The 54121-nt window shown below is 73.0% G+C and carries 52 protein-coding genes and 1 tRNA gene (1 of these 53 only partly in view); 31 read left to right on the forward strand and 22 right to left on the reverse strand.

Annotation, left to right across the window (positions count from 1 at the left end; all coding sequences use genetic code 11):
* Positions 1-528 carry the 5' portion of a winged helix-turn-helix transcriptional regulator gene (locus D4B81_RS15785; protein ID WP_122263695.1) on the reverse strand. The gene continues 204 nt to the left of window position 1, outside the view, so only the first 528 of its 732 coding nucleotides appear in the window; it begins with the start codon at positions 526-528; its stop codon lies off the left edge, out of view.
* A 39-nt stretch (positions 529-567) separates the two neighbouring features.
* Here D4B81_RS15785 and D4B81_RS15790 point away from each other — a divergent pair, with 39 nt between their 5' ends.
* The gene (locus D4B81_RS15790) at positions 568-1356 is read left to right on the forward strand and encodes a hypothetical protein (protein WP_122263649.1); all 789 of its coding nucleotides are present in this window, start codon (positions 568-570) and stop codon (positions 1354-1356) included.
* Here the strand turns inward: D4B81_RS15790 and D4B81_RS15795 are convergent.
* Positions 1314-1865, reverse strand: coding sequence for a heme-binding beta-barrel domain-containing protein (locus D4B81_RS15795; protein ID WP_122263650.1), 552 nt, complete (start codon positions 1863-1865; stop codon positions 1314-1316). The genes D4B81_RS15790 and D4B81_RS15795 overlap by 43 nt on opposite strands.
* 16 nt (positions 1866-1881) lie before the next feature.
* Positions 1882-3123, reverse strand: coding sequence for an LCP family protein (locus D4B81_RS15800; RefSeq protein WP_122263651.1), 1242 nt, complete (start codon positions 3121-3123; stop codon positions 1882-1884).
* Between the two features lie 67 nt (positions 3124-3190).
* Here D4B81_RS15800 and ygfZ point away from each other — a divergent pair, with 67 nt between their 5' ends.
* The 7 genes from ygfZ (at position 3191) to D4B81_RS15835 (ending at position 8335) form a co-directional block, all read left to right on the forward strand.
* Complete coding sequence (gene ygfZ, locus D4B81_RS15805) at positions 3191-4207, forward strand: CAF17-like 4Fe-4S cluster assembly/insertion protein YgfZ (RefSeq protein ID WP_122263696.1); 1017 nt, start codon at positions 3191-3193, stop codon at positions 4205-4207.
* A gap of 110 nt (positions 4208-4317) precedes the next feature.
* A complete protein-coding gene (locus D4B81_RS15810) occupies positions 4318-5160 on the forward strand; it encodes a beta-keto acid cleavage family enzyme (protein WP_122263652.1) in 843 nt (280 codons plus the stop codon).
* Positions 5157-6233, forward strand: a complete 1077-nt coding sequence (locus D4B81_RS15815; protein ID WP_122263653.1) for an asparaginase — start codon at positions 5157-5159, stop codon at positions 6231-6233. The genes D4B81_RS15810 and D4B81_RS15815 overlap by 4 nt, the downstream gene beginning before the upstream one ends.
* The gene (gene dtd / locus D4B81_RS15820; protein WP_122263654.1) at positions 6230-6655 is read left to right on the forward strand and encodes a D-aminoacyl-tRNA deacylase; all 426 of its coding nucleotides are present in this window, start codon (positions 6230-6232) and stop codon (positions 6653-6655) included. The genes D4B81_RS15815 and dtd overlap by 4 nt, the downstream gene beginning before the upstream one ends.
* Positions 6656-6709: 54 nt before the next feature.
* Positions 6710-7036 carry a DUF2516 family protein gene (locus D4B81_RS15825; protein ID WP_097188873.1) on the forward strand — a complete coding sequence of 109 codons (327 nt, stop codon included), beginning with the start codon at positions 6710-6712 and terminating at the stop codon, positions 7034-7036.
* The gene (locus D4B81_RS15830; protein WP_122263697.1) at positions 7033-7845 is read left to right on the forward strand and encodes an alpha/beta fold hydrolase; all 813 of its coding nucleotides are present in this window, start codon (positions 7033-7035) and stop codon (positions 7843-7845) included. The genes D4B81_RS15825 and D4B81_RS15830 overlap by 4 nt, the downstream gene beginning before the upstream one ends.
* Positions 7846-7900: 55 nt before the next feature.
* Entirely contained in the window at positions 7901-8335 is a 435-nt protein-coding gene (locus tag D4B81_RS15835) for a phosphomannose isomerase type II C-terminal cupin domain (RefSeq protein ID WP_237566052.1), read from the forward strand.
* Positions 8336-8367: 32 nt separating this feature from the next.
* Here D4B81_RS15835 and D4B81_RS15840 read toward each other — a convergent pair whose 3' ends face one another.
* Positions 8368-9180, reverse strand: coding sequence for a class I SAM-dependent methyltransferase (locus D4B81_RS15840; RefSeq protein WP_122263656.1), 813 nt, complete (start codon positions 9178-9180; stop codon positions 8368-8370).
* Between the two features lie 70 nt (positions 9181-9250).
* On the opposite strand from D4B81_RS15840, the gene mshA reads away from it, so the two are divergent.
* Genes mshA through D4B81_RS15855 form a run of 3 tightly spaced genes read left to right on the forward strand, consistent with a single transcriptional unit; the run spans position 9251 to position 11826 of the window.
* Positions 9251-10498, forward strand: coding sequence for a D-inositol-3-phosphate glycosyltransferase (mshA, locus tag D4B81_RS15845; protein ID WP_122263657.1), 1248 nt, complete (start codon positions 9251-9253; stop codon positions 10496-10498).
* Positions 10495-11040, forward strand: coding sequence for a YbjN domain-containing protein (locus tag D4B81_RS15850; protein WP_122263658.1), 546 nt, complete (start codon positions 10495-10497; stop codon positions 11038-11040). The genes mshA and D4B81_RS15850 overlap by 4 nt, the downstream gene beginning before the upstream one ends.
* A 33-nt stretch (positions 11041-11073) precedes the next feature.
* Positions 11074-11826: a phosphoglyceromutase gene (locus D4B81_RS15855; protein ID WP_122263659.1), complete on the forward strand. Its 753-nt coding sequence runs from the start codon at positions 11074-11076 to the stop codon at positions 11824-11826.
* A 16-nt stretch (positions 11827-11842) separates the two neighbouring features.
* Here the strand turns inward: D4B81_RS15855 and D4B81_RS15860 are convergent, their stop codons facing one another.
* Complete coding sequence (locus tag D4B81_RS15860) at positions 11843-12526, reverse strand: response regulator transcription factor (RefSeq protein ID WP_097188810.1); 684 nt, start codon at positions 12524-12526, stop codon at positions 11843-11845.
* A 5-nt stretch (positions 12527-12531) separates the two neighbouring features.
* Entirely contained in the window at positions 12532-13797 is a 1266-nt protein-coding gene (locus D4B81_RS15865; protein ID WP_122263660.1) for a sensor histidine kinase, read from the reverse strand.
* A 182-nt stretch (positions 13798-13979) separates the two neighbouring features.
* Between D4B81_RS15865 and phoU the strand changes: the two genes are divergently transcribed.
* Positions 13980-14699, forward strand: a complete 720-nt coding sequence (gene phoU / locus D4B81_RS15870) for a phosphate signaling complex protein PhoU (RefSeq protein WP_122263661.1) — start codon at positions 13980-13982, stop codon at positions 14697-14699.
* Positions 14700-14745: 46 nt separating this feature from the next.
* Here phoU and D4B81_RS15875 read toward each other — a convergent pair whose 3' ends face one another.
* A complete protein-coding gene (locus D4B81_RS15875) occupies positions 14746-15285 on the reverse strand; it encodes a hypothetical protein (protein WP_097188807.1) in 540 nt (179 codons plus the stop codon).
* A 437-nt stretch (positions 15286-15722) separates the two neighbouring features.
* Between D4B81_RS15875 and D4B81_RS15880 the strand changes: the two genes are divergently transcribed.
* From D4B81_RS15880 to ispF, 3 genes are all read left to right on the forward strand, one after another.
* Complete coding sequence (locus D4B81_RS15880) at positions 15723-16205, forward strand: CarD family transcriptional regulator (RefSeq protein WP_022921966.1); 483 nt, start codon at positions 15723-15725, stop codon at positions 16203-16205.
* Positions 16206-16306: 101 nt separating this feature from the next.
* Positions 16307-17014: an IspD/TarI family cytidylyltransferase gene (locus D4B81_RS15885; protein ID WP_237566053.1), complete on the forward strand. Its 708-nt coding sequence runs from the start codon at positions 16307-16309 to the stop codon at positions 17012-17014.
* Positions 17011-17514 carry a 2-C-methyl-D-erythritol 2,4-cyclodiphosphate synthase gene (gene ispF / locus D4B81_RS15890; protein WP_122263663.1) on the forward strand — a complete coding sequence of 168 codons (504 nt, stop codon included), beginning with the start codon at positions 17011-17013 and terminating at the stop codon, positions 17512-17514. The genes D4B81_RS15885 and ispF overlap by 4 nt, the downstream gene beginning before the upstream one ends.
* A 22-nt stretch (positions 17515-17536) precedes the next feature.
* Here ispF and D4B81_RS15895 read toward each other — a convergent pair whose 3' ends face one another.
* On the reverse strand, positions 17537-19264 hold the full coding sequence (locus tag D4B81_RS15895) for an AMP-binding protein (protein WP_122263664.1): 1728 nt from the start codon (positions 19262-19264) through the stop codon (positions 17537-17539).
* 85 nt (positions 19265-19349) lie between these two features.
* Here D4B81_RS15895 and D4B81_RS15900 point away from each other — a divergent pair, with 85 nt between their 5' ends.
* The 4 genes from D4B81_RS15900 to D4B81_RS15915 all read left to right on the forward strand — a co-directional run bounded on the left by D4B81_RS15900 (position 19350) and on the right by D4B81_RS15915 (position 23535).
* A complete protein-coding gene (locus D4B81_RS15900; protein ID WP_122263665.1) occupies positions 19350-20933 on the forward strand; it encodes an aspartate:alanine exchanger family transporter in 1584 nt (527 codons plus the stop codon).
* A gap of 97 nt (positions 20934-21030) precedes the next feature.
* Positions 21031-22152, forward strand: coding sequence for an S-(hydroxymethyl)mycothiol dehydrogenase (locus D4B81_RS15905; RefSeq protein WP_122263666.1), 1122 nt, complete (start codon positions 21031-21033; stop codon positions 22150-22152).
* Positions 22149-22802, forward strand: a complete 654-nt coding sequence (locus tag D4B81_RS15910; protein WP_122263667.1) for an MBL fold metallo-hydrolase — start codon at positions 22149-22151, stop codon at positions 22800-22802. The genes D4B81_RS15905 and D4B81_RS15910 overlap by 4 nt, the downstream gene beginning before the upstream one ends.
* Positions 22803-22950: 148 nt before the next feature.
* A complete protein-coding gene (locus D4B81_RS15915; protein ID WP_122263668.1) occupies positions 22951-23535 on the forward strand; it encodes an AMIN-like domain-containing (lipo)protein in 585 nt (194 codons plus the stop codon).
* Positions 23536-23645: 110 nt separating this feature from the next.
* Here D4B81_RS15915 and D4B81_RS15920 read toward each other — a convergent pair whose 3' ends face one another.
* Complete coding sequence (locus D4B81_RS15920; protein ID WP_122263669.1) at positions 23646-25940, reverse strand: glycoside hydrolase family 31 protein; 2295 nt, start codon at positions 25938-25940, stop codon at positions 23646-23648.
* Between the two features lie 27 nt (positions 25941-25967).
* A complete protein-coding gene (locus D4B81_RS15925; RefSeq protein WP_122263670.1) occupies positions 25968-26633 on the reverse strand; it encodes a GOLPH3/VPS74 family protein in 666 nt (221 codons plus the stop codon).
* 89 nt (positions 26634-26722) lie between these two features.
* Here D4B81_RS15925 and cysS point away from each other — a divergent pair, with 89 nt between their 5' ends.
* Positions 26723-28201 (forward strand): cysteine--tRNA ligase, encoded by a 1479-nt coding sequence (gene cysS / locus D4B81_RS15930; protein ID WP_097188798.1) that lies wholly within the window; start codon positions 26723-26725, stop codon positions 28199-28201.
* On the forward strand, positions 28201-29175 hold the full coding sequence (gene rlmB / locus D4B81_RS15935) for a 23S rRNA (guanosine(2251)-2'-O)-methyltransferase RlmB (RefSeq protein WP_122263671.1): 975 nt from the start codon (positions 28201-28203) through the stop codon (positions 29173-29175). Before cysS ends, rlmB begins: the two co-directional genes overlap by 1 nt.
* Before the next feature lie 24 nt (positions 29176-29199).
* Here rlmB and D4B81_RS15940 read toward each other — a convergent pair whose 3' ends face one another.
* The 5 genes from D4B81_RS15940 to D4B81_RS15960 all read right to left on the reverse strand — a co-directional run bounded on the left by D4B81_RS15940 (position 29200) and on the right by D4B81_RS15960 (position 34477).
* On the reverse strand, positions 29200-30219 hold the full coding sequence (locus tag D4B81_RS15940; RefSeq protein WP_237566054.1) for a cation diffusion facilitator family transporter: 1020 nt from the start codon (positions 30217-30219) through the stop codon (positions 29200-29202).
* Entirely contained in the window at positions 30219-30710 is a 492-nt protein-coding gene (locus tag D4B81_RS15945; RefSeq protein WP_122263672.1) for a transporter substrate-binding domain-containing protein, read from the reverse strand. Before D4B81_RS15945 ends, D4B81_RS15940 begins: the two co-directional genes overlap by 1 nt.
* Positions 30711-30779: 69 nt before the next feature.
* Positions 30780-32024 carry a DUF4032 domain-containing protein gene (locus D4B81_RS15950; RefSeq protein WP_122263673.1) on the reverse strand — a complete coding sequence of 415 codons (1245 nt, stop codon included), beginning with the start codon at positions 32022-32024 and terminating at the stop codon, positions 30780-30782.
* A 104-nt stretch (positions 32025-32128) separates the two neighbouring features.
* Positions 32129-33154, reverse strand: coding sequence for a type IV toxin-antitoxin system AbiEi family antitoxin domain-containing protein (locus D4B81_RS18240; protein WP_161965215.1), 1026 nt, complete (start codon positions 33152-33154; stop codon positions 32129-32131).
* Positions 33155-33394: 240 nt separating this feature from the next.
* Complete coding sequence (locus tag D4B81_RS15960; protein WP_097188793.1) at positions 33395-34477, reverse strand: ABC transporter ATP-binding protein; 1083 nt, start codon at positions 34475-34477, stop codon at positions 33395-33397.
* Between the two features lie 316 nt (positions 34478-34793).
* On the opposite strand from D4B81_RS15960, the gene D4B81_RS15965 reads away from it, so the two are divergent.
* From D4B81_RS15965 to D4B81_RS15985, 5 genes are all read left to right on the forward strand, one after another.
* Positions 34794-36131, forward strand: coding sequence for a sugar ABC transporter substrate-binding protein (locus D4B81_RS15965; protein ID WP_122263674.1), 1338 nt, complete (start codon positions 34794-34796; stop codon positions 36129-36131).
* A gap of 150 nt (positions 36132-36281) precedes the next feature.
* Positions 36282-37925, forward strand: a complete 1644-nt coding sequence (locus tag D4B81_RS15970; protein WP_122263675.1) for an ABC transporter permease subunit — start codon at positions 36282-36284, stop codon at positions 37923-37925.
* Position 37926: 1 nt separating this feature from the next.
* On the forward strand, positions 37927-38898 hold the full coding sequence (locus tag D4B81_RS15975) for a sugar ABC transporter permease (protein ID WP_122263676.1): 972 nt from the start codon (positions 37927-37929) through the stop codon (positions 38896-38898).
* The gene (locus D4B81_RS15980; protein WP_122263677.1) at positions 38895-40856 is read left to right on the forward strand and encodes a glycoside hydrolase family 13 protein; all 1962 of its coding nucleotides are present in this window, start codon (positions 38895-38897) and stop codon (positions 40854-40856) included. Before D4B81_RS15975 ends, D4B81_RS15980 begins: the two co-directional genes overlap by 4 nt.
* Before the next feature lie 2 nt (positions 40857-40858).
* Entirely contained in the window at positions 40859-41905 is a 1047-nt protein-coding gene (locus D4B81_RS15985; RefSeq protein WP_122263678.1) for a LacI family DNA-binding transcriptional regulator, read from the forward strand.
* Between the two features lie 9 nt (positions 41906-41914).
* On the opposite strand, the gene D4B81_RS15990 is transcribed toward D4B81_RS15985, so the two are convergent.
* The 3 genes from D4B81_RS15990 to D4B81_RS16000 all read right to left on the reverse strand — a co-directional run bounded on the left by D4B81_RS15990 (position 41915) and on the right by D4B81_RS16000 (position 44870).
* On the reverse strand, positions 41915-42514 hold the full coding sequence (locus tag D4B81_RS15990) for a class I SAM-dependent methyltransferase (protein ID WP_122263679.1): 600 nt from the start codon (positions 42512-42514) through the stop codon (positions 41915-41917).
* A gap of 101 nt (positions 42515-42615) precedes the next feature.
* Positions 42616-43407, reverse strand: coding sequence for a trehalose-phosphatase (gene otsB / locus D4B81_RS15995; protein WP_122263680.1), 792 nt, complete (start codon positions 43405-43407; stop codon positions 42616-42618).
* Entirely contained in the window at positions 43404-44870 is a 1467-nt protein-coding gene (locus tag D4B81_RS16000) for an alpha,alpha-trehalose-phosphate synthase (UDP-forming) (protein WP_122263681.1), read from the reverse strand. Before D4B81_RS16000 ends, otsB begins: the two co-directional genes overlap by 4 nt.
* Positions 44871-44979: 109 nt before the next feature.
* On the opposite strand from D4B81_RS16000, the gene D4B81_RS19195 reads away from it, so the two are divergent.
* The 4 genes from D4B81_RS19195 to D4B81_RS16020 all read left to right on the forward strand — a co-directional run bounded on the left by D4B81_RS19195 (position 44980) and on the right by D4B81_RS16020 (position 49706).
* The gene (locus D4B81_RS19195; protein WP_122263682.1) at positions 44980-46716 is read left to right on the forward strand and encodes a serine/threonine-protein kinase; all 1737 of its coding nucleotides are present in this window, start codon (positions 44980-44982) and stop codon (positions 46714-46716) included.
* Positions 46717-46931: 215 nt separating this feature from the next.
* The gene (locus D4B81_RS16010) at positions 46932-48314 is read left to right on the forward strand and encodes a transglycosylase family protein (RefSeq protein WP_122263683.1); all 1383 of its coding nucleotides are present in this window, start codon (positions 46932-46934) and stop codon (positions 48312-48314) included.
* 54 nt (positions 48315-48368) lie between these two features.
* Positions 48369-48441 (forward strand) — tRNA-Thr (locus tag D4B81_RS16015).
* A 140-nt stretch (positions 48442-48581) separates the two neighbouring features.
* Positions 48582-49706 carry a tyrosine-type recombinase/integrase gene (locus D4B81_RS16020; RefSeq protein ID WP_122263684.1) on the forward strand — a complete coding sequence of 375 codons (1125 nt, stop codon included), beginning with the start codon at positions 48582-48584 and terminating at the stop codon, positions 49704-49706.
* A 327-nt stretch (positions 49707-50033) separates the two neighbouring features.
* Here D4B81_RS16020 and D4B81_RS16025 read toward each other — a convergent pair whose 3' ends face one another.
* The 3 genes from D4B81_RS16025 to D4B81_RS18250 form a co-directional block, all read right to left on the reverse strand.
* Positions 50034-50696 carry a tetratricopeptide repeat protein gene (locus tag D4B81_RS16025; protein WP_122263685.1) on the reverse strand — a complete coding sequence of 221 codons (663 nt, stop codon included), beginning with the start codon at positions 50694-50696 and terminating at the stop codon, positions 50034-50036.
* Between the two features lie 68 nt (positions 50697-50764).
* Positions 50765-51712, reverse strand: coding sequence for a hypothetical protein (locus D4B81_RS18245; protein ID WP_161965216.1), 948 nt, complete (start codon positions 51710-51712; stop codon positions 50765-50767).
* Positions 51713-51919: 207 nt separating this feature from the next.
* A complete protein-coding gene (locus D4B81_RS18250) occupies positions 51920-52444 on the reverse strand; it encodes an SH3 domain-containing protein (protein WP_161965217.1) in 525 nt (174 codons plus the stop codon).
* 374 nt (positions 52445-52818) lie between these two features.
* Here D4B81_RS18250 and D4B81_RS16040 point away from each other — a divergent pair, with 374 nt between their 5' ends.
* The gene (locus tag D4B81_RS16040; RefSeq protein WP_122263688.1) at positions 52819-53316 is read left to right on the forward strand and encodes a VanZ family protein; all 498 of its coding nucleotides are present in this window, start codon (positions 52819-52821) and stop codon (positions 53314-53316) included.
* Positions 53317-53352: 36 nt separating this feature from the next.
* Here D4B81_RS16040 and D4B81_RS18255 read toward each other — a convergent pair whose 3' ends face one another.
* Positions 53353-53811 (reverse strand): hypothetical protein, encoded by a 459-nt coding sequence (locus tag D4B81_RS18255; RefSeq protein WP_161965218.1) that lies wholly within the window; start codon positions 53809-53811, stop codon positions 53353-53355.
* Positions 53812-54121 lie beyond the last annotated feature (310 nt).

Genomic DNA, 54121 nt, shown 5'->3' on the forward strand with positions numbered 1-54121 from the left:
GTAGCGCAGCAGCTCGAACTCCTTGAAGGTCAGGTCCAGCGGCTGGCCGCCCGCGCGCACCGACCAGCTGGCCTCGTCCACCACGACGTCCGCAACGCGGATGGCCTCCGGCTCGGCGTGGCCCCCGCCCTGCGCCGGCACCGACCCCCGTCCCTGGCGGTCGCGGCCCAGGAGGAGTCGGACGCGTGCACCGACCTCGGTCGGGCCGGCCCCGGTCGCGCACACGTCGTCGGCGGGCCAGCCGGCGTCGACGAGCCCCAGCGCCGTCTCCCCGAGGACGGCGAGCACCGGGCAGCCGAGCTCCAGGGCGGCGAGCGAGCGCAGGGTGCCGTGGCCGACCATGAGGTCGGTGACGAGGTCGACGAGCACGAGGTCGGGCTCGCGGGCATGGTGGCCGTCGGTCAGCAGCACGCCGACGTCCATCCCGTGCACCGTCACCACGTGCGGGAGCAGCGCCAGGCCGGGCAGCACGGAGGGCACCGCGTCCGCCGCGGGGAGGTGGGTGCTCAGCAGCACCAGGTCGGCCACCCCCACAGGATAGGGACCGCGTACACGGATAATGGTCAGATGACGACGACGCCAGCCGACACGACCCCGCGCGCCGGGGTCCCTGTCCCGGTGACCGTGGCGGTCGTCGTGGTGTGCCTGGTCCTCGGTATGGCGTCGCTCGCCTCCGCCGGTGTGCTCGCCTTCGCGCTCGCCGGCGCGGTCGTCCTCGTCGCCTGGGGGTGGGCCGGGGCGCTCGCGCTGCCGACCCCCCGGGGCACCGTGGGGACGATCGTCGTGGGCGGGTTGGCTCTCGTCGCGGCCGTCGGCCTGCCCGACGAGGGCCCCTGGCTGTCCTGGGTGCCCGCGGCGCTGGCCCTGGCGATGCTCGCGGCCTTCGTCCACCAGCTGCTGCGCCGCGACGGCCGGCCGCGCGTGGTTCAGTCGGTGAGCGCCGTGGTGCTGGCGCTGGGGCTGCTCGCCTGCGGCGTGCTGCTCGTGCCGCTCACCCGGACCGAGGCGGGCACGGAGCTGGTGATCGGTGCCCTCGCCGCCGCCCTGGCGTCCTCGGTCTCCGACCTCGCCGGCCGGTGGCCGGGGCTCGCGGGGTGGCTGACCCCCCTCGCGCTGACCGTCGGTGGTGCCGCGGCGGTCCTGGTCGCGCTGGTGATGGAGGCGGAGTGGACGACCTGGCTGCTGCTCGGCGTGGCGAGCGCGGCGCTGAGCCACGCCCTGCGCGCCGTCCTGGGCCCGCTGCCCGCGATGAGCCAGCCCCGCCCGCGACTCGTGGCCGCGCTCACCTCGGTGCTCGTGGTCGGCGTGGTGCCCTACCTCGTGGCCGGGGCGCTCGTCCCCGACGCGCTCCTCTGACGAGGAGCGGGACAGACGCGGCGGAGCTCGGCCGACACGTGCGACTGGATCGGGTGCCCGGTGGCCGCCATGTCCATCACCCACATCATGTTGCCCTTGACGTAGCCGTAGAGCCGGTGGGCGGCGGCATACTCCTTGGCGTGCGGGCTGCGCATGACGCCGTCGGTGCGCAGCTCGACCTTCGCGGGCGACATCTCCCCGGCGTACAGCTCCACGATCCCGGTCGGGTGGGCGAGGAGGAGCTCGACCTCCGTGCCGTCGGGCTGCGGCCGCCAGAACCCGGTCTCGACCGCCGCGGCCCGCTCCTGGTTGCCCTGCTCGTCGAGCAGCCAGGCCCGGGAGGTCCACATGAGGAACGGCCGGCCGTCGTGGGTGACGTCGATCTCCTGGCCGAAGTTGCGCGACTCGATCGAGGGGTAGCCGACCACCCCTGCCCCCGCCCAGGAGCCGATCATCCAGGCGAGCGGGGCGCACTGGGGGTGCATGGTGGGGTCGATCTCGATGGGCACCGCCCCATGGTAGGCGTCAGCCGCAGACGCCGCTGAACCCGCTCGTCGGCGACACGTTGTCGACGTAGGACCCCATGGAGTCCGTCCGCAGCGCCTCCGAGAGCCGCCCCATCTGGCTCTGCGACATCAGGACGATGGACCCGGCGACCGGGTGGTCGGAGATGCCGCACCACGGTCCCTGCCAGAAGCTGATGTCGCCGCCGCGGACGTTGCGCATCGAGAAGCCGAGGTCGCGCATGTCACCGACCCGCAGGTCCTCGTCGACCGTGAGGTTGGTCGTGGCGGCGTCCACGAAGGAGGCCAGGCGGGCCGGGTTGGTCAGCGTCTCGCGGGAGAGCGCCTTGAGCATGACCGCCTTGACGAACTGCATCTGGCGCTCGCCCCGGGAGATGTCACCCTGGGAGAGCGAGTAGCGCTCGCGGACGAAGCGCAGTCCCTCGTCGCCGTTCATGTGCTGCACGCCGGTGCTGAACCCGCCGCCGCCCTCGGTCACCGTGACGTCGACGCCGCCGATCGCGTCGGTCATGGCCCGGAAGCTCTCGAAGTTGACGATGACGACGTGGTCGATCGGCACGTCGACGAGCGGCTGCAGCGTCTGCACCAGGAGCGGTGCGCCACCGTAGGAGTAGGCCGCGTTGATCTTGGAGGAACCACCGGTCCCCGCGATCGGCACGAACAGGTCGCGGGGGAAGTGGACCAGGTCGACCCGGTCGCGGTCGTCGCTGATGTGCATGAGGACGATGACGTCGGACCGGCCCCGCTCGACCCCGAGGTCCCGGCTGTCGGTCCCGATGATGAGGAAGTTGAGGGCGTCCCCGGCGGTGGGGGTGCGCTCGGGGCTCGTCGCGACCACCTCGAGCCCCTCGACGTCGATGACCGTGCCGTCCTCGGCCACGATCGGGGCGACCGGTCCGTCCTCCTCCTCACCGTCGCCGGCGCCGTCGTCACCCTCGGCGCCCGTGTCCCCCGGGGCCTCGCCCGTCTCCCCGGCGTCGTCCTGCCCCGGTCGGTTGCCGCCGGTCAGGTCGGGGGAGATCGTGATGACGTCGTCGTCGTCGGCGCGCAGCTCCTCGTGGGTGATGTTGTCCGCGACCGTGCGCTGCAGGAAGAACGCATACCCCGCCACCACGAGGATCCCGACGAGCGCCAGCACCCCCACCACCTGGGCCATCGCGCGCAGGGGACGCCGCCGTCGCCGCTCGCGACGCGTGCCCCCCGGGACGTCGGCTGAGCCGCTCGGACGGTCCTCGTACCCCATGGGGTGGGAGTGTACGGTCCCCGGCTGGGGTCCGGGACCCGTCCGCAGGTGCCGTAGCGTGCAGGGCATGAGTGTGCTGCTGACCCGCCCCGGCGCCGTCGTCGGCGCCGGTCCCGACGCCGGTGTCGCGTCGCACTACGGGGGACCGCACAAGGAGCAGGTGCTCCTCGCCGAGGGCCTGGCCGTCGTCGACCTCTCCCACCGCGGCGTCGTCACCGTCTCCGGCCCGGACCGTCTCTCCTGGCTGCACTCGCTCACCACCCAGCTGCTCATCGACCTGCCGCCGCGCACGTCGAGGGAGACCCTGATCCTGTCCCCGAAGGGTCACGTCGAGCACGCCCTCCACGTCGTGGACGACGGGGACACCACGTGGCTGACCACCGAGCCCGGCGCGTCCGGCGCCGTGGCCGGGTGGCTCGACTCCATGCGCTTCATGCTCCGGGTCGAGGTCGAGGACGTCTCCGACCGGTATGCCGTGCTCGGCGAGCCCGTGGGGGCGGAGTCGGTCGAGGGCGAGCCGATCGCCTGGGTCGACCCCTGGCCCACCCTCGTCGGGGACACCTTCGTCTACGGACCCGAGCCGGCCGACCACCCCGCGCTGGGCCGGTCCTGGCGCGAGCTCGTCGTCCCGGTGGAGGAGCTCGAGGCCGCCGTCGGCGACCGGCCGCTCGCCGGGACGTGGGCCGCCGAGGCGCTGCGGGTGGCGGCCTGGCGCCCGCGCGCCGGCGTCGACACCGACCACCGCACCATCCCGCACGAGCTGGACTGGCTGCGCACCGCCGTGCACCTGCACAAGGGCTGCTACCGCGGGCAGGAGACCGTCGCGCGGGTGCGCAACCTCGGCCGTCCCCCGCGCCGGGTGGTCTTCCTCCACCTCGACGGGTCCGGCCACGTGCTCCCCGAGCCCGGCGCCGAGCTCGTGCCCGTCGACGGCGGCCGCCCCGTCGGCCAGCTGACCAGCGTGGCGCGGCACCACGAGGACGGGCCGATCGCGCTGGCCGTCGTCAAGCGCAACCTCGACCCCGCGACGGTCCTCCTGGCCGGCACCACCAGCGCGGCCCAGACCGTCGTCGTCGCCCCCTGACGCACCACTCCTGACGCACCGACGGGGCCGACGGACCCGTCGGCCGGACCTGGGCGTGCGCGCCCCGAGGCGCGTGCACGGCACACCCCCGCCCCTGAGAGGATCGGCGCATGCCCGGAACGCTCATCACCGTCGCGCCCACGGGGGCCGAGACCGCCAAGGCCGACGTGCCGCAGCTGCCCACGACCCTGGAGGAGCTGGTCGAGACGGCGCAGCGGTGCGAGGCGGCCGGCGCGGGCCTCGTCCACGTGCACGTGCGCGACAGCGACGCGGGGCACGTCCCCACCCTCGACCCCGTCCGCCTGCGCGACACCGTGCAGGCGCTGCGCGAGGCCACCGACCTCGTCGTCCAGCTCTCCACCGGCGGCTCGGTCCACGACCCCCTCGAGGCGCGGCTCACCGTCCTCGACGCCGAGCCCGACTCCTGCAGCCTGACGTGCGGCACGCTCAACTTCGGCGACGACGTCTTCCTCAACCCGTTCCCGTTCATGAGCGACCTCTACGTGCAGGCGCAGGAGCGGGAGGTGGTGCCCGAGTTCGAGCTGTTCGACCTCGGCCACGTCGCCGCGCTGCGGCGGCTGCTCGACCGCCACGGGCTGCCGTACGGCGGCAAGGTCCACGTCGACCTCGTCACCGGGGTGCCCGGCGGGATGCCCGGCACCGTCGAGGCGCTGGTGGCCGCCGTGCAGATGCTGCCCCCCGAGGTCACCAGCTGGTCGGCCACCGGCATCGGCCGCGCCCACCTGCCGGTCGCCGCCGCCGCCCTGGCGATGGGCGGGCACCTGCGCGTCGGGATGGAGGACAACCTCGTGTATGCCCGGGGCAGGCCGGTGCAGCACAACGCCGAGCTGGTGGAGCGGGTGGCGGGCCTGGCCACGACGATGCAGCGCCCGCCCCTGCGCCCCGACGAGGCACGTGAGCTGCTCGGGGTCAAGGAGAGGCGGTCGCGATGACCCAGGACCTCGGCACCGGGCGCCCCGGGCCCCTCACGACCCGGCCCCCCGGCGAGGACGACCCCGTCGCCCCGCGTGAGCGCCACGCCCCGAGCCCGCTCGGGGCGGCACCAGTCGTCGCGGAGGTGGTCCGCAGCGGCTTCGTCGAGTCGGTCCACCACGGGATCGTCGCGGCCACCGGCCCGGACGGCAGCCTCCTGCTGGCGGTCGGCCCCGTCGACGCACCCGTCCTGCCCCGCTCCTCGCTCAAGCCCCTGCAGACGGTGGCGATGCTGCGCGCCGGTGCGGTGCTGGACGGCGAGGAGCTCGTCGCCCTCGCCTCCGCGAGCCACTCCGGCGAGGACTTCCACCAGGAGGGGGCCCGTCGCATCCTGGCCTCCGTCGGCCTGACCGAGGCGGCTCTGCAGAACACCCCCGACCGGCCGCTCTCCGAGGAGCACCGCGCCCGCTGGGTCGCGGAGGGCCGCCCGCCGGCGGCGGTCGCGCAGAACTGCTCCGGCAAGCACGCCGCGATGCTCGCCGCGTGCGTCGCCGCCGGGTGGGACACCGCCGGCTACCGCGACCCCGACCACCCGCTGCAGCGGCTCGTCGTCGAGGTCGTCGAGGAGCTGACCGGCGAGCCCGTCGGCGGCGTGACCGTCGACGGGTGCGGCGCACCGGCGCTCGCGGTCACCCCGGCCGGGCTCGCCCGGGCGTTCGGGCGCCTGGCGTCCGCCGCGCCGGGGACGCACGAGGCCCGGGTCGCGGACGCGCTCCGCGCCCACCCGCGCTGGCTCGGCGGCACCGGCCGCGACGTCACCCGGCTGGTGGAGGGCGTCCCCGGGCTCATCGCCAAGGACGGGGCGGAGTCGGTGTATGCCGTGGGGCTCGCCGACGGGACCGGCCTCGCCGTGAAGATCACCGACGGGGGCGAGCGCGCCCGGGTCGTCGTCACGACCGCGGCGCTGCGCCGGCTGGGGGCGCTCGACCTCGGCCCCGGCGTCGCCGACGTGCTGGCCGCCCTCGACGCCGAGGCGGTGGTGCGCGGTCACGGCCGGGCAGTGGGGGCCGTCCGCGCCGTCCCGCTGCCGTGAGGGCGGTCCTGCAGCGGGTGACGCGGGCCAGCGTCAGCGTCGCCGGCGAGGTCGTCGGCGCGGTGGAGCGGCCCGGGATCCTCGCGCTCGTGGCGGCCACCCACGACGACGGCCCGGCCGAGGTGGAGACGATGGCGCGCAAGATCGCCGAGCTGCGCATCCTGCGCGACGAGCGGTCGGTCGCCGAGGCCGGGGCGCCGGTCCTCGTCGTCAGCCAGTTCACCCTCTACGGCCACACCCGCAAGGGCCGCCGGCCCTCGTGGGGCGACGCCGCCCCCGGCCCGGTGGCCGAGCCCCTGGTCGACGCGCTCGTCGCGGCGCTGCGGGCCCGCGGGGTGGAGGTGGCCACCGGCGTGTTCGGCGCCGCGATGGAGGTGGAGCTCGTCAACGACGGACCCTTCACGGTGATCGTCGACACCTGAGCGCCGCCGACCGGCGCTCCGGGACCTCCCAGCGGGACCGCATACCCTGTGGTCATGATGGCGCTCAACTCCGCCCAGAACCTCCTCGCCGCCGCCGTCGGTCTGGGGGTCTTCGCAATGATGCTGTGGGCGCTCGTCCACTGCGCGCGTACCCGGCAGGACGCCTTCCCGGCGGCCGGCAAGCGGACCAAGACGTTCTGGCTGCTGCTCACCGGGGGCGCGACGCTCGTCGGGTTCATCTTCATGCTCAACCCGTTCAACCTGTTCAACCTGGCCGCGATCGTGGCGGCCGGTGTCTACCACGCCGACGTCAAGCCCGCGGTCAACGGCGTCCAGCGCGGCGGCCAGGGGACCCACATGGGTCCCTACGGGCCGTGGTGACGCGCCCCGGCGCCCCTCGCACCCAGTTCGTCGACGGCCCCGCGGGGCCCCTGGAGATCCTGCGCACCGGCTCCGGCGACCCCAGCACGCTCCTCGTGCACGGGCTGGCGGGGTCGATCAGCACCACCCGCCCGTACGCCACCGGGGTCCCCGGACGGCGCACCTTCGTGCACCTGCGCTGCCACGGCCGCTCGGTCACGCCCCCCGGTGGCTTCGGGTATGCCGATCTCGCGGCCGAGGTCTGGTCCGTCGCCGACCACCAAGACGTACGGGCCGACCGCGCCCTGGGCGTCAGCATGGGCGCGGGGGCGATCGTGAACGGGCTGACGCGCGACCCGGACCGGTTCGAGCGCGTCGTGCTGGTGGTGCCCGCCTCCCTGGACCGGGTGCGGTCGGACGCTGCCACGCAGGCCCTGGGCACCCTCGCCGCCCGCCTGGAGGCCGGTGACCTCGAGGCGGTGACCGACCACCTCGTGGCCGGGCAGCCGGAGTCGACGAGGGCCGACCCGGCCGTGCGGACCTGGGCCCGGGGCCAGGCGGAGCAGCTCCTCGCGAGCGGCGTCGCCCGGGCGCTGCGGGTGGTGCCCGAGCAGGTGCCGGTGCCGGACCGGTCGCTGCTGGCGCGGGTCACCTGCCCGGTGCTGGTCCTCGCCCAGGAGGGCGATCCCACCCACCCGGTGGCGGTGGCCGAGGAGCTGGCCGGCCTGCTGCCCCGCGCGACGCTGCGGGTGTCGGGGCCAGGTGGCATCATGTGGGCAGATCGTTCCGCCACCCGTGACGTCGTGGGGTCCTTCCTCGCGGGGCGATGAGGAACCCCCCATGCAGGAGGCGCGCAGGGCGCCTCCGACGAAGGAGTGCTCTGCCGTGATCAGCACCAGCGACCAGCCGCCCGGGACGACGGGGAAGGACCGCACCCGTGACGTCTTCGTCACCGAGCGTCCGTGGGGGAGGTTCCAGCAGTTCGCGAGCAACGAGGTGGTCACGGTGAAGACGATCACCGTCGAGCCCGGCCACCGCCTCTCGCTGCAGACCCACGGCCACCGCGCCGAGATGTGGCACGTGCTCGACGGGGAGGTCGACGTGCAGGTGGGGGAGCGGACCTGGGTCGCCCGCACCGGGGAGATGGTGTGGGTGCCCGAGGGGTCCGTGCACCGCCTCGGCAACCCGGGCACGGAGCCGGCCCGCGTGCTCGAGCTGGCGTTCGGCGAGTTCGACGAGGCGGACATCACCCGGCTCGAGGACGACTACACCCGGCTCGGGGACGACGACACCCGGCTCGGGGACGACGACACCCCCTGACGCGGTCCTCCCGGCACGGACGGGCCGGCGGGTCAGCGCGCCGGGGCGACCGCGTCCCAGGCGACACCGAGCTCGCCCAGCCGCCACCGGGCGGGGCCGCCGAGCACCGGCCAGCCCCGGTCCCGCACGTCCGCCGCGCTCGCGACGAACCGCTGGCGGGCTCCGTAGGAGGCGAGCGGGGAGTGCCGGGCCCAGGCCGCGTCCAGAGCCTGCAAGAACCCGTGCACCCCCTCGCCCGGGACGTTGCGGTGGATGAGGACCTTGGGCAGGCGCTCGGCGACGACCGAGGGACGGTCCAGCCCCGCCAGCCGCCAGGCCAGGGTGAGCGAGCGTGGTGCCGGGAGACCGTCGGGGCCCCGGCGCACGTCCACCCACGCCGCCAGCCGGCCCAGCTCGTCGCACGTCCCCTCGACGAGCGCACCCCCCGGGGACAGCCGGCCGACCACCGAGGCCCACGCGGCCGCGGTGTCCTCCTCGGCATACTGCCGGAGCACGTTGAACGCCCGGACCACGTGCGGGGACCCGCCGGCGGGCACCGGCACCTCGAACCCGCCCAGCACGAACTCCACCCTGGGCGGGTCCGCGACCGCGACGCCGCGGGCCACCCGCTCGGGGTCGATCTCGACGCCCACGAGCCGGACGTCCGGCCGCACCCGCGCCAGCCGGTCCGCCAGCTCGAGCACGGTGACGGGCGAGGCGCCGTAGCCCAGGTCCACCACCACCGCCGGACCCGTGGGCGCACGCAGGACGTCGCGCAGCGCCCACGCCATCCACCGGTCGACGCGGCGCAGCCGGTTGGGGTTCGTCGTGCCCCGGGTGATCGTGCCGACGGGGCGGGCGCGCACGCTCCTGGGGGTCACCGGCCCAGGGTAGACGGGCACCGGCCGCCCGTCCTCGCCGTGCCAGACTGGCCGGATGACCAGCGACGTGCCCGGTGGCAGCCTGCCCCGGGTCGCGATGGTCGCGCTCCACACCTCCCCGCTCGAGCGGCCCGGCACGGGAGACGCCGGGGGGCTCAACGTCTACGTCGCCGAGACCGCCGCCCGTCTCGCGCGGCGCGGCGTGGACGTGGACGTCCTCACCCGCGCGGCCGGCCAGGGCCCCGGGACGGTCGTCCTCGCCGACGGCGTCACCGTGCACCACGTCCCCGCCGGGCCGCCCGCCCCCCTCGACAAGCAGGAGCTGCAGGCCCACCTCGCCGAGTTCGCCGACGGGCTCGCCGCCCGGACCAGCGACCGGGGGTATGCCGTGATCCACTCCCACTACTGGCTCGCCGGGGAGGTGGCCAGGATCGCCGGGGCGCGGTGCGGGGTGCCGTTCGCCCACACGGCGCACACCCTGGGGCGGGTCAAGAACCTCGCGCTCGCGGCGGGCGAGACCGCCGAGCCGCCGGTGCGGCTCGAGGGGGAGCAGCGGGTCGTGGACGCGGCCGCCGCGCTGGTCGCCAACACCCAGGACGAGGCGCGCGCGCTCCGCGAGCACTACGCCGCCGACCCGGCGCGGGTGCGCGTCGTGACCCCCGGCGTCGCCCTGGAGACCTTCCGGCCCGGCCCGCGCGACGTGGCGCGGCGGGCCCTCGGCCTGCCGCAGGACGCGGTCGTGCTCCTCTTCGTCGGCCGCATCCAGCCCCTCAAGGCCCCCGACGTGCTCGTCCGGGCCGCGGGCGAGCTGGTCCGCCGCGACCCGGCCCTGCGGGGGCGGCTCGTCGTGCTGGTCCTCGGCGGGCTCTCGGGGTCGGGCCGGGCCGACCCGGAGGCCCTGCGGCGCGTCGTGAGGGAGGAGGGGCTGGACGGCGTCGTGCGCTTCGGGCCGTCGGTGTCGCGGGAGGAGCTCGCCCAGCACTACCGGGCGGCGGACCTGCTGGCCGTCCCCTCGCACAACGAGTCCTTCGGCCTGGTGGCGCTGGAGGCGTTGGCCTGCGGCACGACCGTCGTCGCCGCCCGGGTCGGGGGGCTGCCCGTCGCGGTAGGGGAGGCCGGTGTGCTCGTCGACGGCCACCACCCCTCCGCCTGGGCGGACGCCCTCGCCCGGACGCTCGCGGAGGACGCCGACCCCGCAGCCCTGGCTTCCCGGTCGGCCCGGGCGGTCGCCCACGCCTCGCACCACTCCTGGGAGCGGACCGTCGACGCGCTCCTGGCGACCTACACGGAGGTGACGTCATGACCGACGCGACCACGCTGCATACCCTGCTCGACCACCTCGGCGTCGCCTGGGAGGACGGCGGGCGCGAGGGCGAGACGGTGGTCACCCTGCCCGGTGAGCGCAAGCTGCGGACGGTGGCCTCGCTGCACGTCGGCGAGCGGGCCCTGGAGCTGCGCGCGTTCGTCATCCGCAACCCCGACGAGCGGCACGAGGACTTCTACCGCCACCTCCTGCGGCGCGCGCTGCGCCTGCCCGGGCTCGGGTATGCCGTGGACGCGGCGGGGGACGTCTACGTGACCGCCCGCGTCCCGCTCGGCGGGCTCGACGAGCAGGTCCTCGACGAGCTGCTCGGGGGGGTGCTGGCCGCCTGCGACGAGCCGTTCGACGAGCTGCTGCGGATCGGGTTCTGGACCTCGATCCGCAGGGAGTGGGCGTGGCGGGTGTCGCGGGGTGAGCCGACGGCCAACCTCCAGGCGTTCCGCGCCGAGCTCGAGGCGGCGGACGCGGCGGAGGCGGCCGACGCGGCGGACGCGCCCGGGACCTCGGGTGCCGCGGACGCCTGACCCCGGCGCGGGAGCCCCCGATAGTGTGGGCGCATGAGCGCCGAGTACACCCTGGTCCTGCTCCGCCACGGCGAGAGCGAGTGGAACGCGAAGAACCTCTTCACCGGCTGGGTCGACGTCGACCTCACCGAGAAGGGCCGGGAGGAGGCCGTCCGGTCCGGGAGGCTGATGAAGCAGGAGGGGCTGCTGCCGGACGTCGTGCACACCTCGCTGCTGCGCCGGGCGATCACCACCGCCAACCTCGCCCTGGACGTGGCCGACCGGCACTGGATCCCGGTGCACCGCTCCTGGCGGCTCAACGAGCGGCACTACGGCGCGCTGCAGGGCCTGGACAAGGCGGCGACCCGGGACAAGTACGGCGACGAGCAGTTCATGCTGTGGCGTCGCAGCTTCGACACGCCGCCGCCGCCGATCGACCCGGACGACGAGTTCTCCCAGGCGCACGACCCGCGCTACGCCGGGACGGACGGGGAGATGCCGATGACCGAGTGCCTCAAGGACGTCGTCGTGCGGATGCTGCCCTACTGGGACTCCGACATCGTCCCGGACCTGCGGGAGGGTCAGACGGTGCTGGTCGCCGCCCACGGCAACAGCCTGCGCGCCCTGGTCAAGCACCTGGACCGCATCAGCGACGAGGACATCGCCGGCCTCAACATCCCGACCGGCATCCCGCTGCTCTACGAGCTCGACGCGGACCTGCGCCCGGTGACCGCCGGTGGCCGCTACCTCGACCCCGAGGCGGCGGCCGCGTCGATCCAGGCGGTCGCCAACCAGGGCAAGCACTGACCGACGCGAGGTCGGGTCAGACGGCCTCGAACTTGTAGCCGAGCCCCCGCACCGTGACGATGCGCACGGGGTTGGACGGGTCGGGCTCGAGCTTGGCGCGCAGCCGCTTGACGTGCACGTCCAGGGTCTTGGTGTCACCGACGTAGTCGCTGCCCCAGACGCGGTCGATGAGCTGACCCCGGGTGAGCACCCTCCCGGCGTTGCGCAGCAGCATCTCGAGCAGCTCGAACTCCTTGAGGGGCAGCTGCACGGGCCGGCCGTCCACCTGGACGGTGTGCCGCTCGACGTCCATCCGGACGGGGCCGGCCTCCACGGTCGCGGGAACCAGCTCCTCGGGCTCGCTCAGGCGGCGCAGCACCGCCTTGATCCGGGCGAGCAGCTCGCGCCCGGAGTAGGGCTTGGTCACGTAGTCGTCGGCCCCGAGCTCCAGGCCCACCACCTTGTCGACCTCGGAGTCCTTGGCGGTCAGCATGATCACCGGCACCGAGGACCGCTGCCGCAGCGCCCGGCAGACGTCGACCCCCGAGATCCCCGGCAGCATGAGGTCGAGCAGGACGAGGTCGGCCCCCGAGCGGTCGAACTCCGCGAGCGCGGCCGGGCCGGTGGCGGCGACGGCCACGTCATACCCCTCCTTCTCCAGGAGGTAGGAGAGGGGGTCGGAGAACGACTCCTCGTCCTCCACCACGAGAATGCGCGTCATCGTGCTCACCTTTCGACGGGACGGTCGGAACGGGTCGGGGCGCCGGCGGGGAGGGCGTCGCCGTGGGCCGGGTCGGCCACCCGCGCCCGGTCCCCCGAGGCGTGGGGCGCGGGGGAGCCGGTCGGGCGGGGGTCGTCGGCCACGGCCGGCAGGCGCAGGGTGAAGGTCGAGCCCTGTCCCTCCTGGCTCCACAGCGTGATGTCCCCGCCGTGGTTGGCGCAGATGTGCTTGACGATCGACAGGCCCAGGCCGGTGCCGCCGGTGAGGCGGGAGCGGGCGGCGTCGACGCGGTAGAAGCGCTCGAAGATCCGCTCCTGGTCCGGGGCCGAGATGCCCTGGCCCTGGTCGCTGACCGCGACCTCGACGACGTCGTCGACGCGGCGCGTGACGACGCTGACGCGGGTCCCGTCCTCGGAGTAGGTGATGGCGTTGGTGAGCAGGTTGCGGATCGCGGTGACGATCAGGTCGCGGGCCCCGTAGATCCGCAGCCGGGCCGGGTCGTCCCCCACCGCGGTGACGATCTCGTGCGACCCCGCGAGCGAGGCGGTCTGGTCGACCGCCTCGGCCGCGCAGGCGGAGACGTCCACGATGACCATCTCGGCCAGCAGGTCGCTCGTCTGCAGCCGGGAGAGGTCGACGATCTCGGTCACCAGGTGGGCGAGGCGCCCGGCCTCGGTCTTCATCCGCCGCGCGAAGCGGGCCACGGCCTCCGGGTCGTCCGCGGCGTCCTCGACCGCCTCCGCGAGGAGGGCGAGGCCTCCGACGGGGGTCTTCAGCTCGTGGCTGACGTTGACGACGAAGTCACGCCTGACCTGCTCGACGCGGCGCGCCTGGGTGCGGTCCTCGACGAGGATCAGGACGAGCTCGTCGCTGATCCGGGCCACCCGGGTGTTCAGCTGCAGGCGCCCCGTGCGGAAGGGGCCGCGGGTCACCTCGATGTCACGCTCGCGGACGGTGCCGTCGCGCAGCACCGCGGCGACCTGGGCGCGCAGCTCGTCGTTGAGCAGGTTGTGCCCCCGCACCAGCCCGAACGCCAGGGCGGGGGAGGTGGCGGTGCGGACCCGGTTGCTGCGGTCCATGACGATGGCGCCCGAGCGCAGCACCCCGAGCACGTCGGCGACGCCCCGGGGCAGGGTGGCCCGTTCGTGCTCGGCCTCCCGGACCGCCTGCTCGGCCGCGCGGCGGGCGGGGACGCTCGCCACCCACCAGAGGAGGAGGCCGGCCGCCAGCCCGGCGAGGACGCCGAGCACGAAGGCGGTCACCGGGGTCACAACGCCACAGTATGCATCCCCGTCACCTGCTGTCCCCGCACGGGACGGGGGCCGGTGAGGCAGAGTTCATCGTGCCGTCGTACGGTGTTCATGCGACCCTGGGAGTGTCGACCTGCCGTCCTGAGGGTCAGGGCGAGCGGTGTCCGCGTCGCACGTGATCGACGCCTCGAGAAAGGTGCCCCATGCGCAGCGCGTTCCACGACCAGCTCGACCTCATCTCCGAGCAGCTGGTGGAGCTGAGCCGGCTCTCCGCGCGCGCCCTCAACCGGGCCACCCAGGCGCTGCTCGAGGGGGACCTGTCCCTGGCCGAGCAGGTCATCACCGAGGACGACGCCATCGACGCCCTGCGCCGCGAGTGCGACAACCGGGCGATCGACGCGCTCGCGCGCCAGCAGCCGGTGGCCACCGACCTGCGCCAGCTGGTCACGACGTTGCGGATGACCTCCGACCTGGAGCGCTCGGGCGACCTGGCCCGCCACGTCGCCAAGCTCACCCGGATGCGCTACCCGGACCCGGTCCTGCCGGAGGAGCTGCGCGAGACGTTCAAGGAGATGGCCCAGGTGGCCGAGCAGATGGTCCTGCGCGCCGGCGAGATCGTGGCCACCAAGGACGTCCGGGGCGCGGCGGAGCTGACGGAGCGCGACGACATCATCGACCGGCTGCACCGCGAGGTCTTCCGGATCCTCCTCGAGCCGAGGTTCGCCTCGCAGAGCCAGCAGGTCGTCATCGACGCCACGCTGCTCTCGCGCTACTACGAGCGGTTCGCCGATCACGCGGTGGCCGTCGCGGTCCGCATCGTCTACCTCGTCACCGGCACCTGGCAGGACGACGAGCCGGAGGTGCCGGGCCGGGAGTGGCGCGAGCACCACGCCAACGGCGCGGTCCCGCGCGCCGAGCAGTGACGCGCGGCTGACGGCATACCCCCCGAGAGCGGGCGCCCGCAGCGACTCAGTGGTCGGACGAACCCTCGTCCTCGGGGAGCGGCTCCACGGTGCCGCCGGCGTCGTCGGCGTACTGCTCGTAGGTCCCCTGCGGCAGCAGCACCGGTGCGGTGCCGACGAGCGTCTCCCCGTCGGCCTGGAGCCGGACCTCGACGCCCTGGCCCGCGGGAGTCTCGACGACCTCCACGATCGTGCGCTGACCCTCGCCGCCCTCGGGGCCGCCGTCCAGGCGCACGCTCGTCCCCGGGTCGACGGTGACCTCGCCGGCGGGCTGCCCGGCCACCGTCACGGTCACCGTGAGGGGTTCGGAGCCGCTGTTCACGAGGCTGCCGGAGAGGACGCCGGGAGCGCCGTCGCCCTGGCTGACCACGAGCACGTCACGGGCGTCGAGCGACTCGCCGTCCATCTCGACGCCGTCGGCCGGGGCGTAGCGCAGCAGGGTGGTCTGGGGGGAGTTCACGCCGCAGGCGCCGAGCGCCAGGGTTCCGGCGGCGAGCGCGCCCACGAGGCTGGCGCGGCGGGTGCGGGACGAGGCAGCGGTCTTCACGGGGCTCACCCTAGCGAAGGCCCTGCCCGGTCGCGCTCGCTGACCGCCCGGATGCCGTGCACGACCCACACCCGGGTGGGTCCCGCGCCCGCTGAACGCCCGGATGCCGTGCACGCCCCACACCTGTGCGTGCCGCGCGCCCGCCGAGTGCCCGGATGCCGTGCACGCCCCCCTCACTCGGGCGAGGTGTGTTCGCGAGACGGCGCGGTCAGCCCGGGTCGGTCCTGCCCGGGCGGCACCGAGAAGCCGGTCGGCGCCGCGACATTCGCCGCCACGAGGCCGGCGTCGGCCCGCCGCCAGCTGCGCCTCGCCCCAGCCCTGCGCTGCGCGGACGTGCGGCTCGGGGTGGTCCTGACCAGCGTAAATGGCAGCGGTGGGATTTAGTGACCTGTGCCACGCGTGGTATCCTGGGTGTCCGCGAAAGGGGCTTTCTGAAGATGACGTTCAAGGTCGGCGAGACGGTCGTGTACCCGCATCACGGTGCCGCGCTTATCGAGGAGATGAAGACCAGGACCATCAAGGGCGAGGAGAAGCTCTATCTCAAGCTGAAGGTAGCTCAGGGGGACCTCACGATCGAGGTCCCGGCGGAGAACTGCGATCTGGTGGGCGTCCGTGACGTCGTCGGCAAGGAGGGCCTGGACAAGGTCTTCGCCGTGCTGCGCGCCGAGCACACCGAGGAGCCGACCAACTGGTCGCGCCGCTACAAGGCGAACCTCGAGAAGCTCGCCTCCGGTGATGTGATCAAGGTGGCCGAGGTCGTCCGCGACCTCTGGCGCCGCGACAAGGACCGCGGCCTGTCCACGGGCGAGAAGCGCCTGCTGAGCAAGGCCCGGCAGATCCTCGTCTCCGAGCTCGCGCTCGCCGAGAAGACCAACGAGGACACGGCCGAGGCCACGCTCGACGAGGTCCTCGCCTCCTGAGCGATCTCGACGACCAGCCCGGCGACGTCGCCGGGACCGGTCTGATCCTGGTCGCCGCCGGTCGGGGCACCCGCCTCGGCGCCGGCCGACCGAAGGCTCTCGTGCCGCTCGGCCACGGCGCCGACGCGGCGCCCATCGTCGTCCACGCCCTGCGCGCAGCCCTGCGCTGCAGGGCGTTGGCGTGCGTGGTGGTCGTCGCATCCCCGGACCACGACGGTATGCAGCAACTCGTCTCCGCCCTCGACGACGCCTTCCCCGGACTCACCGCGGGCGAGGTCCCCGGCCCCGTGGTCTCGGTCGTCGCCGGTGGTGCCGAGCGGTCCGACTCGGTCGCCGCCGGGCTCGCGGCTCTGACGCCCGGCGCCGGGGTGGTGCTCGTCCACGACGCCGCGCGGGCGCTGACGCCCGTCGACGTCTTCGACCGGGTGGTGCACGCGGTGCGCTCCGGGCACGCCGCCGTCACCCCTGCCGTCCCGGTGACCGACACCGTCAAGGAGGTCGAGGTGGGTCCGGGCGGCGTCGAGACGGTGGTCGCGACCTTCGACCGGTCCGTGCTGCGCGCCGTCCAGACGCCCCAGGGCTTCCTGCGCGAGACGCTGGAGCGGGCGCACGAGGAGCACGCCCGGAGCCGCGGGTCGGCGGCGCCCGCCACCGACGACTGCGGCCTGGTCGAGGCGGTCGGCGGACGGGTCACCGTCGTCGAGGGCTCGCCCCGGGCGATGAAGATCACCACCCGCTCCGACCTCGCGCTGGCCGCCGCCTGGCTGACCGAGCAGCCCGTCCCCGCCCCGGGGGGAGCGGTCACGTGAGCCAGCCTCCGGCATACCCGTTGCCGCGCACCGGGATCGGGGTCGACGTCCACGCCTGGGCGCCCGAGGGGGACGACCGGCCGCTGTGGCTGGGGTGCGTGCCGTGGCCCGGTGAGCAGGGCGTCGTCGGGCACTCCGACGGTGACGTGGCGGCCCACGCCGCCTGCAACGCGCTGCTGTCGGCGGCCGGGCTCGGCGACCTGGGCTCGGTCTTCGGCACCGACCGGCCGGAGATGGCTGGCGCCTCGGGCCGGCAGATGCTCGACTACGTCCGCGGCCTCCTGGAGGCGCAGGGCTGGACGATCGGCAACGTCGTGGTCCAGCTCGTCGCCCGCCGACCCAGGATCGGCCCTCGGCGGGCCGAGATGGAGCAGGCGATGTCGGCCGCGCTCGGCGGCGCGTCCGTCTCCGTCAGCGCCGCGACCACCGACGGCCTCGGGTTCGTCGGGCGCACCGAGGGGCTCGTCGGCCTCGCGACCGCCCTGGTCGCGCGCGCCTGACCCCTACCCCCGCGCCTGACCCCTACCCGCCCGCGCCCGGCTCGCCGTGGTCGGGGTGGCGCCGGTCGAGGATGCGCTCGCGCACATGACGGCGAAGCACCTTGCCGAGCTGGCTGCGGGGCAGGTCCTCGAGGATGTGCACGGCGCGGGGGACGGCATAGCGGGAGACCTTGCCGTGCAGCCACTCCCGGACGGCGGCGAGGTCGACCGCCGCCCCCGGCTCGAGCACCAGCGCGGCGACCGCGTGCTCGCCGAGGGCCGTGTCCGGCATCCCGACGACCGCCACGTCCACAACCCCCGGCATGCCGCGCACGGCCTGCTCGACCTGGGTGGGGTAGATGTTGAAGCCGCCGGAGATGATGAGCTCCTTGCGCCGGTCGGCGAGCGCGACGAACCCGTCCGCCGGGTCGCGCCGGACCAGGTCGCCGGTGCGCAGCCACCCACCCGGCAGCAGCACCTGGGCGGTCTCCTCGGGGGCGTCGAGGTAGCCCCCGAACACCTGCGGCCCGCGGACGAGCAGCTCGCCCACCTCACCGTCCGGCACGTCCGGCGCCTCGGGGTCCTCCTCGACCCGGTCGGGGTCGACGACGCGGATGGAGGTGCCCGGGAACGGGATCCCCAGGGTGCCCGGCCGGCGTCCCGGCCCGAACGGGTTGCCGAGCGCGATGGGGGAGCACTCCGTCATGCCGTAGCCCTCGATGACCAGCCCGCCGGTCGCCTCCTCCCAGCGTCTCGCGACCTCGGGGTCCAGGGACATCGCGCCGGAGATGGCGTAGCGCAGCGGCCGCAGGAGGTCGGGGTCGGCGGTGGTCGCCGCGGCCGCGAGCCGGTCGAGCATCGGGGGGACCCCGGCGAGGAAGGTCCACGGCCGACGCCGGATCGCGGCCACGACGGTGTCCACCTCGAAGCTGGGCAGCACCACCTGGGTCGCGCCCATCGACACCGCGAACGTCAGCGACAGCGTCATCCCGAAGGCGTGGAAGAACGGCAGCACCGCCCCGAAGGTCTCCTCGCCCTCGCGCAACCCGGGCACCCACTGCCGTCCCTGGGCCACGTTGGCCATGAGGTTGGCCTGCGTCAGCGGCACGAGCTTGGGGGTTCCGGTCGTCCCACCCGTGGGGAGCAGCACGGCGACGTCGTCCGGGGAGGGGGTATGGCGTGCCGCTCCCGTCGGTCGGGCCGACGCCACGGCGCGGTCCCAGGAGGCGACGCCCGCGGGCACGGCCGCGCGCAGCCTGGCCCGCTGGGTCCGGGCGGGCTTGAGGGGCAGCCTGAGCAGGAGGCGGGTGCGGCGCGGCATCGCGGCGCTGAGGTCGACGGCGAGCACGGTGCGCTCCTGCACCCGGTCCGCCTCGTCCTGGCCCGGGAGCGCGGTGGCGACCGCGTGCTCCCAGGCGAGCACCACCCGGGCGCCGTGCATCCGCAGCTGGGCGCGGACCTCCTCGGGGGCAGCCAGCGGGTTGTGCTCGGCGACGGTGGCGCCGAGGGAGGTGATCGCGTAGAAGGCGACCACGTGCTGCGGGCAGTTGGGCAGGATCACGCCCACCCGGTCCCCGGGTCCCACCCCCTGGCCACGCAGGACCTCGGCGGCCGCGGCGACCTGGCCGGCCAGCTCGGCGTAGGTGGTGCGTGCCCCGAGGAAGTCGATCGCGACGCGCGTCGGCCACCGCCTGGCCGCTTCGGAGAGCAGGTCGGTGCTCGACCCCGAGGGGGTGAGCGTCAGCGGGATGAGGGGTTCGGCGCCAGTCACGGCACAAACCTACGCTCCCGTAGGTCCGCGGCCCACCCGACCGTGAACCCCGTCCCTGCGGGGCGCGGGCGTAGACTCCCGCCGCGTGGTCGACCTGCTGGCGGGACGCCCGGTCCTGCTCCTCTTCGCCGTCCTCGCCGTCGGCACCGCCGTGGGGGCGGTGCGGCTTCGCCGCGTCTCGCTCGGGCCGGCCGCGGTCCTCTTCACCGCGCTCGCCTTCTCGGCCGCCGACGAGCGACTGGCACTGCCCGAGGTGCTCGGCACCTTCGGCCTGGCGGTCTTCGCGTATGCCGTCGGCGTCACCGCCGGGCCGTCCTTCTTCGCCTCGCTGCGCACGGGGCTGCGCCCGGTCAGCGTGGTCGTGGCCGTGCTCGTCGGGCTCGGTCTGGTGGCCTGGGGCATCGGACGTCTGCTCGGCCTGACGCCCGGCCACGTCGCCGGGCTCTACGCGGGTGCGCTCAACAACACCCCCGCCCTCGCCGCGGCGATCCTGCGGCTGGACGGCTCGCCCGACCCGACCGTGGCCTACTCCATGTCCTACGTCGGCGGCGTCGTCCTGCTGCTCGCCGCCGCGACCTGGGCGTTGCGCAGCGGCGACCGGCACCCGACCGCGGACGACCGCTCCAGGCCCTCGCCGGTGCGCAACGCCACGATCCTCGTCGAGCGGGACAACGCGCTGGCGGTCTCCGAGCTCAGCTGGACGCCGCACGGACGCGTCCTCTTCTCCCGCTACCAGGGCGGTGACGGGACGACGCGGATCGTGCAGGGGGACACCGTCCTGCGCCCCGGCGACCAGGTCCTGGCGATCGGTCCCGAGCGGGCCCTGCAGCACCTCACCAAGCAGCTGGGCAGGCGGTCCGGGGAGTCCCTGGAGGCCGAACGGACCGACCTCGACTACCGGCGGATCGTGCTGTCGCAGCGGCACTTCTACGGCCGGACGGTCGCCGACCTGGACCTCTTCGCCCGGTTCGGCGCCCGGGCCACCCGTGTCCGCAGGGCCGACCAGGACTTCCTGGCCACCGACGACTTCGTGCTCCAGGCCGGGGACCGGGTCCGGGTCGCGGCGCCGCGCGAGCAGATGAGGCTCGTGGCGGCATACCTGGGCGACAGCGAGCACGGGACGTCCGACATCAACCCGCTGGGGCTGGCGCTCGGGCTGACCGCCGGGCTGGCGCTCGGCGCGGTGCCCCTGCCGGTCCCCGGGCTGGGGACGCTGGAGCTCGGGCAGGCCGCCGGCCCGCTGGTCGTGGGGCTGGTGCTCGGGCGCACCGGCCGGACCGGCCGGGTGGTGTGGACGCTGCCGCACCAGGCCGCGGAGACGCTGACCCAGATCGGGCTGCTCGTGTTCCTCGCCTACGCCGGGGGTCGGGCCGGGTCGGCCTTCGTCGACGCGCTGAGCGACCCGCTCGGCCTGCAGCTGGTCGGCGCCGGGCTCGTCCTCAGCGGCCTGCACGCCGCCGCCCTGCTGCTCCTCGGACGCGCCTGGCTGCGGCAGGCGGGGCCCCGCCTCGCCGGGGTGGTCGCCGGCTCCCAGACGCAGCCGGCGATCCTCGCCCAGGCGCAGGAGCGCACCGGTCACGACCCCCGGGTGGCGCTGGGCTACGCGATGGTCTACCCGGTCGCGATGGTCGTCAAGATCCTCGTCGCCCAGGTGCTGACGCTGGTCTGAGCGCGCGCCGCGGGGGGACGGGCGGGGCGCCCGCGCACCTGTCGGTGCCACGGCATACGGTGTGGTCAGCACCGGAGCCGCACCGAGGAGGTCACCCATGCCGCAGACCGTCAGAGGCGTCATCGCCCGCAGCAAGGGGGCGGAGGTGGAGGTCGTCGACATCGTCGTCCCCGACCCGGGGCCGGGAGAGGCGGTGGTGCGCGTGGAGGCCTGCGGCGTGTGCCACACCGACCTGCACTACCGCGAGGGCGGGATCAACGACGAGTTCCCGTTCCTGCTGGGGCACGAGGCCGCGGGGACGGTCGAGGCGGTCGGCGAGGGCGTGACGGACGTGGCGCCCGGCGACTTCGTCATCCTCAACTGGCGGGCGGTGTGCGGGCAGTGCCGGGCGTGCGCCAAGGGCCGGCCGTGGTACTGCTTCGCCACCCACAACGCGACGCAGAAGATGACGCTGGCCGAGGGTGACCCGATGGCCGGGACCCAGCTGTCCCCGGCCCTGGGCATCGGTGCCTTCATCGAGAAGACCCTGGTCGCCGCGGGCCAGTGCACGAAGGTGGACCGGGAGGCCTCCGCCGCGGCGGCGGGTCTGCTGGGGTGCGGCGTGATGGCCGGCTTCGGCGCGGCCGTCAACACCGGCGGCGTGAGCCGTGGTGACTCGGTGGCGGTCATCGGGTGCGGCGGGGTCGGCGACGCCGCGGTCGCCGGGGCCGCACTGGCCGGTGCGACCACCGTCATCGCCGTGGACGTCGAGGACCGCAAGCTCGAGGGGGCGCGCCGGTTCGGCGCCACGCACACGGTCAACAGCCGGGAGACCGACCCGGTCGAGGCGATCCGCCAGCTCACCGGCGGCCACGGGGCCGACGTCGTCATCGAGGCGGTGGGCCGCCCCGAGACCTATCGTCAGGCGTTCTACGCCCGCGACCTCGCCGGGACCGTGGTGCTCGTCGGCGTGCCGACGCCGGAGATGGAGATCACCCTCCCGCTGCTGGACGTCTTCGGGCGCGGCGGGGCGCTGAGGTCGAGCTGGTACGGCGACTGCCTGCCCAGCCGCGACTTCCCGATGCTCATCGACCTCTACCGGCAGGGTCGCTTCGACCTCGACGGGTTCGTCAGCGAGACGATCGGCCTGGAGGAGGTGGAGCAGGCGTTCGACAAGATGCACGGTGGCGAGGTGCTCCGCTCGGTCGTGGTGCTCGACCAGAAGAAGGAGCAGGTATGACGCAGCAGCCCACCTCGGGCGGGACCGCCCGCATCGACCACGGTGTCACCACCGGCACCTTCGAGCTCGACGGCGGGGTGTGGGAGGTCGACAACAACGTCTGGGTGCTGGGTGACGACCAGGAGTGCGTCGTCCTCGACGCCCCCCACGACGCGACGACGATCATGAAGGTCGTCGGCGACCGGAAGGTCACGGCGATCCTGCTCACCCACGCGCACTCCGACCACGTCGACGCCGTGTTCGACCTGCAGGAGCGCACGGGGGCACCGATCCACCTGCACCCGCTGGGCCGCCCGCTGTGGGACCTCGTCCACCCCGGCCGGGACTGGGACGAGGAGCTGTCCGACGGGCAGACGATCGAGGTCGCCGGGGTCACGCTGCACGTGCTGCACACACCCGGGCACGCCCCGGGAGCGTGCTGCTTCCACGTGCCGGAGCTCGGTGTCGTCTTCACCGGTGACACCCTCTTCGAGGGCGGCCCCGGCGCGACCGGCCGCTCGCACAGCGACTTCGGCACGATCGTCGACTCGATCACCGAGAGGCTGCTGACGCTGCCGGAGGACACCGTCGTGCACACGGGGCACGGCAGCGACACCACCATCGGCGCCGAGAAGCCCCACCGCCAGGAGTGGCTCGACCGCGGCCACTGACCCGCAGGGTGCCCGTCGTGCCCCGACCGGGAGCGTGTTGCGCCCTCCGGAAGCGGTTGCCGGGCGCGCTGAACCTTCCGACCCCGGCGGTCGACATACCTGACGAGACACCCCGCCGGGGTGTCCGGGACAGGCAGGGGGCAGGGTCATGAGGACGACACGAAGGACGGCGGTGGCCGCGGCAGCGCTCATCGCGCTCGGCGGGATCGCGCCCGCCACGGCCATGACGGCACCGGCAGCGATGCCCACGGCCGCGGTGAGCTGCGGCGTGACGTGGGGCTCGCTCGCGAAGGCGGCCAGCGACAGCCGGCTCGGGGACGGCACCATCACCAACGTCCGGTCCGGCCGGCACACGTGCTTCGACCGGGTGGTCGTGGACGTGGCCGGGATCCCGGCGAGCAAGGTCGGCTACCACGTGCGCTACGTGGACACCGTCCGGGCGCCGGGCTCCGGCCTGGCGGTCCCGCTCGCCGGTGGCGCACGGATGCAGGTCGAGGTGACGGTGCCCGCCTACGACTCGTCCGGCCGGGCGACGTACCGGCCGGCGGACCGCACCAAGGTGGTGAACGTCACCGGCTACGACACGCTGCGTCAGGTGGCGCTCGCCGGTTCGTTCGAGGGCCAGACGACGTTCGGCGTCGGGGTGCGAGCCCGGCTGCCGATGCGGGTCATGGTGCTGGACGGGCCCGGGACGGGGTCACGACTGGTGATCGACGTCGCGCACCGCTGGTGACGGTCCTGCCGGGAGCGCGGTCGCTGGCCGACCGCGCTCCCGGTCGGGTGCCCGCTCGCTCACGGTCGAGCGCCTGCCGCGCCCCGGTCGGGTGCCTGCCTCACTCCCGGTCAGGAGGCGGTGAGCACCTCGGTGAGGGCGCCCAGCAGGGCCTCGTCCAGCCGGGCCGCCAGGAGCTCGCTGACCAGCGCGCCCCGGGGACCGTCGACGCCGCGGGTGAGCAGACCCCACACCTCGTCCTTGGTGCCGTGCTCCACCTCGGCCGCGTCGAGGAGGGCGAAGCACTCCTCGAGGACGGGCGGGGCGGACGGGGGGCCCTCGAGACTCACCGTGACCTGCTCGCCGACGGGCACGTCGCGCACCACCACCGGCTCTCCCTCCGCCCCGACCACACGGACCGTCCAGGTCCGCACGGCCGGCAGCACGCCGAGGTCGCCCTCGGCCGGACCGACGGTCAGCGAGCGGGCCGCCCGGTCCAGGCGCAGCGGCGTGCGGGCCAGACGCCGCGTCGCGGCCGGCCCGTCGTCGTCCTCGACGAGGACGTGCTCCCCGTCGGCGTCGGCGAAGACGCGCAGCTCCAGGTGGGTCGGCAGTTCCACCCCGTCCGCGACCTCCTCCTCGGCGACCATCGGCAGCACCGTCCCGGCGCGCGCGAGGACCACCGTGTGCGCCAGGTCCCGCCACGCGGTCAGCGGCCGTCCCTCCGCGCCCGCCTCGTAGCGCCGCCCCGTCTCCAGGTCGAACCACGTGCCCGGCGGGAGCCACAGGTCGACGCGGGCCAGCCCCACACGTGGGTCGCGGGGCTCCACCACGGGGGCGCACAGCAGGTCGGCGCCGAAGAAGTAGGTCGCGCGGTGCGCGTAGGCCTCCGCCCGCCCGGGGAAGCGGTGGTAGACCGGCTCCGCCAGCGGGATCCCCTCGACGCTCGCCCGCTCGGCCATCGTCGCCAGGTAGGGCACGAGCCGGTGCCGCAGCCGCAGCGCGTCCCCCATCAGCGCCGCCGCCTCCGGCCCGAACCGCCACGGCTCCTTGCCCTGGAACGGGCTGGCGGTCGCGTGCAGCCGGTTGACCGGCGACCACACACCGAGCTGGACCCACCGGACCGCCAGCTCGACGTCCTTGCGCCCGCCCCAGTGGCCGCCGATGTCGTGGCTCCACCAGCCGTAGCCGATGTTCGCCGCGCTCGCCGTGAACTCCGGCTGGAAGCGCAGCGAGGCCCAGCTGATCACGGTGTCGCCGGAGAAGCCGACCGGCGTGCGGTGCGACCCCGGCCCCGCATAGCGCGAGAACACCAGCGGCCGCCTCCCGGTCGAGCCGAGCTCGGCGAAGTGGCGCTCGTTGAGGACCCACAACGGGTCCAGCCCGGGCACCGCCGAGTGCTCACCCTGCTGCCAGTCGATCCACCAGAAGTCCACCCCGGTTCGCTCCATCGGGTGGGCGACGTGCTCGAAGAAGGCGGAGAGGAAGGTCTCGGACGTCGCGTCGAACGCCACCGCGGCCCCGCTCGCCGGGTCGACCCCCACGGCCTCCGCGACCGCGGGATAGGCGTCCTCGAACGCCCGCACCCCGTCGGCCGGGTGGTCGTTCAGGGTCACCCGCAGCCCCCGCCGGTGCAGCTCGGTCAGGAAGCGCCCGGGGTCGGGGAAGAGCGCGGGGTCCCAGGTGTAGCCGGTCCACCCGGAGCCGTGGCTCGGGTCGACGTCGGTCACGTGCCAGTCCATGTCGAGCACCGCCACCGCGAACGGCACCCGGTCGGCGGCGAAGCGGTCGAGCAGCCGGAGGTAGTCCTCCTCCGAGTAGGGGTGGTAGCGGCTCCACCAGTTGCCCAGCACGAACCGCGGCACCCGCGGCACCGGCCCGGTGAGCGCGTGGAAGTCGCGCAGCGCGGCGCGGTAGTCAAGGCCGTGCGCGAAGACGTAGAGGTCGACCGCCCCCGGCTCGCGCTGGGCCACCTCCGTCACCCCCGGCCCGGTGCGCGCCAGGCTGGTCGAGTCGTCGAGCACGGCGAACCCGTCCCGCGAGACGATCCCGGGCTCCAGGTCGCACCGCCCGTCCACCTCGTCCAGGGTGCGGGCGGTGCCGTCGAGCACGCGCCCCGGGCGCGGGGGCACGCCATACCTCCAGGTCGAGTGGTATGACGTCACGCCGCCTCTGACCTGCAGGAACAGCCCCGACGGGGTGGGCTCGGCACCGTCGTAGTAGAGGTCGACGCCGGTGGTGCGCACGTGCACCCCGTCGCGCCAGGGGGCGACGTCCGCCTCGACGTCGCCGCCGAGGTCGCGGTGCAGGACCACCTGGGTCGGGGTGTCGGTGAACCCCCGGCCGCCCGGTGACCACTCGAAGCGCACGAGCTGCGGGCTGAGGACGGACAGGCGGGCATGGTCGCTCTCGTGGACGATCCGCATGCCGCCACGCTAGGCCACGAGGTGCTGCTAGCTGCTGCCCCCGGCCGAGGCGGCGACGGCGGCGGCGGCGCCGGCGGCCGCGGCGGCCTCCTGCACCGCCCGCGCGACGGCCTCGGGCGCCCACCGGCCGGCGAGGATCTCCTTGCCCCGGCGCTTCACCTCACGGTTGGGCAGGCCGGGACGCAGCTCCTTGGCCACGACCTTGGGCAGGGCGTCGACCGCGTAGAGCAGCGAGACGAGGGCACCGGTGCGGGGGCCGGCCTCCGCGGCCCCGGTGATCACCCGGACGAGGTCGGCCAGCGCCGCGTCGCGCGGCCCCACGGTCTGGACCGGCCAGCGGGTGGTCAGGGTCAACCCGGCCAGCGTCACCGGCTCGGGCCGGACCAGCTCGCGGCGCACGAGGCTGTCGAGCACCGGTTGCAGCAGCTGCCGGCCGACCTTCTCCAGGATGTCCTTGGGCTTGCGGCCCTCGCGCTCGGCGAGCAGGGCGAACGCCTGGTCGAGCAACGGGTCACCGGACGGGCCGCCCGTCACCACGCGCAGGCGCTTGCGCTCGTCGACCGTCAGCTGCTCCCGCAGGGCCAGCTCGCTGAGGAACGCGCCCGCGAGCGCGACGTTGCGGTTGCTGCTCAGCAGGTTGCGCCCCTCCACGTCGGTCGCGACCAGCAGGAGCTCCTCGGCGATCGTCAGCATGCTCGGACGGTACCGCGACCCGGGTCCGGGGGAGCGGGCCCGCCTGCGCGCGGACGGGCACCGCCCCGCCCGCCGGTAACCTTGGCCGGGTGACCCTGCGCCTGTACGACACCGCCTCCCGCGAGCAGCGCCCGTTCGAGCCGCTCGAGCCGGGCCGGGTCGGCATGTACATCTGCGGCCTCACGACCCAGGGCAGCCCCCACATCGGCCACGTCCGCTTCGCCGTCGCCTTCGACGTCCTGCGTCGCTGGCTGGAGCGCGGTCACGGCTACCAGGTCACGCTCGTGCGCAACGTCACCGACATCGACGACAAGATCCTGGCGAAGGCCGCCGAGGCGGGGGAGCCGTGGTGGGCCTGGTCCTACCAGCACGAGCGGGAGACGACGCGCGCGCTCGAGCTGCTCGGCGTGCTGCCGCCGACCTACGAGCCGCGGGCGACCGGGCACATCACCGAGCAGGTCGAGCTCATCGACGCGCTCGTGGAGCGGGGCCACGCCTACGCGGCCGAGGACGGCAGCGGCGACGTCTACTTCGACGTCCGCTCCTGGCCCTCCTACGGCGAGCTGACCCGGCAGCGGCTGGAGGACATGGAGCCGGCCACCGACGCCGACCCGCGGGGCAAGCGCGACCCGCGCGACTTCGCCCTGTGGAAGGGCTCCAAGGCCGGCGAGCCGGAGACCGCGTCCTGGCCCACCCCCTACGGCCGGGGGCGGCCGGGCTGGCACCTGGAGTGCTCGGCCATGGCGCGCAAGTACCTCGGCGACGCCTTCGACATCCACGGCGGCGGCGTCGACCTGCGCTTCCCCCACCACGAGAACGAGCAGGCGCAGTCGCGCGCGGCGGGCCTGGACTTCGCCGGCACCTGGCTGCACAACGCCTGGGTGACCGTCAGGGGCTCGAAGATGGGCAAGTCGCTGGGCAACGCGCTCGCGGTCACCGAGCTCACGCGCACCGTGCGGCCGCTCGTCCTGCGCCACTACCTCGGCGCCGCGCACTACCGCTCGACGATCGAGTACGGCGAGGGCAGCCTCGACGAGGCGCTCGCCGCGGTGGAACGCATCGAGGGGTATGTCGAGCGCCTCCAGGAGGTCGTCGGGGAGCCGGCCGACGAGCTGCTCGCCGCCTCGCGCGCGCTGCCGGCGGAGCAGGCCTTCCCGGTGGCGTTCCGGGACGCGCTCGACGACGACCTCAACGTGCCCGGTGCTCTCGCGGTCGTCTTCGGCGTGGTGCGCGAGGGCAACCGGGCGATGGACGCCCGCCCGGACGGGGTCGACCAGGGGGCGGCACGGCATACCCTGCTGCAGCTGCTCGCCATGCTCGACGTGCTGGGCACCAACCCCCTGGACCCCGCGTGGGGCGGTGCCGCAGGTGGCGGCGGCCGCGCCGAGGAGGTGCTCGGGGCGCTCGTGCAGGAGCGCCTGGCAGCCCGGGCCGCGGCCCGGGCGGAGAAGGACTTCGCGACGGCAGACGCCATCCGCGACCAGCTGACGGCGCTCGGCGTCGTCATCGAGGACACCCCCGCCGGTGCGCGCTGGACGCTGCTCCGGGGGACGAGGAGAGCACTCTGATGGCTACCGGCAACCAGCGTCGACGCGGCGCCCGCACGAGCAACAAGAAGGGTGCCGTGGTCGGCTCGGGCGGGCAGCGGCGCAAGCAGCTCAAGGGCCGCGGCCCGACGCCCCGCGCCGAGGACCGGGTGGGTCACGTCGCCTCCCGGCGCGCGGCCCGGGACGCCAAGGAGGGGGGTGCGGCGTCCGGCCGTGGAGGGTCGGGACGCCCGGGCCCGTCCCGACGCCCCAAGGGCTCGACCGAGATGGTCGCGGGGCGCAACAGCGTGCTCGAGGCGCTGCGCACGCACATCCCCGCCAGTACGCTCTTCGTCGCCTCGCGGATGGAGTCCGACGACCGGGTGCGGGAGGCGATCACGCTGGCGACCGAGCAGGGCGTGGCCGTGCTCGAGGCGCCCAAGGCCGAGATGGACCGGCTCACCGACGGTGCCGTGCACCAGGGGCTGGCGCTGCAGGTGCCCCCCTACGAGTACGCCCACCCCGACGACCTGCTCGACGTCGAGCTGCCGGGGCTGCCGCTGATCGTGGCGCTGGACGGGGTGACCGACCCGCGCAACCTGGGCGCGATCATCCGCTCGGTCGCGGCGTTCGGGGGGCACGGCGTCGTGGTGCCCTCCCGGCGCTCGGTCGGGATGACGGCGTCCGCGTGGAAGACGGCGGCCGGCGCCGCCGCGCGGATCCCGGTCGCGCAGGCGACCAACCTGACGCGCGCGCTGGAGGCCTACCGCAAGGCCGGGTTCTTCGTCGTCGGCCTCGACGCCGACGGGGACGTCGAGCTGCCCGGGCTGGCGCTGGCCGACCGCCCGCTCGTGGTCGTCGTCGGGTCCGAGGGCAAGGGCCTCTCGCGCCTGGTGCGCGAGACCTGCGACCAGATCGTCTCGATCCCGATGGCCGGGGTCACCGAGTCGCTCAACGCCGGCATCGCGGCCGCGGTGACGTTGTACGAGATCCGCCGGTCCCGCCAGACGCGCTGACCGGGCCGCCCCCGCCGGCAGCCCTCACCGGCCGCCCTCACCCGTGCGCGTCTCGCCCTCGTGCACCCGGTGGACGGGGGCGACGGTGACGTCGTCGATCTTCCAGTCCATCGCGCGCAGGTCGTCCCCGACCTGGGTGAGCCGGGCCAGGTCGGCCCGGCCGTCGCGGGGGACGAGGCGGACCTCGACGTGGAAGACGTGACCCATGTCGCGGACCCGGGTGTGGTGGTCCCGGATCCACGGCCGCGAGTCGAGGTAGGCCTCGAGCCGCCCGACGAGCGGGTGCTCCTCGGCGTCGTCGACGGTGCGCGCGGTCCTGTCCATCAGCCCGGTGACGGCGTGCTGCACGTTGCTCCACCCGTCGTGCAGGATGCTCAGCGCGATGAAGAGCGCGGCGGCGGCGTCCGCCCACCACAGGCCCACCCCGATGCCGAGCACCCCGACGATCGCCCCGCCCGCGGTCATCCAGTCCGCCTTGTTCATCTGGGCGTCCGCGTGGAGCACCTTGTCGTGCAGCTGGTCCGCGAGCGGCAGCTTCATCCGTCCCAGGATCACCGGGCCGACCAGCGTGTAGACCATCACCGCCACCATCGGCCAGCCGGCCCACACCGTCTGCCCGAGCAGCTGCATCGTGCCGATGGGCGGGTGGTCCCGCTCGATCAGCCCCGACGCGGAGTCGTAGACGAGGAACAGCCCCATCGTGAGCAGGGCGACCGCGGCGACGAGGTGGCCCACCGCCACCGACCGGTGCCGGCCGAACGGGTAGGCGCGGTCCGGCTCGTTCGCGGCCACCCGGGCCCCCACGAGGAAGGCGATCGGGGGGATGAGCGAGAGCAGGTCCTCGATCCAGGCCGCCTGCATCGCCTGCGAGCTGCCCATGACGAGCCCGACGAGCACCACCCCGGTGCCCAGGTAGGCGAGTGACACCCACTCCAGCCGCCGTGCCCTGCGGAGCACCTCCTGCACGTCCTCCGGCAGCTCCGTGCGGCCGAAGTGGGTGCCGTGCCGCGGGCCCGAGGACATCGCCCGCGCCAGGGAGGTCATCAGCGCGCCTCCTCGTCGAGGAACCGCTCCAGCTCGCTCATCAGCAGGTTCTCGCCCCTGACCACCGCCATCACGTGCTTGACCGTCCGACCGTGCTCGGAGGTCTCCAGGTAGGGGCGGGTCAGCCCGACCTTCTTCGACCAGGGGGACTTGCTGGTCAGCCCGCCGACCACGACGTCCAGCTCGCCCTCCTCCAGGAGGCGCACCAGCTCCTCCTCCCCCTCCACGACATACTCCGGCTCCGCGCCCTGGGCGCGGGCGAACTGCTCGACGAGCTCGACCTCGGTGCCGCCCGGCTCGCCGTCCGGGGTCGCTGGCAGGGTGGTGAAGGGAGGGTGGGGCGAGACGCCGACGCGCAGCTCGCCCGAGGTGCGCACCCGGTTCAGGGTGCCGTCGGGGTCGGTGGGGATCGAGACGCCGCAGCCGCCGAGGAGCGCGGCGCTCAGGAGGCCGGCGGCGAGGACCCGTGCACGGGCAGGAGGACTGGCCACAGGGTCGAGTATGCCGAGCCACGCGCCGTCCGCACGCCGGGACGACGGCGCCCGCCCAGGGGCCGGTGCTCAGTCCAGCCGGGCCTGGATCGGGATCTCCTCGGTGTCGACGCCGACGACGGCGACCTCGTCGGGCTTGCCGGGCAGCACGGTGGCGACGTAGTCGCGGACGGTGTCCTCGATGGCCATGTCGTGCCCGGCGCGCTCGGAGAGATACCACCGGTGCTCGAGGATCTCGTGGAACAGCTCGGCCGGCTCCAGCTTGGCCCGCAGCTCCGGGGGGACGGTGCGGGTCACGGGCTCGTAGATCCTGCTGATCCAGTCGTGGGCGACCACCGACTCGTCGTCACCCTGCCGGTCGGTGGACGCGCGGTAGGAGTCGAGGTCGTTGAGGAGGCGCCTGGCCTGGTTCTCCTCGACGTCGAGGCCGGTGAGGCGCATCAGGCGGCGGGAGTGGTGCCCGGCGTCGACGACCTTGGGCTGGATGCGGATGTGGGTGCCGTCGAGGTCGGTGCTCATCTCCAGCTCGTCGACGTCGAAGCCGAGGTTGTTGAGCCGCCGGATACGCTCGTCCACGCGCCACCGGTCACCCTGCTCGAAGCGCTCCTCGCTGGTCAGCTCGTTCCACAGGAGGTCGTAGCGGTGCATGATCAGGTTGGCGATCTCGATCGGGTCCTCCCCCTCGTCGAGGTAGCCGCCGGCCTCGAGGTCCATCAGCTCGCCCGCGATGTTGCCGTGGGCCACGAAGAGGTCGTGCTCGCGCTGACCGCGGGAGAGCTCGCGGTGCAGTTCCGCGGTCTCGGCGTCGACGAGGTAGGCCGCGTAGTCGCCGGCGTCCCGGCGGAAGAGCGTGTTGGACAGCGAGACGTCCCCCCAGAAGCAGCCGGCGAGGTGCAGCCGCACGAGGAGCACGGCCAGCGCGTCGAGGGTGCGGCGGGCGGTGTCGGGTCGCAGCCGCTGGGAGAAGACGACGCGGTAGGGCAGGGAGAAGCGCAGGTGGCGGGTGATCAGGCAGGCGTCCAGGGGACTGCCGTCGGCGGCGACCCGGCCCGAGACGACCGCGAGCGGCTCGACGGCAGGCTGGCCCATCCGCCGCAGGTTGCGCAGCGTCTGGAACTCGCGACGGGCCAGCGGCTCGCTGATCTCCTTGACCGCGAGCACGTCGCCGGTGAGCTTGACGAAGCGGACGACGTGGCGGGAGATGCCCCGGGGCAGGGCCGCGAGATGCTCCTCGGGCCACTCCTCGAGAGGGATGGACCAGGGGAGGTCGAGCAGCGCCGGGTTCGGCGAGATCGCGGTGAAGTCGATCGCCATACCGGCCACCCTATTGCGACCAGGCCCACGGTGTGCTGGCCGTCCACCCCACCGAGCCCTCGGTGTGCGCTCCCCTCACCCCACCGAGCCCTCGGTGTGCGTCCTCAGCCCTGCGGCAGAGCAGCGAGCCGCACGAACCGCCCGCGCCAGCGCACCCAGCCGCGGAACGTCATACCCGCCCCTCGGTGCATCCCCTCCCGGACCCGTCTCACCACCGCGTCCGGCGCCGTCCGGATCTCCGAACCGGTCCACCGCACGCCGACGAGCCCTAGCGCCTCCAGTCGACGGTGCCGCGCGGCCTCCGCGTACAGCTTCGACCTTGCCCGCTCCTCGTCGTCGAGCGCGGAGCCGTCGTCCAGGAAGTACTTGCCCTGCCCGTCCGCCTCGCCGAAGGTGCGCTGGCCCGGCCACAAGCCGTCCACGCGCCCGACGAAGGCGAAGTGCTCGTCGTAGACCTCGACCTGCGGAAGCGGCATCGGGTGCCCGCGAGCATGGAAGGTGACGAAGGAGTAGCTCTCGAGCCAGCTCTCTCGCACCGGATCAACGAGCTTCAGCGACTCCCGCGCCTGAGGCCGGCCCCGCCACCGTACCTGCCGGTCCAGCTCCTCGCGCACCGCGTCGAGGGTCACGAGGCCGCGGGCGACCGCCCGATCGGTCATGGCGACGGCGTACGGTGGCCGCCTCGTGCGCAGGACGTCGGCGACCGTCCGTGGCAGCGTCGTGGTGCGGATCGTCTCGACCGCCACGATCGGCGTCGCGGAGGAGTCCGCGTGGTGGATGACGAGACCCTCGTGACGCCTCGACTTGGGGCTGCGATCGACAACGGTGAGCTCCACGGGCGACCCGGCGGCGATCACGATCTCGAGGCCATGGAAGACCGCCGCGCTGGTGTGGCTGGCCACCGCGCCCGGGAAGCGTTGCAGCGCAACATGCAGCCTGTGCAGGTGATCCGCGCGCAGGAGGTCCCAGGAGGCGCCCGTGCCGTCGAGGGTCAGGGTCGGGGCGTAGACGCCGCGTGCCTCCCGGTGGACGTCACCTGCCCTCAGAGCCTGCCCGAGCTCCGCACGGCTCAGCCCCCTGGACAGCGCCTGCCGGTAGGTGAAAGCAGTGCGGGGAAGGTCCAGGGCCATGGACATACCGTGGCCGTTCGCCCCGCCTCGCCGCTGACCGATTGCTCAAACCTGTGGACAACCGGGGTATGACCTTGGCCCGGGACGTGCACACCGTGGGCTCGGTGGGGGAGACGGGGAGCACACCGTGGCCTCGGTGGGAGAGGGGGGCGGCACACCGTGGTCTCGGTGGAAAGGGGGAGGGCCGGTGTCGCCACCGGCCCTCCTGGTGCGTGCGCGGGTCCGGGCGGACCCTCCCGGTCAGCCGCTGATGCGCTCGCCGGTCTCGAGGTTGAAGAGGTGCAGGTGCTCGCCCTTGGGCTGGAAGTGCACGATCTCGCCCTTCTTCGGCGGGACGCGGCCGTCGACGCGCGCGATGAACGGCTTGTCGGTCGGGCCGCTGCCGGGCAGCTCGCCGTAGATGTACGCGTCGGCGCCGAGCTCCTCGACGACGTCGATCTCGATCGGCAGGCCACGACCGGAGTCGGACATCTCCAGGTCCTCGGGACGGACGCCGAGCACGACCTCCTTGCCGCCCTTGGCCAGGATCTCCCGCTCGATCGGCTGCGTGTAGTCACCGAGCTTGATGCCGCCGTCGGCGACCGGCACCGTCATGAGGTTCATGGCGGGGGAGCCGATGAAGCCGGCGACGAAGACGTTGTTCGGGTGGTCGTACATGTGCCGTGGGGCGTCGCACTGCTGGAGGATGCCGTCCTTGAGCACCGCCACCCGGTCGCCCATCGTCATCGCCTCGACCTGGTCGTGCGTGACGTAGACGGTGGTGACGCCCAGACGCCGCTGCAGCGAGGCGATCTGGGTGCGGGTCTGGACGCGCAGCTTGGCGTCGAGGTTGGACAGCGGCTCGTCCATGAGGAAGACCTGCGGCTGACGCACGATGGCGCGGCCCATGGCGACACGCTGGCGCTGACCACCGGAGAGGGCCTTCGGCTTGCGCTCGAGGTAGGCCTCCAGGTCGAGGATCTTGGCGGCCTCCTCCACCCGCTGGCGGATGTCCGACTTGGACTTGCCGGCGATCTTCAGGGCGAAGCCCATGTTGTCGGCGACGGTCATGTGCGGGTAGAGCGCGTAGTTCTGGAACACCATCGCCACGTCGCGGTCCTTGGGGGGCATGTGGGTGACGTCGCGGTCGCCGATGAGGATGCGGCCGCCGTTCACCTCCTCCAGGCCCGCGAGCATGCGCAGCGAGGTGGACTTGCCGCAGCCGGAGGGACCCACGAGGACGAGGAACTCCCCGTCGGCGATCTCGATGTTCAGCTTGTCGACCGAGGGGCTGTCAGCGCCGGGGTAGATGCGCGTGGCCTGGTCGAACGTCACTGTTGCCATGTTCTGCTCCTTCACCGGCAGGTACGTGCCGGACGATCCGTCGTAAAGGATGCCCCGCAGGCGGGCGCCGACGGGGGGTGCTGCGTCGGTCGACGTCGGCGACAGGGGTATGGCGTGCCCGGGCGCCGTTGCCGGTGACGAAAGTCACGCTAGCAGACACCGCGGTTCATCTGTTGCAAGATCTTGCAAAAGGGTGGTCCGGGTCTGCATACTGATCCCACACCCCGACATCCGGCGTCTTCAGAGCCGGGTGTCAGCCCGGGCGACGTGGCTCTCCACGGGCCGTCCCGCGCACCAACGGTTCGAAGGAGAACGCATGAAGCGCACCTCTGGGGCAGTCGCGGTCGTCAGCGCCGCCGCCCTGCTGCTGTCCGCCTGCGGTGGAGACACCGACACCCCCGCCACCCCCGCCGCGACCAGCGACGACACCGACTCGGAGACCGGCGACGCCGCCGCCGAGGAGACCGAGGAGGAGGAGGCTCCGGCTGACGAGGCCGCGAGCACCGAGCCCCCCGTCCGCGACGCGAACGCCGAGCTGGTCATCTGGTCCGACGACGTCCGAGCCCCCATCCTCACGGAGTGGGCCGAGCAGTTCGGCGAGGAGTACGGCATCACCACGCAGGTGCAGGTCGCCACCGACGTGCGCCAGCAGTTCAAGGACGCCACCAACGTCGACCAGGGCCCGGACATCGTCGTGGGTGCCCACGACTGGCTGGGTGAGTTCGTCCAGGACGGCATCGTCTCCCCGGTCCAGATGTCGGCCGACACCCAGGCCCTCTTCACCGAGGACTCCCTCGAGGCCACCAAGTACGACGGCCAGATCTACGGCGTCCCCTACGCCACCGAGTCCCTGGGCCTCATCCGCAACACCGCGCTGGCCCCCGACGCCCCGGCGTCCATGGAGGAGCTCGTCGCGACCGGCAAGGAGCTGGTCGACGCCGGCGACGCCGACCAGGTCATGGTGACCCCCGTGGGCCAGCAGGGCGACGCCTACCACGCGTTCCCCTACCTGTCCGCCTACGGCGGCGGTATCTTCGGCACCAACGAGGACGGTGGCTGGGACCCCAACAACGTCATCGTCGGCTCAGAGGAGACGATCCAGGGTGGCGAGAAGATCGCCTGGCTGGCCGAGGAGGGTGCGCTCAACGTCAACATCGACTTCCCGACGATGGAGTCGCTGTTCGCCGAGGGCCGCACCCCCTACATGGTCGCCGGCCCGTGGGCCATCCCGAACGTGCAGGGCGCCGAGATCGAGTACGCGGTCGACCCGATCCCGGACTTCGAGGACGGTGGCACGACGATCCCGTTCCTCGGCGTGCAGATGTTCTACGTCTCCGCGAAGGCCGCGAACCCGACCCTCGCGCAGGAGTTCGTCAACACCTACGTCACCAACGAGGAGATGCAGCTCGCGCTCTTCGAGGCCGGCCAGCGTCCCCCGGCGCTGATCTCGGCCCTGGAGACCGTCTCCGCCGACGACGCGGACATCGAGGCCTGGTCGGCCGCCGGTGAGGGCGCCTCCCCGATGCCGAACATCCCCGCGATGAACGCCGTCTGGGGCCCGCTGGGCCAGGCGACCGCCGACATCGTGGGCGGCGACGACGCCGCAGAGCGCCTCACGGCTGCTCAGGAGGAGATCGTCGGCAACATCGAGTGACGACGGTCTGAGAAGACCGTCCGGGTCGGCCCGGCGACCGCAGTCCCGTCGCCGGGCCGACCCGAACCCCCCCAGCCCCACCCCCGCAGGCAGTCGTAGACCACCACCTCCCGGACGCCGGTGTCCCGGCCCGACCCACTGGAGACGACGATGTCCCAAGCTCCCCCCACCCGTGACGAGGCGAACGCGGCCCTGCGCAGCCTGAGGCCCTCGGACGAGGACCACCTCGAGTTCGGCCAGCGCACACCGCTGTGGGTCCAGGTCGTCAAGTGGGGTCTCATCCTCCTGACCCTCGTCGTCCTGGGGTATGTCGCCCAGCAGCTGATCGAGGCGGGGCACTGGCTGATGGTCAGCCTCACCGCCTTCGTCGGCATCTGCGTCCTGGCGGTCTACGCCACGCGCCGCGCCGTCCCGGCCAAGTACCTCCTGCCCGGCGTCGTGCTGATGCTCGCCCTGCAGATCTGGCCGCTCCTGTACACGGTGAGCATGTCCTTCACCAACTACGGCGCGGGGCACCTCTTCACCAAGGAGGAGTCGATCGCCTCGATCGAGGCCAACTCGGTCCGTGAGGTGGAGGGCTCCTTCCGCTACGCGCTCAACCTCGCGGTGCCCGAGGGGGCCGATGTCGCCACCGGCGACATCGCCTACCTCCTGACGAACCCGGACGGTGAGTTCTTCGTCGGGACGCTCGACGGGCTGGAGCCCCTGGCGCCGGAGGGCGTCGAGGCCGGCCCCACCGGCCGCATCATCTCGGCCCCGGGATGGACCATCCTGACGCCCCAGGAGGTCAACGCCCGGTCCGCGGACCTGGCCGACTTCGCGGTCCCGGTGCTCAACGACGCGGGGGAGGCGACCGGCGGGATCAAGCAGGTCGGCCTGTCCGAGGCGTTCGTCGGCCAGCCCACCCGGGTGCACGACCCGGAGACCGACACCATCACCGACCAGGTGACCGGGACCGTCTACACGCCCCAGGACGCCCAGTGGGTCCCCGAGGGCGGGGAGGGGGGAGCGCTGCCGCAGGGCTGGCGCGAGAACGTCGGTTTCGAGAACTACACCGACGCCTTCACCAACCCGACGCTGAGGGACGGCCTGACGAAGATCTTCATCTGGAACGTCTTCTTCGCCGCGTTCACCGTCGCGAGCACCTTCCTCCTGGGTATGGCGATCGCGTTGCTGATGAACGACGAGAGGCTCAGGGGGAAAGCGATCTACCGCTCGCTGCTGATCCTCCCCTACGCCCTGCCCGTCTACGTGACGGCCCTGGTGTGGGCCTCGATGTTCAACCAGGAGTTCGGCCTGATCAACAACATCTTCGGGATGAACATCAACTGGCTCGGCGACCCCAACTGGGCTCGAACAGCCGTGCTGCTCACCAACCTGTGGCTGGGCTTCCCCTACTGGTTCATCGTCTGCACGGGTGCCCTGCAGGCCATCCCCGGCGACGTGCGCGAGGCGGCGGCCATCGACGGGGCCGGCCCCATCCGCACCATCCGCTCGGTGATCATGCCGCTGCTGCTCGTCGCGGTCGGGCCGCTGATGATCGCCTCGTTCGCGTTCAACTTCAACAACTTCGGTCTGATCTTCCTGCTCACCGAGGGCGGTCCCTTCGTCGGCGGCCAGGCCCAGATCGGCTCCACCGACCTGCTCATCACGCTGGCCTACCGGCTGGCCCTGGGCGGGGTGACCCCGAACTTCGGGTTCGCGTCCGCGATCTCCGTCATCATCTTCTTCCTGGTGGCCGTGATCAGCTACATCGGCTTCCGCCAGACCAAGGCCCTCGAGGACGTGAACTGACATGACAATGCCCGGAAGCAACGACCCCACCCTCGGCGCGGTCGACGCCCACGGCTCCGACCGTGGCACGGACGGCGCCCTCGACACCAAGGCCTCCAAGGTCTACGAGGTGACCACGAAGTCACGCCGCGGGTCCTTCCGCGCCGTCTGGTGGCGGCACGCCCTGGCCCTGCTGGCCCTCGCGTTCGCGCTCTTCCCGATCATCTTCATCGTCTCCTCGGCCTTCAACAACGCGGGGACGCTGTCCACCTCCGGGCTGCTGCCGACGCGGCCCGGCCTGCGCAACTTCGACGCGCTGCTCAGCGACCCCGCGCGTCCGTACTGGACGTGGTACCGCAACTCGCTCATCATCTGCGTCGTCGCCACGGCCGGGACCCTCGTGCTCGGGGCCGCCGCGGCCTACGCGTTCTCGCGCCTGCGGTGGACCGGCCGGCGCTTCGGCCTGCTCTTCATCCTGCTCGTGCAGATGTTCCCGGCGGTCCTGGCCTTCGTCGCGCTCTACATCACCTTCGCCAACGTCGGCGTCGTCCTGCCGGGCATCGGCCTGAACACGATCTGGGGCCTGCTCCTCGTCTACCTGGGCGGGGCGATGGGCGGCAACATCTGGCTCTTCAAGGGCTACTTCGACACGATCCCCAAGGAGCTGGACGAGGCGGCCAAGCTCGACGGCGCCAGCCACGCCCGGGTCTTCTTCACGATCATCCTGCCGCTGGTCCGCCCGATCCTGGCGACGGTCGCCATGCTGGCCTTCGTCGGCCTCTGGGGCGAGTTCCTGCTGGCCAGCGTGTTCCTGAGCAGCTCGGACAACCAGACCCTCGCGGTGGGCCTGTGGGCCACCCGCAACGCTGACCAGAACCGCTACTTCGGCCAGTTCGTCGCCGGTGCGCTGCTGGCCTCGTTGCCGGTCGTCATCACCTACCTCCTCCTGCAGAAGCAGCTGATCGGTGGCATGACCACGGGCTCCGTGAAGTGATCGCGGCGGGCGAGCCCCATCACGACGGGTCGCCGCTCCACGTCTCGCAGCAGGCCCCCACCCTGGGGTCGGTCGTCTCGGTCCGCGTGCGGGTCCCGCGCGCGGCCCGGGTGACCGGCGTCCACGTGCGGACGACGCCGGACGGCGAGCAGTTCTTCTCCGACGCCCGGGTGGTGCACGAGGACGACACCGAGACGTGGTGGCAGGCGGAGATCACCTGCCACAACCCGGTGACGAACTACCGGTTCCTGCTCGACGCCGCCGGCGACCACGAGGTCAGCGGCGAGGAGGACCCGATCAGGCGCCCTGCGGCATACCGGTGGCTCAACGGCGCCGGCCTGCACGCGCGGGACGTCCCCGACGCCGCCGACTTCCGGCTGGTCGCCCACCCGGCCCCGCCGGCGTGGGCGACCGGGGCGGTGGTCTACCAGGTCTTCCCCGACCGGTTCGCCCGGGACGCCGCCGCCGAGCCCGACGGCGACCCCGGCGGCCCGCGGACCGACCTCCCCGGCTGGGCCACCGCCGCAGCCTGGGACGACCCTCTCGACACCGGCAAGGACCGTGGGCCGGCCCAGGTCTACGGCGGCACCCTCGACGGCGTGCGCGAGCACCTGGATCACCTCGTCGAGCTCGGCGTGACCGTGCTCTACCTCACCCCCGTCTTCCCCGCCCGCTCCAACCACCGCTACGACGCGACCACCTTCGACCGCGTCGACCCGCTGCTCGGCGGGGACGAGGCGCTGGTCCGCCTCCAGGAGGCGGCGCACGAGCGCGGCCTCCTCGTCATGGGCGACATCACCACCAACCACACCGGCGACGAGCACGAGTGGTTCCTGGCTGCCCAGGCCGACCCCCAGGGCCCGGCGGGGGACTGGTACGTCCGGGACCCCGACCACCCGGGCGACTGGGTCCGGTGGCTGGGCGTGGAGAGCCTGCCCAAGCTGGACCACGCCAACCCGGCGGTCCGTTCGGCCCTCACCGACGGGCCGGACTCGGTGGTCGAGCGCTGGCTCGGCCCCGGGCACGGCCTTGACGCGTGGCGCGTGGACGTGGCCAACATGACCGGCCGCTACCGCGACGTCGACCTCGCGCACCAGGTGGCCCGGGAGACGAGGGCGGCGGTCGACCGCGCCACCGGCGGCACCGGGCTCGTCGTCGCCGAGCACACCCACGACCACAGCGCCGACGTGACCGGCGACGGCTGGCACGGCGTGATGAACTACTCCGGCTTCACCCGGCCGGCCTGGACCTGGCTGCGGGCACCGGGCTTCGCGCCCAAGTTCCTGGGCAGCCCGTTGCGGGTGCCGCGGCTCGGGGCGGACCTCGTGGTCGAGACCATCCGCGAGTTCTCCGCGATCGTGCCGTGGCGTTCGCTCGTCCACAGCATGACGCTCGTGGGCTCGCACGACACCACCCGCGTGCGCACGCTCGTCGGCGACGACCCGGGGCAGGTGCGGGTCGCCGCCGCGCTGCTGCTGACCTCCCCGGGCATCCCGATGATCACCTACGGCGACGAGGTCGGCATGCCCGGCGACTTCGGCGAGGACGGGCGCCGGCCGATGCCCTGGGCGGACCGGGGCGTCCCCGGCGGCCGGTGGGACGAGGACCTGCTCGACACCTACCGCGAGCTGATCCGCCTGCGCCGCGCCTCGCCCGCCCTCACGGCCGGCGGGATCCGCTGGCTGCACGCGCACGACGACGCGATGGTCTTCCTCCGCGAGCACCCGGACGAGACGGTCCTCGTGCACGTCGCACGGGCCGCGCACGACGCCATACCGCTGGAGCTGGTGGACCTCCCCGGGGCTGCGGACGCGCGTCCCCTCGCCGGTGACGGGGTCCGCCTCGAGGGCGACCGGCTCCTCGTCCACGCCGAGGCAACGGGGTATGACGTGTGGAGCTGGCCGACCCGGGCGCCCGCCTGGGAGCCGGTCCCCGAGGACTACCGGGGCGGGTGGTGAGGGTGGGAGTCGACGCACGCAGCACCTCCACCGGCGGCGGCACCCGGGGCCGGCTCGCGGACCTCGCCTCCTACGCCGGGGTGAGCGAGGCCACGGTCAGCCGGGTCCTCAACGACCGCTCCGGGGTGGCGGCGAGCACGCGCCAGGCCGTGCTCACCGCGCTGGACGTCCTCGGCTACGAGCGGCCCAGCAAGCTCCAGCGCAGCAGCGCCGGGCTCATCGGCCTCGTCGTCCCCGAGCTGACCAACCCGGTCTTCCCGATGTTCGCCCAGATCGTCGAGACGCAGCTGGCGGCCGCGGGCTACACCCCGGTGCTGTGCACCCAGACGCCCGGCGGGGTCCACGAGGACGAGTACGTCCAGATGCTCCTGGCCCGGGGGGTCTCGGGCATCGTCTTCGTTAGCGGTTTCCACGCCGACACGCGCGCCAGCATCGACCGGTATGTCGAGCTGCGGCGCCGCGGGCTGCCGATCGCGCTCATCAACGGTTACCGCGAGGGGGTCGACGCGACCTTCATCTCGCACGACGACGTGGCGTCCATGAAGGTGGCGGTGAGCCACCTGCGCGAGCTCGGCCACACCCGGATCGGCTTCGCCACGGGACCGCCCCGCTACATCCCGGTGCAGCGGCGCATCGCCGGTTTCCGGGCGGCGATGCAGGGCGTGCCCGGGGTCGACGTCGACGAGATGATCTGCACCACGCTGTTCACGGTCGAGGGCGGCGCCGCGGCCGCGCTCCAGCTGATCGAGGCGGGCGCTACGGCGATCGTCGCGGGCTCGGACGTGATGGCGCTCGGGGTCCTTCGGTCCGCGCGCCAGCTGGGGCTGCGGGTCCCGCACGACCTGTCGGTGATCGGTGGGGACGACGTGCCGTTCATGGCCTTCGTGGACCCGCCGCTCACCACGGTGCGGATGGATGTCAACGGCATGGCCGAGGCCGCGGCGACGGCCGTCCTCGAGGAGATCGCGGGGGAGCCGGTCGAGCACCGGGAGTACCTCTTCGCCCCCGAGCTCATCCTGCGTCAGTCGACGGTCGCGCCCGCGGGCTGAGGGGATCCGTCACGCGGCCCGCGGCCACTCCAGCCGGTACCAGGTCGGCGACGTCCGGCTCATCGGCCATCCCAGTCCGGCCGTGGTCGCGGGCTCGACATCCAGGACCCGCCAGCCGGCGAACGCCGTCGTCACGTCCTCCGGGGAGACGCCGCCGGCGAACCACAGGATGCGCACCGGCTGGAACTGCATCATCAGCAGCGTCGCGCCGGGTCGCGCGAGCCGGGTGATGCTGGCCGCCTCCCCGCGGCGTCCCTCCTCGGCCAGCCCCTGGAAGCACCCGACGTCGAGGAACAGGTCGAACGTCCCCAGGTCCGCGGGGAGGTCGGTCGCGTCGGCCACCCGGAAGGTGGCACCGTCCGGCCCACGTCGTCCCGCCTGCTCGACGGCCCTCGGCACGACGTCGACGCCGACGTAGTCCCACCCCTGCCGCACGAGCCCGGGCGCGTAGACGCCACGTCCGCAGCCCACGTCGAGGACACGGCCGGGAGGGGTCCCGTGCTCGTCGCTCTCGCGCCCGAGCCGCTCGTCGATGCCGCGCGCGGCGACCTGGGGGTAGCGCTCCCACGGTCGCAGGCCCAGCCGGTAGAACCACCGGTAGTCGACCACCTCCTCATGGTCCTCCCGTCCTCCCTCCCCGTCCAGGCCTGTCGCGACCCTTGCGTGGTCACCCGTTCCGCGCCACTCGTCTCTTGCGGCGGTCGCGAGCCTCAGCCGGACGTCCGGCGTGCGCGCACCATGGCCCGGAACACCTCGACGAGGGCCGGCTCGTCCGCGACGCGGTGCTGAGCCGTCGTCGCGCCCGGGCCGACACGGACGGTGAGCCGTCGGGCGGCGCGCTCGCGGTCCCGGTCGTCGGCCAGCGCCTCGAACCCCTGCTCGTCGGTGACGTCGTCGCCGGAGTAGAACACCGCGTCGACGCCCAGCTCCCGCGCCAGCGCCACGAGCGCCACGCCCTTGCCGACGTGCGCCACGGCGAGCTCGACGACCTCCTTGCCGGGGGTCACCGCCAGGTCGGTATGCCGTGCGCCGAGGGCGAGGGCCGCCTCCAGGGCGGCGGAGCTCGCCCCGGGGTCGAGCCCCCGGGTGTGGACGACCCGTCCGGCGGGCTTGTCCTCGATCCGCACGCCGGGGTGCTCGTCGACGAGCGCGGCGAGGTCGTCCTGGAGGCGCTGCAGCAGCGCCCGCTGCTCGTCGGAGAGGGCCAGCCCGTCGGGCCGCCGGGAGTCCTCGGCCCCGTGGCTGCCCAGGAGGAGGATCGGCTCCCGGGCCCCCGACAGCTGCCGCAGCGGCCCCACGGCCCGCCCGGAGACCAGGGCGACCGTGGTGCCCGGGAGCGCGGCGAGCGCGGTGAGTGCCGGCATACCTCCCTCGACCGGGCGTGAGTCCATCGGGTCGAGGACGAGGGGGGCGAGCGCCCCGTCGAAGTCGGTGGCGACGAGGACCGTCGGCAGGGCGGCGAAGGCCTCGACGGCGGCGCGCAGGTCGGGGTCGAGAGTCATGAGGAGACCTCCTTGCGGACGGCGGGCTTGCCGGGTGCCGCGTCGAGGGCGGTGAGGAAGGCCTCGGCCCAGGTCTGGACGTCGTGCCGGCGCACCCGGCGGCGCAGGGAGGCCATCCGGCGCCGCTTGAGCGCCGGGTCGTCGCGGATCGCCCGCAGGATCGTCTCCTTCAGGCCGGCGATGTCGTGCGGGTTGCACAGGTAGGCCGAGCGCATCTCCTCCGCGGCACCGGTGAACTCCGACAGGACCAGGGCGCCGCCGCCGTCGTGGCGGGCGGTGACGTACTCCTTGGCGACGAGGTTCATGCCGTCGCGCAGCGGCGTGACGAGCATGACGTCGGCCACCTTGAAGAGCGCCGCCATCTCCTCCCGGCCGTAGGACTGGTGCAGGTAGTGGACGGCCGTGTCGCCGAGGTGGGAGAAGTCGCCGTTGATGCGCCCGACGGTCGCCTCGATCTGCTCGCGCAGGGTGCGGTAGGCCTCGACGCGTTCGCGGCTGGGCGTGGCGACCTGGACGAAGGTGACCTGCGGCGGGGCGATCTCGCCGTCGGCCAGCAGCTCCTCGATGGCGCGCAACCGGTGCCGGATGCCCTTGGTGTAGTCGAGCCGGTCGACGCCGAGGAGCACCACCTCGGGGTTTCCGAGCGAGGCCCGGATCTCGGTCGCCCGGGCCCGCACGCCGGGGCTGTCGGCCAGCTTCCGGAAGCCCTCGGCGTCGATGGAGATGGGGACCGACCCTGCGCGGGCGACCCGCCGGCCGGCGCCGAGGCGACCGTCGTCGGCCCCCTGCCAGGTGACGACGTCGCCCTTGACGCTGGCGCCGAGGACCGAGCGGCACCCGCGCAGGAAGTTGCGGGCGTCGTCGGGGCGCTGGAAGCCCAGGAAGTCGGCGCCCAGGAGGCCGCGGAGCAGCATGGCCCGCCAGGGCAGCTGGGCGAAGAGCTCGACCGGGGGGAAGGGGATGTGGTTGAACCAGCCGATGCGCAGGTCGGGCCGGCGGTCGCGCAGCATCGCCGGCACCAGCTGCAGCTGGTAGTCGTGCACCCAGACCGTCGCCCCCTCGGCGGCGACCTCGGCCACGGCCTCGGTGAACTTCTCGTTGACCCGGCGGTAGGCGTGCCACCAGGAGCGGTGGTAGGTCGGGGGGACGATGACGTCGTGGTAGAGCGGCCAGAGGGTGTCGTTGCTGAACCCCTCGTAGAAGTCGGTGACGTCCTCGGCGGTGAGCCCGACCGGGTGCAGCCGCAGCAGGCCGTCGTCGAAGGGGTCCGGGGCCTCACCGGGGAAGCCGGCCCACCCGACCCACGCCGCCTCCCGCTCGTGCATCACCGACTCCATCGCGGTCACGAGGCCTCCGGGGCTGGTCCGCCAGGTGACGGTGCCGTCCGGGCTGACGCTGCGGTCGACCGGCAGGCGGTTGGCGGCGATGACGAGGTCGAAGGTGCGGGCGGCGGATGAAACCATGCTGGCCTCTCGGTCGTTGATCCCTGGACGCCCACCCTAGGGCCCGACACCGACGACCGCCCGGGCGACCTGCCCGCACCGCGCCAGGAGACGGCATACCGTGGAACCCGTGACGACCGAGCTGCCCCGCACGCCCGGCGGCGACCAGACCCGCCCGGTGCCGGTCGTGCTGCCCCGGCGCCTGGGCGACTACGAGCTGGGGGAGCGGCTCGGCGAGGGCGGGATGGGCGTCGTGTGGCGCGCCACCGGACCGCGCGACCGCGACGTGGCGATCAAGGTGCTGCGCGAGCACATCGCCCACGACGAGCAGGCCCGGACGCGGCTACGCCGGGAGGTGAGCACGCTGGCGCGGGTGCACCACCCGCGGGTGGCCGCGGTCATCGACGCCGACGTCGACGGCCCGGCGCCCTACATCGTGACGGAGTACGTGCCCGGGCCGCCGCTGGACCAGGTCGTCGACGAGCGCGGCCCGCTGGGCGGCGAGGCGCTGCTGCGGCTCGGCCGCGGGCTCGGCCAGGCGCTGCGGGCGATCCACGCCGTCGGCATCGTGCACCGTGACCTCAAGCCCGGCAACGTGCTCATGGTCGGCGACGACCCGGTCGTCATCGACTTCGGCATCGCGCAGGTCGCCGACGACGCGCGGCTGACGATGACCGGGATGGTCATGGGGACCCCGGGCTACCTCTCCCCGGAGGTGGTCGAGGGAGGCGAGGTGAGCGAGGCCACGGACTGGTGGGGGTGGGCCGCCACGATCGCGTATGCCGCGTCCGGCCGGCCCCCCTTCGGCCGGGGACCGCTGACGGTCGTGCTCGACCGGGTGCTGCGCGGACGGCTCTCGCTGGAGGGGGTCGACCCGCAGCTGGCGCCGCTCCTGCGCGCCGCGCTCGACCCCGACCCGCTGCGGCGGCCCACCGAGGCGCAGGTGCTGGACGGGCTCGAGCGCTACGCCCGGCGGGAGGACGTGACCGGGGCGCTGCCGACCTGGATGCTGGAGCCGGCGACGGAGCAGGTCCCGTCCAGCGCGCCGGCGGCCGACGTGGACGTGACCCGCGTGCACCGGGCGCCCGAGCGGACGCGGGTCGCGCCGGTCCGGTCGCAGCCCCGCCGGGAGCCCCTCCCGCCCCCGCCCGTGGTGCGCCGCGCCGAGGAGAGCGGGCCGCCCGCGGGAGCCACGGCATACCCGCTGCAGCCGGTGGGCGTGCCCGGTCCGGGGGAGCGGGGTGGCCCGGACCCTCGGCTCGGTCGGAGCTCGCGGACCGGCACGTTGCTGGCGATGCTCGTCGGCTTCGTGGGGCTGGCGGCGACGGCGCCGCTGGCGGCGTGGGGGCTGTTCGCGGTATGGGGTGTGGTGGTGCGGACCGTCGACCGGAGCCTGACCAGCCTGGTGCTGCGCCGGCACGAGGCGGGGCGGCGGCGCAGCGACGTGCCGGTGCTGGTGGTGACCTCGCCGTGGCACCTCGTGTGGGCGGTGCTGGCGACGGCCCTGTCGCTGCTGCTGGCCGCGGGGCTGGCGGCCATCATGGCGGTCGTGGGGGCGGGGGTGCTGTCGAGCACCCAGGTCGTGCCGGGGATGGCGGCCGACCACCCGGTGGTGGTGGCGCTGAGCTCGGCGGTCGGGGCGGCGATCGCGTGGTGGGGGCTGGCGTCGACGTCGCTGCGGCGGGGCTCGCGGACGGTGCTGCGCGGGGTCGTGCCGCGCGGGGCGCCGACGCTGATCGTGGGAACGCTGTGCCTGGTCGGTGGTGGGCTGCTGCTGGGCTGGGGTGCCCTGGAGGGCGGGCCGGTGTCGTGGTGGCCCCTCGGGCCTGACTTCGACCCTCGGGACCTGGTGCCGAACCTGTACTGAGCGATGGCGGGAGCCGCAAGTCGTCGCGCATGCCGGGGCCGGTGTGCGCGATGGGGTGGGGGAGCGACACGCGTGACGCTGGTCACAACTGCTGGCGGGGGCGGGGCGCCCTCGCCTACCGTGGTCGGGCTCGTCCCATCCGTCACACCTGTCCCGTTCGTCCCGGTGGCGCAGGACGAGCAGATCCTTGATCGTCCCTCGGAAGGACCTGCCGGATGGCCACCACCGCCAAGCACCGCTCCGTACCCCGCGTGCCCGGCCTGCGTCGTGCAGGTCATGCCGCGCTGGCCGGCGCGGCGTCCCTCGCCACGGTCGGCGTGGCGACGCCGCCGGCGGCCGCCGCCGAGAGCGACAACGTGTGGGACCGGGTGGCCGACTGCGAGTCCAGCGGCAACTGGAGCATCAACACCGGCAACGGCTACTACGGCGGGCTGCAGTTCTGGCACCCGACCTGGACGAGCTTCGGGGGCGCCGAGTTCGCGCCCTACGCGCACCAGGCCTCCAAGGTGCAGCAGATCGCCGTGGCGCAGCGGGTGCTCAAGGTGCAGGGCCCGGGCGCCTGGCCGGTCTGCTCGGTGCGTGCCGGGCTGACCATGGAGAACGGCTCGGCGCCCTACCCGGGCAGCGGCACCCCGGCGCCCGCACCGGCGCCCGCGCCGACGGGGACCTGGTGGGTGGCGGCGCAGCCGGGCGCGAACGTCCGCAGCGGCCCGAGCACGAGCTATGCGGTGGTGGGTTCGGCGGCCACCGGCACGAAGATCACCGGCTCGATGACCAACGGCTGGGTCAGGCTGGCGGACGGTCGCGGCTGGATCAGCGGGTCCACGCTGACCACGACGCAGCCCGCCCCGGCACCCGCGCCCGCCCCGGCCCCGGCGCCCGCGCCGACGGGGACCTGGTGGGTGGCGGCGCAGCCGGGCGCGAACGTCCGCAGCGGCCCGAGCACGAGCTACGCCGTGGTTGGCTCGGCGGCCACCGGCACGAAGATCACCGGCTCGATGACCAACGGCTGGGTGAGGCTGGCCGACGGTCGCGGGTGGATCAGCGGGTCCACGCTGACCACGACGCAGCCCGCCCCGGCACCCGCCCCCGCCCCGCCGCCCCCCAGCAGCACCACGTCCTGGACCGTCACCGCGACCGCGGGCGCCAACGTGCGCTCGGGGCCGGGCACGTCATACGCGGTGGTCGGCGGAGCCGCGCACGGGACGAAGGTGAGCGGCACGCTCGAGGGCGGTTGGGTCCGGCTCGCCGACGCGCGCGGCTGGATCAGCGGGTCGATCCTCGCCCCGGCGGGCTCGAGCAGCGGGAGCGGGACCGCGTCCACGATGGCGCCGCTGGTGGTGGACGGCAGCCGCGGCCCGGCGACGGTCAGGGCGGTCCAGCGGTGGGTCGGCCTGGCCGAGACAGGACGCTGGGACACGGCGACCGTCAGGGCGCTGCAGGCCGAGGTCGGGACGACGGCGGACGGCAACTGGGGGCCGGCCTCGCAGGCGGCGCTGCAGACCCGGATCGGTATGACGCGGGACGGGTCGACCTACATGAACTACCGGACGTTGGTCGAGCTGCAGAAGTGGCTGAATGCCAACGTCATCGGGTGAGGCTCCGCTGACCGCTTAGACTCGTCGGGCCGTCCGGCTAGCGCCGGGCGGCGTGCTGGCGTGGCGCAATCGGTAGCGCACCTGTCTTGTAAACAGGTGGTTGAGGGTTCGAGTCCCTTCGCCAGCTCTCCTCCTGACCAGCGATTTCACCCCTCTGGCCTGCGGAAACGATGCTAGTGTGCCTTGGAGCGGCGTGGTCACACGTTGCCAGAAGTAGGCACGAAGTGGCACCCTTAGTGCACGTATGATGCACGAAATGGGGACGCGATGGCATCGAGACGAGGCTTCGGAACGCTGAGGCGGCTGCCCTCCAAGCGGTGGCAGGCCACCTACGTGGGGCCTGACCTGGCACGCCACACGGCTCCGCACACCTTCACCGCCAAGGTGGATGCCGAGGCCTGGCTCGCCAAGGAGTGGGCCCTGGTGAACGGCGACGGCTGGGTCCCCCCGAAGCGGCGGGCGGAGCTCGCCGAGCGGCTGGCACCACCCACCTTCGAGGAGTACGCCCGCCAGTGGCTCGCCGACCGGTCCCTGAAACCGCGGACCCGGGAGGGCTACGAGCACCTGCTACGGCGCTACCTCGAGCCGGAGTTCGGCGACCTGCTGGTCTCCGACCTCACGCCGGCCCTCGTGCGCCGGTGGTGGGCCAGCCTGTCTCCGGACCACCCGACGGTCAACGCCCGCGCCTACGCGCTGCTGCGGGCCATCCTGACCACCGCAGTCACCGACGAGCTCCTCGCCAGCAACCCGTGCCGCGTCCGAGCCGCCTCGAACCCGCCGACCAAGAAGGAGATCCGTCCGGCGACCGTCGCCGAGCTGGACGTGCTCGTGAGGGAGATGCCGGACCAGCTCGGCGCGCTCGTCATGCTGTGCGCGTGGTGCGCGCTGCGGGTGGGGGAGGTGCTCGAGCTGCGCCGGAGCGACCTCGACCTGAACCGCGGCGTCGTCAAGGTCACCCGGGCAGTGTCATGGGTCCGGGGCCAGCCGATCGTCGGCACCCCAAAGTCGGCCGCCGGCACCCGTGAGGTCAGCGTGCCGCCGCACATCCTCCCCCTCTTGCAGGAGCACCTGGAGAAGCACGTGGGACCCAGTGCGGGCGCCCTGCTCTTCCCCTCGATGCGCGACCGCGAGCGCCATCTGCAGCCGACGGTGCTGCATACCGCCTGGCGTAAGGCTCGGGCAGCCGCCGGCCGCGAGGACCTGAGGATCCACGACCTGCGGCACACCGGCGCGACCATGGCCGCCATGACCGGCGCCACGTTGGCCGAGCTGCAGGCACGTCTCGGGCACTCGACGGTGGCCGCCGCGCTGCGCTACCAGGACGCAGCTCAAGGGCGCGACGCCGAGATCGCAGCGAAGCTCTCCGAACTCGCCCGCCCTCCCAAGGAATGAGCAGCGGTGCGGAGGTTGGGGACCGAGGAAGTGCGTGACATCGCGACTCCGCCGATGAGCGGATCGTTGCCGAGCCGTGCCGGACGGCCGCCCGGTCGATGTCCGGACGCTTGGAACCCGTGGTGGGAGAACTGTAGTTGGGGATGAGCGCGCGCACCGATCCGACAACGCGTTAGTCATCCGCCAGACCGCTCTGCCGGCTGCTGAAAATTCAAAGTCTTGGAGCAGGGTGTCGGCGCGACCGGCTGCAATGGGACCTGCCAGAGAGATGCAGGTGTCGAGCCGGGCCGCGTTCGTTCGCAGGCGAAGGCTGGAGTGGGTTGTCCCCTATTGTTCGCCCAGCAGATCCAAGCATCCCTGCGTAAGATCTTCTGGGAAATGCTCAGCGATGAACTCACACTGTCTCAACTCAGCCTTGTTGGCACTAGTACTCCCAGTGTAGAAGACCCATACCATGAACGCGAGTACGGCAACAATGCTAACGCCTAGAACTGCCGCCATCCACCATGTAACGCCGAGGATGTCGGCCGAACGTTCAGCGCGACGTGCCGTCCGGAGGCGCTTGCCATACTCGGGCGTCATCTCCTCAATCTCAGGCAGCCACAACTTCGTCCTCGGTGGGCCTTTCGCGCTGCTCGAGGCGGTCGCTGAGTCACGAGGATCTGCAAGTGATAGCTTTTGCTGTGCTTTGGTGAATTGCGGATTCATTTCCAGCACTCGCCGGTATAACCCTTGAGCCTCGGCCAGGCGGCCTTGCCGCTCGGCAACCACTCCTGAGTACCAGACGGCCTCGACGTAGTTTGCGTCCAATTCGCGTGCTCGAGCGAACGCTGCTTCTGCCGCCAGGTAGTCCTTCAGGCGTAAGTGCGCTCGTCCTAGGAGAACAGCGGCACGCGAGTCGTGCTGCGCGAGCGGTTGGCTGATCGCAATCGCCATACGCGGGTCACTACCAAGCAACGCGAGGACATGAGCCTTCGTGTCAGCGTCCATGACTGTGACCTTTCATCCCTTAGTCCGAGGGCGTCGATCTGCTGACTCGGGCCTTGTCGGCAACCGCTTCATGCTTCGTCCTCTTCGGCATCTTCAGCCTCGTTGGCGTCGTCGACCTCGTCGGGGTCGGGGGGTGCTTGGTCGTTGGCGTCGTCGACCTCGTCGGGGTCGGGGGGTGCTTGGTCGTTGGCGTCGTCGACCTCGTCGGGGTCGGGGGGTGCTTGGTCGTTGGCGTCGTCGACCTCGTCGGGGTCGGGGGGTGCTTGGTCGTTGGCGTCGTCGACCTCGTCGGGGTCGGGGGGTGCTTGGTCGTTGGCGTCGTCGACCTCGTCGGGGTCGGGGGGTGCTTGGTCGTTGGCGTCGTCGACCTCGTCGGGGTCAGGGGAAGACGCATGCTGGCCCGCATCTTCGGCGCGAGCATCCGACGCGGGAGGCCCGGACTCTCCGACGCCTTCGTGCTGCGGGAACGCGGGCGGACCGTAAGCGCGCGAGTCAACCTGGACTCCCGGCGCGGGCGGGCCAAAGAAGCGCGAGCCCCCCTCGCGAGCCAAGAGTCGATCCAACTGGCGCTCCTCCCGCTGCAAGTCACGGTGGGCGCTTCGCACTCGTTCGACCGCTTCCATCACCTTGTTGACATTGGCGCTCGCCTCCTCGCGTGCTGCAGCCTCGGCAGCCCAGACACCTGCGAACGCACCGATCACGGCTGTTGCCGCCCCAATGACGGCCACGCTTGCCGCAATCTCCGGACCGGTGAGAACAGCTAGCGCGCCTCCGCCGATGGACGCAGCGGGCGAGGATGCCGCGACAGCCTTTGCCGCAAGTGCCCCAGCCATTGCGCCCATCGCGTTCACCTCGCTGGCCGCTTGAGAGACAACCTGCGAGATGGAAGGGCCTTCAGGCCCTTTGAGCGCTGTGGACGTGGCTGCGGCGAAGTCTTCAACGGCGTCCTGGTAGTCCGCCGCCGCGTCGGCGAATCTCTCCCTTGCGTAAGCAAGGTCCTGGCTGTGGTCCGACACTGCTTTACCTGGCTTTGCTCGGGCCCATAGGGCGTGTACTTGACGATACGCTTGGTGGCAGGTGGCGGGCAACGGACGAGCTGATCCGGTCACGGAGAAGAGCAGCGTCGCAGACCCCGCACGGGCGCCTAGTCATCGCGTTGACCTAAGGGCACTTCTCCGCAGCTAGAGAGCGGTCAGGGCTTGGTCACCAGAGGAGGTCGTCGGTCAGCACGAACGTGCGGGGTCCTTGAGGGCGAGCCCGTCGATATGGACGAAGGCACCATGGTGCGGAAACTGCAGCTGGGCCCAGGGCGACTCCAAGCAGGTGACGATCACTCGGTCACCGGGGTGGAGGAGCCCGATCGGGGAGAAACCCATGCTCGGACCGGGCCGGACGTTCCAGTCGTCGGTCCCTTCGATCGTGGCCTCTACGCCTTGCGTGGACATCTTTGCCCAGTGGTAGAGCAGTTCGCCGCGTATGGACCATGATACTGCGGCAACGAGCAGCACTAGTAGAACCAAAACCGTGAAGACCGTGCGCGACCGCCGGGCGCCCGCTCTTGAGGCTGCGTACACCGGTTCGACGGCGTCTCTCGGCAACGAGGGAGCACCAGCGCGACGCCCACCCAACTCAGAGGAGCGGTTCATTCGCGCCTGGTACTGGCGGTTGTGCTTTTGGAAGCTCTTCATCGCGTCCTGAGACTGGCGCTGGGCACGCTGGGAAGAAACGAGTGCGGGGTCGTAAGGCATGACTTTCCCCTGCAGGATGTCGGTACAGTGCAGAATGAGCTGGCCAACTGACGGCAGCTGACCTGATACCTGGCCGGCTGCCTCCTGTGACGGTCAGGTCTTAGGCTTCGGTGGGGATCGCCGGAGAGCCTTGGGGTCAGTCCCTTGGCTGATACCCGGCGCCCTAACCTGGTATATGTGCCCTGCGTCGGCAATGTTGCACCGCGACCGAGCCCTTCCTCAGAAACCGTAGTCGTGGACGACACTCTCGCCAGGCCGGCGCCGGAGGCCGGAGAATTGAGCGTCCCGGGGGCTCGCGGACGCGCGGATTTGCCGCCTGCCGAGCGGCGGCGTGTCGGCCCCGTTGCCGCATCATCTAGTGCCATCCTCCACCGATGCTGATTGCCTATGCCCGAAGTGTTCCGCCCTGGGCACTCGTCGGGATCGCGCTGATCGCTGCCACCGGGTGCGCGGCCCTAATCGTGCTGCTTCGCCAGGGCAGGCGCGACCTTGCCGGCTGGACAGCCTTCTCGGGAGTCTGCCTCGTCATCGCACTCATCACCTTGACTCCCAGCGGAGATTCCTTCGACGCGAACTGGTGCGCTCTCGAGGACTGGACTCCAACTCCTCCTACCCAACTGCTCTCCTTGAGCCACGACGCGCTCAACGTCTGGGTCTTCGCCTTCCTCGGCATCGCCGTAGCCGCACTGCCAGGACGGCAATTCGTCCTCGGCGCAGGAATCACTCTGCTTGGACCGCTGGCCATCGAGTGGCTCCAGTACCTGCTGCCTGCCCTCGGCCGCAGCTGCCAGTCCACCGACCTCACGAACAACTGGGCCGGTGGCGTGGCGGGCTTGGCGGTCGCCGCAGCTGTCCGTGCGCTCAAGAGGTAGAACCACCCGCACGGATCTGCCGCCGGTCGTGCCCTTCTACAGGGTCGCGCTCTCATGCCACGCCTTTGCGGTCTCCTCGTCGTAGTACCGCGTGAACCCACACCCCCACGCGATCGGTGAGTCCATCGGTTCGCCTCCCCACCGCGCTTCACCGCTCACAAGCAGGCGCGTTCCGACCCGGAAAGGCAGATCTTCCTCCGCGGTCCCTTCGCCAACTACCTGCAGGTCGACCGTGACCTCGTCCGCGTCACCACCGTCGAACCACTCACGGACTTGGAACGTGACGCCCACAAGGTTCAGGTCACCGTCATCACCCCGGTCAGTGACAGACGGCCCCAGACGTACGACGATCCCATCGAAGGCGAAGCCGCGATTTTGGAGTGTGTCGAGCGAGTAGGACTCGACGCAAGCGGCCGCACCACCATCTGGCAGTGGACCGCCTTCGTCTTGCGCTACGTGCTCGCTGCTAGCGGTTTCGCCTGCAGCTGCATCCACACCTCGAGGGCCCTCTGTTCTCTCCGACTCGCCACTGCCGCAGGCGGACAGGATCAGTCCAAGGCTCAGAATCATCCCAGCGGTGCTGTGCATTCGCATCGTGTGCTCCAGGTCGGCGTCGGCTCCAGGTAGGACGCCAGCGTCCCCGCCGGAGTTCCCTACCGGACATCCTGTACTGCCGCTGTGAACGCGTAGCGTCCGACCATGCCGCGTGGAGGACGGCTGCGCTCGTCCGACTTTGCCGCAGGTCGCGCCTTGCTGTGGGTGATTCAGGCGGGGCGGGACAGCTCGTGCTCGACGGCCCGGCGGA

It is taken from the genome of Ornithinimicrobium cerasi (assembly GCF_003702705.1).
GTDB classification, from domain to species: Bacteria; Actinomycetota; Actinomycetes; order Actinomycetales; family Dermatophilaceae; genus Ornithinicoccus; species Ornithinicoccus cerasi.

Excerpts from the sequence above, each read along its gene's own strand:
- D4B81_RS15800 (WP_122263651.1), bottom strand. The coding sequence starts at position 3,123 with ATGGGGTACGAGGACCGTCCGAGCGGCTCAGCCGACGTCCCGGGGGGC.
- D4B81_RS15880 (WP_022921966.1), top strand. The coding sequence starts at position 15,723 with ATGACGTTCAAGGTCGGCGAGACGGTCGTGTACCCGCATCACGGTGCC.
- D4B81_RS16040 (WP_122263688.1), top strand. The coding sequence starts at position 52,819 with ATGCTGATTGCCTATGCCCGAAGTGTTCCGCCCTGGGCACTCGTCGGG.
- D4B81_RS16025 (WP_122263685.1), bottom strand. The coding sequence starts at position 50,696 with ATGGACGCTGACACGAAGGCTCATGTCCTCGCGTTGCTTGGTAGTGAC.
- D4B81_RS15920 (WP_122263669.1), bottom strand. The coding sequence starts at position 25,940 with ATGCGGATCGTCCACGAGAGCGACCATGCCCGCCTGTCCGTCCTCAGC.
- D4B81_RS15850 (WP_122263658.1), top strand. The coding sequence starts at position 10,495 with ATGACCGACGCGACCACGCTGCATACCCTGCTCGACCACCTCGGCGTC.
- D4B81_RS15925 (WP_122263670.1), bottom strand. The coding sequence starts at position 26,633 with ATGCTGACGATCGCCGAGGAGCTCCTGCTGGTCGCGACCGACGTGGAG.
- D4B81_RS16020 (WP_122263684.1), top strand. The coding sequence starts at position 48,582 with ATGGCATCGAGACGAGGCTTCGGAACGCTGAGGCGGCTGCCCTCCAAG.
- D4B81_RS15905 (WP_122263666.1), top strand. The coding sequence starts at position 21,031 with ATGCCGCAGACCGTCAGAGGCGTCATCGCCCGCAGCAAGGGGGCGGAG.
- D4B81_RS15815 (WP_122263653.1), top strand. The coding sequence starts at position 5,157 with ATGACCCAGGACCTCGGCACCGGGCGCCCCGGGCCCCTCACGACCCGG.
- D4B81_RS15965 (WP_122263674.1), top strand. The coding sequence starts at position 34,794 with ATGAAGCGCACCTCTGGGGCAGTCGCGGTCGTCAGCGCCGCCGCCCTG.
- ygfZ (WP_122263696.1), top strand. The coding sequence starts at position 3,191 with ATGAGTGTGCTGCTGACCCGCCCCGGCGCCGTCGTCGGCGCCGGTCCC.
- D4B81_RS15910 (WP_122263667.1), top strand. The coding sequence starts at position 22,149 with ATGACGCAGCAGCCCACCTCGGGCGGGACCGCCCGCATCGACCACGGT.
- D4B81_RS15855 (WP_122263659.1), top strand. The coding sequence starts at position 11,074 with ATGAGCGCCGAGTACACCCTGGTCCTGCTCCGCCACGGCGAGAGCGAG.
- D4B81_RS18250 (WP_161965217.1), bottom strand. The coding sequence starts at position 52,444 with ATGCCTTACGACCCCGCACTCGTTTCTTCCCAGCGTGCCCAGCGCCAG.
- D4B81_RS15915 (WP_122263668.1), top strand. The coding sequence starts at position 22,951 with ATGAGGACGACACGAAGGACGGCGGTGGCCGCGGCAGCGCTCATCGCG.
- D4B81_RS18240 (WP_161965215.1), bottom strand. The coding sequence starts at position 33,154 with ATGGCCCTGGACCTTCCCCGCACTGCTTTCACCTACCGGCAGGCGCTG.
- D4B81_RS15940 (WP_237566054.1), bottom strand. The coding sequence starts at position 30,219 with ATGACCTCCCTGGCGCGGGCGATGTCCTCGGGCCCGCGGCACGGCACC.
- D4B81_RS15960 (WP_097188793.1), bottom strand. The coding sequence starts at position 34,477 with ATGGCAACAGTGACGTTCGACCAGGCCACGCGCATCTACCCCGGCGCT.
- D4B81_RS15975 (WP_122263676.1), top strand. The coding sequence starts at position 37,927 with ATGACAATGCCCGGAAGCAACGACCCCACCCTCGGCGCGGTCGACGCC.
- D4B81_RS16010 (WP_122263683.1), top strand. The coding sequence starts at position 46,932 with ATGGCCACCACCGCCAAGCACCGCTCCGTACCCCGCGTGCCCGGCCTG.
- D4B81_RS15970 (WP_122263675.1), top strand. The coding sequence starts at position 36,282 with ATGTCCCAAGCTCCCCCCACCCGTGACGAGGCGAACGCGGCCCTGCGC.
- D4B81_RS15950 (WP_122263673.1), bottom strand. The coding sequence starts at position 32,024 with ATGGCGATCGACTTCACCGCGATCTCGCCGAACCCGGCGCTGCTCGAC.
- D4B81_RS15860 (WP_097188810.1), bottom strand. The coding sequence starts at position 12,526 with ATGACGCGCATTCTCGTGGTGGAGGACGAGGAGTCGTTCTCCGACCCC.
- rlmB (WP_122263671.1), top strand. The coding sequence starts at position 28,201 with ATGGCTACCGGCAACCAGCGTCGACGCGGCGCCCGCACGAGCAACAAG.
- phoU (WP_122263661.1), top strand. The coding sequence starts at position 13,980 with ATGCGCAGCGCGTTCCACGACCAGCTCGACCTCATCTCCGAGCAGCTG.
- D4B81_RS15825 (WP_097188873.1), top strand. The coding sequence starts at position 6,710 with ATGATGGCGCTCAACTCCGCCCAGAACCTCCTCGCCGCCGCCGTCGGT.
- mshA (WP_122263657.1), top strand. The coding sequence starts at position 9,251 with ATGACCAGCGACGTGCCCGGTGGCAGCCTGCCCCGGGTCGCGATGGTC.
- D4B81_RS15810 (WP_122263652.1), top strand. The coding sequence starts at position 4,318 with ATGCCCGGAACGCTCATCACCGTCGCGCCCACGGGGGCCGAGACCGCC.
- otsB (WP_122263680.1), bottom strand. The coding sequence starts at position 43,407 with ATGACTCTCGACCCCGACCTGCGCGCCGCCGTCGAGGCCTTCGCCGCC.
- D4B81_RS16000 (WP_122263681.1), bottom strand. The coding sequence starts at position 44,870 with ATGGTTTCATCCGCCGCCCGCACCTTCGACCTCGTCATCGCCGCCAAC.
- D4B81_RS15790 (WP_122263649.1), top strand. The coding sequence starts at position 568 with ATGACGACGACGCCAGCCGACACGACCCCGCGCGCCGGGGTCCCTGTC.